Consider the following 56,622-nt stretch of genomic DNA (forward strand, 5'->3'; position numbering starts at 1 on the left):
CGTCCGGGACGCCGACCACGGCGACCTGCGCCACGGCCGGGTGCTTCAGCAGGAAGCCCTCGATCTCGGCCGGGTAGGCGTTGAAGCCGCCCACGATGAACATGTCCTTCTTCCGGCCGACGATCCGCAGGTATCCCCGGTCGTCCAGCGTCCCGAGGTCGCCCGTGTGCAGCCAGCCGTCCTCGTCGATCGCCTCGGCGGTCGCGTCGAGGTCGCTCAGGTAGCCGAGCATGACGCTGTAGCCGCGCACCAGTACCTCGCCGTCGTCCGCGATGCGCACCTCCACTCCGTCACACGGGGTGCCGACAGTCGTGGCGATGTCCTCGAAGGAGTCGCCCGGACGGGAGGCCGTCACGGTGCCCGCCTCGGTCAGGCCGTACCCGGTCATGATCGACTGGAAGGGCAGTTCGCCGCGGATCCGGCGGATGAGGTCGACCGGGATTTCCGCGGCCCCGGTCACCGCCGCCCGCAGCGAGGACAGGTCCCGTCCGCCCGACGCCTGTGCCTCCAGCAGGGAGTGGTAGAGCGTGGGCGGGCCCGGCAGCATCGTCACCTTCTCGCGCTCGACCAGGTCGAGCACGCGGTCCACCTCGAAGACCGGCACGGGGAGGATGGTGGCTCCCCGTAGCAGCGAGGCGATACAGCCCGCCTTCCAGCCGAAGATGTGGAAGAACGGATTGGCGATCAGATAGCGGTCGCCCTCCCGCAGATCGGCCAGGTCGCACCACTCCGCGTACAGCCGGAGGTTCTGGGCGTGGGTCATCAGCACGCCCTTGGGCCGGCCGGTCGTCCCCGAGGTGAAGATGATGTCGGCGACCTGCTCACCACTCACCTCGCACTCGTACGGCTCACCGCTCGCCAGGAAGCCCGACTTGAGGTCGATCACCGGAACTCCCGGCGGTGACGTGAACTCCAGCCCGAGGAAGCCCTGTTGGACCAGGACGGCCTTGGCGCCGCTCCGCCCGATGATGTCGTGCGCTTCGTCGGCCTTGAACCGGGTGTTCACCGGAACCAGCACACCACCGGCGGTGAGCAGCCCGAACGCGGCGACGATCCACTCGGCGGAGTTGGGCGCCCAGATCGCCACCCGGTCGCCCCTGCCCACCCCCAGCGCCGCGAACGCGCCCGCGGCGATCAGCACCCGGTCGACAAGTTCCGTGAAGGTGAGCCGGAGCGGTCCGTCGACGACCGCTTCGGCGTCACCGAAGCGGTCGGCCGCGCTCAGCACCATCTGGGGGATGGTCTCCCACTTCATGCGTCGATGAGCCGGGCGAGGTTGCCGCCCATGATCTTGGCCTGGTCGGTCTCGCTCATGCCCTTGATGGCGTCGATGTAGGAGACCGGGTCGGCCAGGCCCTCGGGGTGGGGGTAGTCGGAGCCGAACAGCACCCGATCGACGCCGATGATCTTGGCCAGCTCGGCCATGTCCTCCTCCCAGAACGGGCTGATGTGGATCCGTGACTTGACCGCCTCGACCGGGTCGCCCAGGAAGCCCTTCGGCTGCTTCTTGTAGACGTCGGTCAGCTGGTCGAGGAGGGGTACCAGCCAGGAGGAGCCGTTCTCGATGACCGAGATCTTGAGGTTCGGGAACCGGAACAGTGCTCCGTGGCAGACCCAGGAGGCCACGGCGTCGGTGACCGGCCGCCACTCGCCCAGCATCCGGAAGACCTGGGCCTGGAACGGCGTCATCTCCTGCTGCTTGCCCTCCCAGTCGCTCGCGTAGCGGGAGTAGCCGCTGTCGGAGGAGTGCATCCCGACCAGGACTCCGGCCTCCTCCACGAGCTTCCAGAAGGGGTCGAACTCCGGGAGTGCGAAGGACCTCGACCCGCCGAGCCCCGGCACCGGTGCGGGTCGGATCAGGATGGCCCGCGCCCCGCGCTCCAGACACCACTCCAGTTCGGCGATCGCCTTGTCCAGGATCGGCAGACTGATCACGGGTGTGGTGTAGATCCGGTCCTTGTAGTTGAACTGCCAGGTCTCGTGCAGCCACTGGTTGAGGGAGTGGACGACCACATGGATCAGTTCCGGGTCGTCCCGCATCCGCTCCTCGATCAGGCTGGCCAGCGTCGGGAACATCAGCGTGCGCTGGATCCCCAGCTCATCCATGAGCGCCAGTCGGGGCCCGGGTTCACGGAACGCGGGAATCGACTTCATCGGCTCGCCGAACAGCTCCCGGTGCGACTTGCCCTCCGGGTTGCCGTTGCGGAAGTACTCCTCCCACGCGCCCGGCCGGGCCACCACCGAGAAGGTGGGGTTGGGGATGTAGTCGCTGATCTGGCCTCGGATCGCGATCTTTGTACGGCCGTTGACCTGCACGTACTGGATCGCACTCGCGTACCTCTCCGGGAGGTGCCTGGTCAGCGCCTCCGGGGGCTCGTACAGGTGGTTGTCCGCGTCGAAGAGCGGAAACGGCAGCGCACGGGACGTCATGAGACCCTCCTTTGCGTTTTGAGAGAATGGTATTCTCTTCACCTGCCTACGGCAATGTCCTTCCGCAGCCGGAACTTCTGCACCTTGCCGCTCGGCGTCCGGGGGAAGTCCTGGACCTCGTGCAACTCCTCCGGCCACTTCTGCCTGGCCAGGCCGGCCCGCTCGAAGTGGGCGCGCACCTCGTCAAGGCTCGGAAGGGCGTGGCCGGGCCTCAGGCGCAGGAAGGCCGCGGCGTGTTCGCCGAGCCGGGCGTCGGGAGCGGCCACCACGGCCGCCTCCGCGACGGCGGCCAGGGCGAGCAGCGTTTCCTCGACCTCCAGCGCGCTGATGTTCTCGCCGCCACGGATGATCACGTCCGCCTTGCGGTCGGTGATCGTGAGGTATCCGTCCTCGTCGAGCACACCGATGTCGCCCGTGCGGTACCAGCCGTCGTCGTCGAAGGCCTTCGCCGTCAGGTCCGGGTCGGTGTAACCCAGGCACAGGTCCGGGCCCCGGCTGAGGATCTCGCCGTCCTCGTCGAGCCGGAACTCCACGCCGGGCAGCGCCTCGCCGTCCGTGAAGAGCCGCTTGGGTTCGGGTGCGGAGTGCCGGGAGGACGTGATCGAGGGGTGCTCGGTGCTGCCGTACGCGCGGAAGACCCGGATCCCGAGGCCCGCCAGCCGGGTGGTGACGGCCGCCGGGACCGCCGCGCCGCCGAGGCCCGCGTACCTCATGTGCCGCAGATGCCCGGGGGTGAAGTCGGCGTGGTCGAGGAGGCTGGTGACGTAGTACGGGGCGCCGCCTCCGACGTGCAGGCCGTGACGCGTCATCAACTCCAGTACCCGGCCCGGGTCCCATACGTCGGCGAGGTGGACGGGCGCTCCGTCCAGGACCGGGATCAGGAAGGCGTTCACCATGCCGATGAAGTGGCCGACGGGTGCCGCGGTGAGCTGTGTGCCCCGGTCGGGCGGGTAGGCCGCCGCCAGTTGGCGGGTCTCGTGGCCGAGGGTCTGATGGCTGTGGACGACGCCCTTCGGATCCCGTGTCGTGCCCGAAGTGAAGGCGATCAGGGCCGGGCCCGTCGGATCGGCGGGGAGGGGCCGGGGGAGCGGGGTGTCACTCAGGAGGTCGTCGAAGCCTGCGATGCGCGGATGTCGTCGCGCGGCCCCGCCCACCAATCCCACCACGGGGACGTCCGCGCACAGGTCGGGCTGGAACTCCAGCCTTCCGAACCGCTCGGCGGCGATGAAGACGCGCGGCTTGACGGAGTCGAGGATGTAGCCGACCTCCTTGCGCCCGTAGAAGTGGACGATGGGCACGACGACCGCGCCGAGGAACGCCGACGCCCAGAAGACCGCGGCCGCCTCCATCCAGTTGGGCAGCTGGAAGGCGACGGTGTCATCGGCACCCACGCCGCGCTCACGCAGCCCGGCGGCGAGCCTGCGCGCGGTGTGCTCCACGTCCCGGAAGGTCCCGGACCAGGGCCGGACGGCAGAGTGCACCCGGAACTCGGCGTCGGGCGCCGCGGCCAGGCCCCGCGTCAGCAGGTCCCCGATCGTGTCCTTGGTCCACCACCCCTCCGCCTCATAGCGCTTGACCAGCTCTGCGGGGATCTTTCGCATACGTGCTACCTCCAGTGCTGCGGGCGGCTCTTCGAAGCGGAGGACGAACGCATACGCTATTCTCGCCACTGGAGAATGCCAATATCCCCAGGGGGGAATCGCGTGATCGACCTCGACATGGACGGCGGTCTGGCCGTCATCACGATCGACCGCCCCCACGCCCGCAATGCCATCTCCCTCGACGCCATGGGCGAGTTGGAGAAGGCGCTCGATGCGGCGGTGGGCGCGCGGGCCCTGGTGGTCAGGGGCGCCGGCGACCGGGCGTTCGTCTCCGGAGGCGATCTGAAGGAACTCGCCGCGATCCGCAGCGAGGACGAGGCCGCGGCGATGGCGTGGCGGATGCGCGGCATCTGCGACCGGCTCGCGGACTTCCCCGCCCCCGTGATCGCCGCGCTCAACGGCCATGCCCTGGGCGGCGGGGCCGAGGTCGCCGTTGCCGCCGACATCCGGGTTGCCGCGGACGACATCAGGATCGGCTTCACCCAGGTGACGTTGGCGATCATGCCCGCGTGGGGCGGTGCCGAGCGGCTGGCCGCCCTGGTCGGCAGGGGACGGGCACTGATGCTCGCGGGTTCGGGCACCGTGCTGGAGGCCGCAGAGGCCGAGCGGCTCGGGCTGGTCGACCGGGTCCTGCCGCGAGACTCCTTCGAGGAGGGCTGGCGCTCGCTGGCCCGCTCGCTCGCCACCGCTCCGGCCGGGGAGATCAAGCGCGTTGTCGCAGGCGGCACTTCGGCCGACGAGGCGGTGCGCGCCTTCGCACGGCTGTGGACGGCGGACGCGCACTGGGAGGCGGCGGACCGGGCGACGGCTCGCAGGAGCCGCGGCTGATCCGGGAGGTGGCTGTGCGGCAATCCCGTGCCTGTTGTGGGGAGTTGACACGCCCCCGCGGTCGTGGAAGCGGCAGGCGGCGACCCCGGTGGAACCCTGGGGGACCAGGACCGGCGGCCCGCGCTGTCCGGATCAACAGCCTCGACACTCCCTTGTGTCACCACGACATCATCGAGGCCGTGGCGGGCCGGCGGAATCCTCTCGACATGCTCGATATGCCTCCCGCTGACGGCCGACCAGACCTGCGGAGATGACCATGCGCTTCGTCTTCCACTACCCCGAGACCAACGGACCCGACGGCGATGTCCTTGACGCCGGCCCCCTGCACGAGGTGGCCGCCATCCCCATGGCCCGGGTGGGCGAGGTCACCGACATCTCCCACTGCGTGGTGTTCCTGGCCTCGCCGCTGTCCGCCTACGTCACCGGGACCTGGAGCAGCTCAGGTATTGCGGCCCCCGTTGACCCCCATCACCTGACCGGTGATGTAACCGGCCTCCTCGGACACCAGGAAGGAACACGCCGCCGCGATGTCCTCGGGCCGCCCCGGCCGCCGTACCGGTGTGCGCTCCGCGTGGTAGTCCACCGAGCCCCCGAGGTGCCCGCGTTCCTCCGTGGCGCGGAGCATCGGGGTGTCGATGAAGCCGGGCGGGATGGTGTTCACCGTGATGCCCGTCGGGCCCAGTTCGAGAGCGAGGGCCTTGGTGAAGCCGATGAGTCCGGCCTTCGAGGCGACGTAGTGCGTCATGAACTGCTGGCCCGACTGCGCGCTCGACGACGAGATGTTCACGATCCGGCCCCACCCGGCCTCCGTCATGTCCGGCACGACCGCCTGGCAGCAGTAGAAGGGGCCGTTGAGGTTCACGGCCATGATCCGGTTCCACGACTCGTCGGTGATCTTCAGGAAGCTCCTGGTCCCGCTGACGCCGGCGTTGTTGACGAGCACGAGCACCGGACTCAGGGTCTCCCGGACGCGTCGCACCGCGGCGTTCACCTGCATCCGGTCGGACACGTCGACCCCGCCGAAGGCGACCGACTCGTACCCCTTCCCCCGCGACTCCTCGGCCACCCGCTCGGCCGCCTCCGGGTTGAGATCGAGTACGGCGGTGGCGAAGCCGTCCTCGGCGAGCCGCAGCGCGATCGCGCGCCCGATGCCCGATCCGCCGCCCGTGACGACAGCCGTACGTCGCTCCGTCATGTCAGGTCACCGCCCCTGCCGCCTTGAGAGTCAGAATGCGGTCCCAGTCCAGGCCCAGTTCGAGCAGGATCTCCTCGGTCTGCGCGGCGAACTCGGGCGCCGGGCCGAGCTCCGGGGCGCCCACGTCGAACTGCACCGGATTCGCGGCCAGTTCGAGCTCTCCGGCCCGTACGACGTACTCGTTCGCCCTGACCTGCGGATCGACACCCACCTGGAGGGAGTCCTGCACCGGGGCCCACGGCCCGGCCAGTGTGGCGAACCGCTCGGTCCATTCCGCGAGCGTGCGGGTGGCCAGCACCTCGCGCAGGATCTTGACCGCCTCCTCGGTGTGGGCGGCGATCTGCTCGGCGGTGGCGAAGCGCGGATCGTCGGCCAGTTCGGGACGGTCGATGTGCCGGCACACATCGGCCCAGAACTTGCCGGGCTGCATCATGACGAACGCCAGGTAGTGGTCGTCGGCCGTGCGGTACACACCGGAGAGCGGGTTGGTGGGGGAGCCGTGCGCGCCCGCGGGCGGCGCCACCCAGGCCCGGTCGAGGTGGAGGGAGAGGGCGATCCCGTGGCCCATCGCCCACACGCCGCTGCCGAGCAGGGACACGTCCACGACCGACGGCTCGCCCGTACGCTCCCGCTTCAGCAGCGCCGCCGCGATGCCCCCGGCGAGATTGGTGCCGGAGATCGTGTCCCCGTAGGCGGGCGCCGGGGGAGAGATCATGCCCTCGGTACCGGACGGGGTGAGGCTGGCGGCGGTGCCGCCCCGGGCCCAGAAGGCCGTCATGTCGTAACCGCCCTTGCCCGCCTCCCGGCCGCGCGGTCCCAGCGCGCTGCCGCGTGCGTAGATGATGTCCGGCTTCACCGAGCGGATGTCGTCCACGTCGATGCCGAATCTGCCGCGGGCCGAGGGCAGAAAGCTGGTCAGGAACACATCCGACCGGCGGACGAGGTCGTACAGCACCTCCTTCCCCTCCGGGCGTGCCATGTCGAGGCCGATGCTGCGTTTGCCGCGATTGGCGTGCTCCACATTGGGGTTCGGGTCGCCCTCGACCTTGAACGTGCCGGTCTGGCGCAGCCCGCGCTGCGGATCGCCGTTGACGGCGTGCTCCACCTTGATGACGTCCGCGCCCCAGTCGGCGAGCACGGCACCGGCGGACGGGACGAACCCGTACATCGCCACTTCCAGGACCCGTATCCCGGTGAGGGGGCCGCCGCTCATGCGACCACCGCACCGAAGGTCTTGCGTTCCATGAACTCCTCCAGACCGTCCACGCCCTTTTCCCTGCCGATGCCCGACTGCTTGTAGCCCCCGAAGGGGGCGTCGGGGAAGAAGTAGTTGCCGCCGTTGATGCTGAACGTGCCGGTGCGGACGCGGCGCGCCAGAGCGACCGCGCGTTCGCGGTCACGGCTGTGGACCGCGCCGGACAGCCCGTAGACCGAGTCGTTGGCGATGCGTACGGCGTCGTCCTCGTCGTCGTACGGAATCATCGCGAGGACCGGTCCGAAGACCTCCTCCTGCGCCAGCTCACCGGCCGGATCGACCCCGGTGAGCAGGGTCGGCGTGTAGAAGAAGCCGGGGTCCACCCGCTTGCCGCCGGTCACGAGCGTCGCGCCCGCTGCCACCGCCCGCTGGACCATGCCGTCGACCTTGTCGCGCTGCCACTCGCTGATCAGCGGGCCCATGTACGTCTTCGGGTGGCCGGGGTCGCCGTGGCGCACCCGGTCGAGGGAGGCAGCGACCTGCTCGACGATCGTGTCCTGGTGCCGCCTGGGCACGAGCATCCGGGAGGTGATCGCGCAGCTCTGGCCGGCGTGCAGACAGATCATGTACGCCGCATAGCGTGCGGCGGCGGCGAAGTCGGCGTCGTCGAGCACGATCAGGGCGGACTTGCCGCCGAGTTCGAGGAACACCTTCTTCACCGTGCCGCTCGCGTCGGCCATGATGCGACGGCCGGTGGCGGTGGACCCGGTGAAGCTGACCATGTCGATATCGGCATGGGTGGTGAGCAGTTCACCGACCGCCGCGTCGGACGAGGTCAGGACGTTGACCACGCCGGGCGGGATGTCCGTGTGCTCTGCGATCAGTTCACCCAGGGCCAGCGTGATCAGCGGTGTGTCCGGGGCGCCCTTCAGTACGACCGTGCAGCCCGCCGCGAGCGCCGGGGCCAGCTTGGCGAGGGCGAGCTGGGTGGGGTAGTTGTACGGGACGATCGCCGCGAGGACCCCTCCGGCTTCCTTCTCCACCCAGCGGTGATGGCGCTGCCCCAGGTACTCCACCACGCCGAGGTCCTCCGTCAGCGGGTGGCTTCCGAGCAACTCGGCGTAGTAGCGGACCAGTTCCACGGGCTCGTCGAGCTGCTGGCCGTGCGTGAGCATGCGGGGTGCGCCGACCTCGGCGATCGTCAGCTCGCGCAGCTCCTCCAGATGTTCCGTGAGCGCACGGTGGAGCTGGTCGAGGCAGTGGACGCGGAACTCCTTGTCGGTCGGCCAGCTCGTGGTGTCGAAGGCGCGACGGGCGGCCGCCACGGCGGCTTCGGCCTGCTCGACCGAGGCGTCGGGAGCCTGGCCGAGGACATCGCCGGTGGCGGGGTTGAGCGTGGCGAACGTCCGGGGCGCGTCGACGAGTCGTCCGTCGATGAGCAGGCGCCGCGCGCTGTTCGGGACTGGCATCCCGTCACCTTCCCAGGAGTTTCCCAGCAGATTCCCAGCAGTGGAAATAGCGTTCTCGCAGTGCGAGATCATAGGCCTCGCTGACAGAGAACCATAGCCTGAGCGTGGAGGTTGCGTCACGGCCTCGGTATGACCCTGGTGTGCTGGCGCGATGTGACATTAAGTCGTCACAGGCCCTTCCGGGTGAAGCGGAGTTGAAAGTATGGTTCTCGCATTCGGAAGGGAGATTCTTGTGATCCGAGACCGAACCATCGCCAAGGCCTCCACGCCATGACTCGCATCGGGGTCATAGGCGCCGGTCGGATGGGCAGGCCGATGGTGCGGCGACTCGCCGCGGCGGGTCACGAGGTGCGGGTGCTCGGCCGGTCGCCCGAGGCCCGCGACGCACTCGGGCAGGAACCCGCACGCGTCGTCTCCGAGCCGGCGGATGTCGGTGACCAGGCCGACGCCGTGCTGGTCTGTGTCCACACCGACGATCAGGTGCGGGACGTCTGCCTCGACAGCACACTGCTGGGTGCGATGCCGCGCGGAGCCGTCCTGGTCGTCCACACCACCGGCAGCCCGCACACGGTCGAGGCCATCGCCGCCCGCGGCGCGTCCCACGGGATCGACGTGATCGACGCGCCGGTCAGCGGCGGCCCGCCCGACGCCGAGGCGGGCCGCGTCACCCTCTTCGTGGGCGGCACCGAAGACACCGTGGGCCGCGTCCGGCCCGTGCTGCGCAGCTACGGCGACCCGGTGCTGCATGTCGGTCCGCTGGGCAGCGGACAGCGGGTGAAGCTGGTCAACAACGCGGTGTTCGCGGCCCAGATCGGCCTGCTGTCCCACGCGGCCCGGCTCGGCGGGCAGTTGGGCGTCGAGGAGACAGCCCTCCTGACCGCTCTCACCCACGGCAGCGCCGCGAGCCGCGCCCTCGCCGGAGTCGTACGGCGCGGCTCGGTCACCGAGTTCGCCCGGGCGACGGCGGAATTCCTCGGCAAGGACCTCGACGTCGTACGAACGGTCGCCGACGAACTCGGCGGCGACCTGGGCGTCCTGGCCCCGGCTCTCGACGCGCTGTCCGACGCGACAGCGCCCACCGGCGTGAGCCGAACGGCAACGGCACCACAGACCACGTAGGAAAGGGACCATCCATGGGACGAGTTGAGGGCAAGGTCGCGTTCATCACGGGCGCGGCACGCGGTCAGGGCCGCAGCCACGCCGTACGGCTGGCCGAGGAGGGCGCCGACATCATCGCGGTGGACCTGTGCCGCGACTACGAGACGGTCGGCTACCCGATGGCCACCCCCGAGGACCTGAAGGAGACGGTCCGGCTGGTCGAGGAGCACGGCCGCCGCATCGTGGCGCTCCAGGCCGACGTCCGCGACGTGGGCGCGCTCCGCGAGGCCCTGGAGACCGGTCTCGGTGAACTCGGCGGGCTGGACATCGTGGTGGCCCAGGCAGGCATCGCCCCGCTGCACGGCGAACCCAAACTCCAGGCCTGGTGCGACGCGATCGACGTCGACCTCATCGGCTCCATCAACGCGATCCAGATCTCCCTGCCGCATCTGCGCGAAGGCGCCTGCGTCATCGCCACCGGCTCCACGGCCGCCCTCATGGAGCACGGCATCGTGGACACCCCGGGCGCCAATCCGGGCGGCTCCGGCTACGCCTACGCCAAGCGGGCTCTGTCGGAGTACATCCACGAACTCGCCCGCAATCTGGCACCGTTGAAGCAGCGCGCCAACGTCATCCACCCGACCAACGTCGACACCCGGATGCTCCAGAGCGACCCGATGTACAAGTCGTTCCGCCCCGACCTCGAACACCCCACACGCCAGGACGCCGAGCCCGGGTTCGCGGTGCAGCAGGCCATGCCCATCCCGTACGTCGAACCGGTGGACATCAGCAACGCCGTCCTGTTCCTCGCCTCGGACGAGGCCCGCTACATCACCGGCACCCAGCTGCGTGTGGACGCCGGCGGTTACCTCAAGTGGTACGACTGGCGCCGCTGATCCACAGGACTCCGACCGCGACAGGGAGGCAAGCAGTGAAGGTTCGGGTCGATCCGGAGCGCTGCCAGGGCCACACGCTCTGCTGGATGACCGCTCCGAAGGCGTTTCAGCTGGACGATGTCGACGGCCACTCCTCGGCCGTCAGCGAGGACGTACCGGCCGACCAGGAGGAGGACGTGCGGGAAGCCGTGCACTCCTGCCCGGAACGGGCCATCCAGATCTTCTGAAGGGGGAGTCCCCATGAGCGAGGCCGTCAGCGACGACGACCGCAAGAAGAACCGAGTGCACTTCGACCGGCACACACCTGAGTACCGGCACGAGTTCGAGGACACCACCCACGAGCTGCACGCCAAGTGTCCCATCGCCTGGACGGACACCTACGACGGCCACTGGGTCGCCAGCGGCAACCGCGAGGTGTTCGAACTGGCCCGGTCCGCGGAGTTCCTCTCCAACGACCGCGACGTCAAGGGCGTCAGGCGCGGCTACAAGGGCATCACCATCCCCTCGCCGCCCCGCGCCGCCGAAGTGCAGGGCGGATTCCTGGAGATGGACCCGCCGGAGCAGCGTCACTACCGCCAGACACTCAACCCCTATCTCTCCCCGGCGGCCGTCAGCCGCTGGATACCCCTCGTCGACGAGGTGGTGCGGGCCTGTCTCGACGAAAAGATCGAGGAGGGGCGGATCGACTTCGTCGACGACCTGGCCAACATCGTCCCGGCCGTCCTCACGCTGGCGATGATGGGCATTCCCCTCAAGGACTGGACCGTCTACAACGAGCCGGCGCACGCCTCGGTCTACACCCCGCCGAACTCACCCGACATGGAGCGCGTCACCGAGCTGGGCCGGAACATGGGCCTGGCCCTGTACACGGCGATCCAGGAGATCCGGGAGCAGCCCCGGCCGGGCCTGGTGGACGCTCTCGTACGTGTGGAGATCAACGGAAAGACGCCGCCCGACCTGGAGTTGCTCGGGGTGCTGGCCCTGCTCATCGGCGGCGGATTCGACACCACCACGGCGCTCACCGCGCACGCGCTGGAATGGCTGGGCGACAACCCCGGGGAGCGCGACCGGCTCAGCCGCGACCGGGACACCCTGCTGGACTCCGCGACCGAGGAATTCCTGCGCTTCTACACCCCCGCACCGGGCGACGGACGCACCATCTCGGCCGACTGCGAGATCGCCGGCCAGCGCTTCGAGGAGGGCGAACGCCTCTGGCTGTCCTGGGCCATGGCCAACCGCGACCCGTCCGTCTTCCCCGACCCCGACCGGGTCGACCTGGAACGCAAGGGCAACCGGCACAGCAGCTTCGGCCTCGGTATCCACCGCTGCATCGGCTCGAACGTCGCCCGCATGGTGTTCAAGCGGATGGTGACGGCCGTGTTCGACCGGATGCCGGACTACCGCTGCGACCCCGACGGAACGGTCCACTACGAGACCATCGGCGTCATCCAGGGCATGCGCCACCTCCCGGCGACCTTCACGCCCGGCAAGCGCCTCGGCCCCTCCCTCGACGAGACCCTGGAGACCCTCCAGAAGGCCTGCGTCGAACAGCGTCTCGCCGAACCGGTCACCGTGCGGACCGCCCGGGCGAACATCGCCCGCTGAAAGGGAGGAAACCCAGGTGGCTGAGTCTCAGGGACGCCCCCTGCCCCTGATCACCGACCAGAACGAGTTCTTCTGGACGTCGGGGGCGGACGGCGGGCTGCGGGTTCAGGAGTGCACGTCGTGCACGGCCCTGATCCACCCGCCCCAGCCAGTGTGCCGCTACTGCCGCGGACACGACATGGGCGTCCGCGAAGTCTCCGGCTTCGCCACGCTCATCGGCTTCACCGTCAACCACCGCTTCGGCCTGCCCGGCCTCCCGGCGCCCTACGTCGTCGCCCAGGTCGCCCTCGAAGAGGATCCGCGGGTCCGGCTCACCACCAACGCCGTCGAGTGCGACCCCGGCGGACTCGCCCTCGGCATGCGCATGGAGGTCGTCTTCGAGCAGGCCGAGGACGTTTGGCTGCCGCTGTTCCGCCCCACGGCCGAGCAGGGGGAACCGGCCGAACTTCCCGAGGACGAGACCGCACCCGCGATCCGCCCGATGGTCTCCATGGAGAAGTTCGAGGACAAGGTGGCCATCACCGGCATCGGCAGTTCCGATCTGGGCCGCCGCCTGATGGTGCCCCCGCTCTCCCTGACCGTGCAGTCCTGCGAGGCGGCGATCGCCGACGCCGGCCTCACCTTCGACGACATCGACGGCCTCGCGACCTATCCCGGCGCCGGGTCGTACGGCGGCTTCGCCGAAGGCGGCATCACGGCACTGGAGTCCGCGCTCGGCATCCGCCCCACCTGGCACAACGGCGGCGGCGAGACCTTCGGCCCCGGCGGCTCGCTCATCGCGGCGATGCTGGCGGTCGCGGGCGGCCTGGCCCGGCATGTGCTCTGTTTCCGGACGCTGTGGGAGGCGTCGTACGGCGAACTGGTCAAACGCGGCAGGATTCAGCCACCGAGCGGCCCGGACGCCGGCTGGCTCAAGCCCTTCGGTGCGGTCTCCGCCGCACACACCCTCGCCCAGAACGCCCAACGCCACTTCCATCGCTACGGCACCACCCGCGAGACCCTCGGCCGGATCGCCCTCAACCAGCGCGCGAACGCCGCCCTGAACCCCACCGCGATCTACCGCGACCCGATGACGATGGACGACTACCTTCAAGCCCGGCCCATCACCACCCCTTTCGGGCTCTACGACTGTGACGTCCCCTGCGACGGAGCCATCGCGGTGATCGTGTCGCACGTGGACGCCGCACGGGACCTCGCCAAGCCCCCCGTACTCGTCGAGGCCGTCGGCACCCAGATCACCGAGCGCCTCGAATGGGACCAGAGCACGCTCACCCACGAACCCCAGGTCCTCGGCCAGTCCGCCCATCTCTGGTCACGCACCTCGCTGCGCCCCGCCGACGTCGACGTGGCCGAGCTCTACGACGGCTTCACCTTCAACTGCCTTTCCTGGATTGAGGCGTTGGGCTTCTGCGGCATCGGCGAGGCGAAGGACTTCCTGCAAGGAGGAAAGAACATCGCCAGAGACGGCCTACTGCCCCTCAACACCCACGGCGGTCAGCTCTCCCACGGGCGCACCCACGGCATGGGCCTGGTCCACGAGGCGATCGTCCAGCTCCGCGGGGAGGGCGGAGCACGGCAGGTGACCGGCGCCAGGGTCGCCGCGGTCAGCTCCGGCGGCCTCACACCCAGCGGGGTCCTTCTCCTCAGGACGGACACGTGAACCACAGCCCCACCGTCGATGCCGTCGAGATCGACGGCATCCCCCTCTCGTACCGGGCGAGTCGGGTCCACCAACCCCGCGCCGTCGTCCTCGCCCTGCACGGCGGCGGCACGGACTCGTCGTACTTCGACTGCCCCGGGCGCCCCCGACTCTCGCTGCTGCACACCGGTGCGGCGCTCGGCTTCACGGTGATCGCCCTCGACCGGCCGGGATACGGTGCCTCGCACGCCCACCAGGAGAAGCTGACCGACCCCGCCCGCCGGGTCGAGCTCACCTACGCGGCACTCGACCAGCTGCTCACCTCCGGGCCTTACGGCGCGGGCGTGTTCCTCATGGCCCACTCGGCGGGCAGCGAGCTGGCCATCCGTATGGCCGCCGAGCAGCGCGGAACTGCCCTGCTGGGTCTGGAGATCGCCGGCACCGGACGGCAGCACCATCCCCGCTTCACCGCGCGGTGGGCGGAGCACGGGGAGATCGGCGTCCGCCGACCGGCCCGCCGCCGGATGCGCGATCTGCTGTGGGGGCCGAGCCGGCTGTATCCGCCGGACGTCTTCGGCGGGACGGCCATCTCCGCCACCTCGCCCGCCTACGAGTTCGAGGCGCGCGACTGGGTGCGGGAGTTCGCCGAACTGGCCGCCCGGGTGCGTATCCCCGTCCAGTACACCCTCGGTGACCACGAGGCGGTGTGGCGCCCCGGCCCCCCGGGCCTGGCCGAGATCGCCGCGCTGTTCACCGCCTCACCCCGGGTCCGCCTGGGCGAACAGCCGGACAGCGGCCACAACCTGAGCCTCGGGTACGCCGCCCGGGCCTACCACCTCAGAGTCCTCTCCTTCGCCGAGGAGTGCGCGGTCCGCCGCGAGAACGCCGACCCGGCGGAGGGCGTACACGAACCACAAGGGAGAGCCGGATGAGCGAACCGGACGCCGTCGCGCTGCTGCTGGTACGCCTGGTCATGGGCGCCGTCATGATCCTGCACGGCCTCAACCACTGGCGCGGCGGCGGCCGTATCGAAGGCACCGCCCGCTGGTTCACCGGCCTCGGCCTGCGGCACGGCACGCTCCAGGCCTGGATGAGCGTCGTCACCGAGATCGGCGCCGGCGCGCTGCTGCTGCTCGGCCTGCTCACACCGCTGGCCTGCGCGGCCGTCATCTCGGTCATGCTGGTCGCGGGCCTCCTCGCGCACCGCCGCAACGGATTCTTCGTCTTCAAGGACGGCTACGAGTACGTCCTCACCCTCGCGACGGTCTCCCTGGCGCTGGCCGTACTGGGACCGGGGCGGCTCTCGCTGGACGAGGCGAGCGGCATCGAGATCACCGGCTGGGCGGGCGGCGGTGTGGCACTCGGGGCAGCGGTGGCGGCGACCGCAGGGCTGCTCGCCGCGTTCTGGCGGCCGGCACCGACGCCGGAACCCGGGACATCCACCAACGAACCCCTTGAGCAGGAGGCCCGCTGATGCGAGTCGGTTTCATCGGACTGGGCAGCCAGGGCGCCCCCATGGCGCGCCGGATCATCGACGCGGGCTTCGAGACGACGCTGTGGGCACGCCGCCCCGCCACACTCCTCCCCTTCGCCGAAACCCCGGCCAAACGCGCGGCGTCGCCCGCGGATCTCGCCGCGGTCAGCGACCTGGTCTGCGTCTGCGTCGTCGACGACGCCGATGTCGAGGAGGTCATCACCGGAGCGTCGGGCGTCCTGACCGGGCTGCGCCAGGGGGGAGTGATCGCCGTGCACAGCACCGTCCACCCCGACACCTGCCGCCGTCTTGCCGACCGCGCCCGAGCCGGCGGTGTCACCCTCATCGACGCGCCCGTCAGCGGTGGCGGACCGGCCGCCGCCGAAGGCCGGCTGCTGGTGATGGCCGGCGGCGAGCAGGGCACCGTCGCGTTCTGCCGCCCGGTGTTCGCCACCTACGGCGACCCGGTCGTGCACATGGGCCCGCTCGGGACCGGACAGCTCGCGAAACTCCTCAACAACGTCCTGTTCACCGCCAACCTCGCCACCGCCGCCAGTGCCCTGGCGCTCGGCCGGGACATCGGCATCGACCTCGCCGCCCTCGCGTCCGCCGTCACCCACGGCAGCGGCGACAGCTTCGCCCTGAACCGGATCGCCTCCGCCGGCGGCACCCTCGACCGCATCGCCGCCCACGCCGGGCCCCTGCTCAGCAAGGACGTCCGCCTGGTGACCGACGTCGCCGTCACCGCGGGCGCGGCCAAGGACATCGTCATTTCGGCGGCCGATGCCGCACTGGCCCTCATGAACCATAGCTGAGCCGGGGGTCGGCCCAGCTATGGGGTGAGGTCGAGAAAGCCTCTGCGGGCGGCTTCGGAGACGGCTGCGGCCCTGTTGTCGACGCCGAGCTTCCGGTAGATGCGCACCAGGTGCGTCTTGATCGTCGCTTCGCTCAGGAACAGGGCCCCGGCGATGGAGCGATTGCTGTGCCCGTCGGCCATCAACCGGACGACGTCCTTCTCCCGCTGCGTCAAGTCGGATCGCAGGTCGACCACTTGACCGACGAGGTCGCCGACGATCTCCGGCGCCAGCCCCATTCCCCCGGCCGCGGCACTGCGCACGCCCCGGAACAGCTCCTCGGGTGGACCCGCCTTGAGGACGTATCCGCGGGCCCCGGCCTCCAGCGCGCGTACGACATCGACGCGGCCGGAGTAGCTGGTCAGCATCACCACGGGCAGGCCCGGTGACTCTGCGGCCAGCCGCCGGACGGCATCGACGCCGTCGAGGCCATGACCGTTGCCCCCGAACCGCAGATCCATCAGAACGACGTCGGGCGCAAGTTCGAGGGCGAGCCGGACGGCCTCCTCCCCGCTGCCCGCCTCCGCGACCACTTCGAGGTCCGGCTCGCCCTCCAGCAGGGCCCGCAGCCCGGCCCGGACCACCACGTGGTCGTCGGCGATCACGAGGCGCAGGGCGGCGGTCATCGGGTCAGCACGGACGACGTCGGCATGGTCGTGCCGGGCCGTGGGTGGGCGGGAAGAGTGGCACGGACCCGGGTTCCCCGGCCGGGTGTGCTGACGACGTCGAGGTCACCGCCGTACTCGCACAGCCTCGCCCGGGCCGCGGGCAGGCCCACGCCCCGGTCCGACAGGGAGACGTGGCCGGCGCCGACGGGGACGAAGCCGACACCGTCGTCGTAGAGGTCCAGTTCCACCCGGTCCGGGTGGTGGTGCAGCGTCACCAGCAGGTTCATCGCCTGTGCGTGTTCCCGTACGTTCGCCAGCATGCCCTGTGCCACCCGGAACAGCGCGGTGGCGGACTGGGCGCCCAGCTCCGGGCGATGGGCTCCCACCGAGCGGAACTGCACCCGCACGGCCGTGCCCTCCTCCTGCGCACGGTCGCACAGCAGCCGCAGCGACCCCTCCAGACCCGCCTCGGCGACCGTGGCCGGCGTGAGGTCGCGGATGATCCGCCGGGTCTCGGCCAGCCCCGCGTCCAGGCCGTCGACGGCCGCCCGCACCCGGGCCCGCGCGGCGTCGGGCCGTTCCGTCAGATCCCGCTCCGCCGCGTGCAGCAGCATCAGATGGCCGGCGAGTTCCTGGGCGAGGGTGTCGTGCAGGTCCCTGGCGATGCGCTCGCGTTCCTTCAGCACACCGGCCCTGCGCTGCTCCTCCGCCAGCACGTGACGTGTCCCTTGCAGCTCCATCAGCAGCCGCTGGCGTTCCGTGGCGTCGCGTTGGAGCGCCCCGTACAGCGCCACGGTGCCCCACACGGCGGCGACGGGAATCAGGACCAGTTCCGGGTCGAAAGCGCCCGCGGTGCGGGTGAGCCGGCCGATCAGGACGACCGTGATCGCGGCCAGTTCGGCCATGACCGCACGGCCCATGGCGCGCAGGGCCAGACAGGCCATCGGCAGGGCGCACCAGGCGTATGCACCGGTCAGCGGGGGCGGGGCGAGGGTCACGAGGACCGCCCAGAGGAGGATCAGCGCGGCGACCCAGGAATGGCGGGCGAGCGGACCGAGTCCGGCCCACAGCACCAGGACCGCCGCGTATCCGACGGCGAGCAGCCCGCTGACGGTCACGATCTCCCAGCACAGCGGTTCCTGGAGTCGCGAGAGCCGGAACAGCGCGGCACCGACGACGACAAAGAGCACGAAGTGCGGGATCTGCCCCAGGGCGAACCGGGTTCCGCGAGCCGGCGGCGGACGGTGGGCGGGGTCGCGGTCGGTCACGACAAACCCCCAGGGCGCATGATCCACTCGGACAGGGCGTCCGAGTCTATCCGTCGCCTGTAGGAGTCATGTGAAGACCAGGGCTGACGGCCGCCGCTCCCGGCGTACAGGCCGGCAGCCCTGCCCCCCGCTACGCCCCCGGGTGCAGCCCGAGCCAACCGGGCGTCGGGTCACCCTTGACCTCGCCGAAGTACAGGGCGAAGGTCTGCTTCCAGCGCTCGACCGCGGCACGGTCCGCCATGAAACGCGGGAAGCCGTCCAGGTTGCCGTTCGCGTACTCCCAGATGGGCTTCACGCCCGCCGGGGGAGTGACGTCGGTGCGTACGGACCAGCCGTTGAAGGACGCCTGCTGCTGACCGGCGGACAGCTGCCAGTTGAGGTAGAGCTGGGCGGCGGTGCGGTTCGCTGCCTGCTTCAGGATCGCCGCGCGCTGCCCCCAGGACATGAACGGGTGCCCGTCGGGGACGACGAACCTCGTCGGCGAGGACGCCGGAGCGGCCAGTGAGCCCGAGCCGCCGACACCGATCGCCTTCTGTCCGGCGGTCACCGCCTCTCCCGGCGAGTTGCTGCCCCGGGCGAACCGCACGTCCTGGGCGGCCAGCTTGGCCACCCACTCCCAGCCGTACGTCTGCGCGTACAGGGAGTACAGGTAGAGGACCGCGTCGTCGTCGTGCGGGTACGACGAGGCGATCTTCCCCTTCCACTTGGGGTCGACCAGGTCGAGCGGGGTGCGGGGAACGTCCGAACCGACCGCCGCCGGACCGTACATGAAGCTGAACGCGATCGCGGCGATGGCCACCCATGCGCCCTGCGGCTCCTTGAAGGCGTCGTAGACCTTGGAGAACCCGGCCGGCTTGTAGCGCAGCAGCCTGCCCTGCTCGTTCCAGCGCGTGAAGTCCTGGAGGGTCTGGAACTGTACGACGTCGGGGACGAGGGTGCCGGTGGCGAACTGGTTGTCGACGCGGACGTCGTGGTACTTGCTGTAGTCGACGATCAGGGTCAGGTCGATGTCCGGGAACCGGTTCTTGAAGGCCGCCCTCGTCCCGTCCTGCTGGGTCGGGGTGTCGCCGCCGGCGTAGATGACGAGCTTGCCGCCCTCCGCGAGAGCGGCCCGATAGAGCTCGTCGAGCGTCCTGGTCTCCTCCGGCCCGCCGCCGCGGGACCTGACGGGAGAGGCACTTGCCGGGGTCGCGGCCACGCCGAGCGCCCCGACACCGAGGGCGGCGCCGGCACCGGTGGCGAGGACATGTCGTCTGCTGGGGAAGCTGGACATGGGGAGGAGACCTCTCTGATGGGGGTGTACAGGGCCCTGGCGCCTGGGCACCGCCCATTGTCGGCAGTCCTGGAGGGTCCTCGCGTCGCCCGTTCGTAGCGATCAAACGCGCGAAGGATCGAATCCGCATTCAACCGAATGGTTGAACACCGCATGAAGACACGCAGACTCCCGGTCCTGATCGCCGCGTTGACGTCCGGCGCCGTGCCGGCGGCCTGTAGCGGCGGCACCAAGGCGGGCTCCGAGGGCAGCGGCGCCGATCAGTACCAGCAGCAGATCCGTACCTAGCTGTCCTCGGGCACCGCACCCGACGAGATGTCGGTCCGGCCCTGTTCCGGACGCGGTGGCAGGCCGGGGTGTGCCGGGGAGCGGCGTTGGGGGGTAGCGACAGGGCTCCCCACACGCCTGCCATGCAGGTCAGGGCGGTGCGACACTGGCGGTATGGCATCCGAGCGGAGCAGCAGCGGTGGCGGCGGCCTGGAGCTGGGCCAGTTCCTGCGCGCACGCCGTACCCAGACCAGGCCCGACCAGGTCGGCCTCACCGTGGGCACCGGCCTGCGCCGCACACCCGGCCTGCGCCGCGAGGAACTGGCCACGCTCGCCGGCATGAGCATCGACTACTACGTCCGCCTGGAGCGCGGCAAGGAGACCCGCCCCAGCCCCTCCGTGCTCGACGCTCTCGCCCGCGCCCTGCACCTCGACGACGCCGAGCACCAGCACCTGCGCGAGCTCGCCGCCCGGGCCGCCCGGTACGCCCCCGAACCTCCGCCGCCGCCCAGCCGAACCGTGGGCCCGCACCTGAGGCTGTTGCTGGAGACGATGCGGCCGAACCCCGCCTACGTCATCAGCCGCAGCATGGAGCTGCTCGCCTGGAACCCCGGCGGCCTCGCCCTGTACGCGGGCCTTGCCGACTGGCCTGCCACGCAGCGCAACCTCGCCCGCTACCTCTTCCTCCACCCCACCGCGCGCACCCTCTTCCCCGACTGGGAGTACCAGGTACGCGGCTGCGTCGCCCGGCTCCGCGCCCAGGCCGGCATCGACCCGGACGCCCCCGACCTCACCAGCCTGGTGGGCGAACTCCTGCTCAAGAGCCCCGACTTCGCCAAGCTGTGGGAGCGCTACGACGTCGTCGGGCGCAAGAAGCCGCAGAAGACCTTCCACCACCCCCAGGTCGGCGTCCTCACCCTCACCGGCCAGAGCATGCACCTCGAAGACACCCCGGGCCAGCGCCTCGGCGTGTACACCGCCGAACCCGGCACCCCCGATCACGACGCCATGCTCCTGCTCGACCTGACCGCGCCCCAGCCCGCCGGGCATCCGGAAGCGAAGGTCGGACAACAGCCGCGCACAGAGTCCTGACCGGAACGCCGCTACGAAGCCGGCCCGCGCGGCGTCGACTGCGCGCCGAGCAGGTCGAGGAGGACGAGGGAGTCGTACTCGGCGGTGCCCGGCCGGGCGTAGTACGCGATGAGCCGGTGGCCGGGAGCGCCCTCCAGCTCCATGGTCTGGTGGCCGAGGGTGAGGTCGCCGACGTCGGGATGGTGGAACGTCCTGCGGCCGTGGGCGCGGGCCTTGACGTCGTAGCGCTTCCACATAGGGGCGAACTCCGGGCTCTTCAGCAGGAGTTCACCGGCGAGCCGGGTCAGGTCCGGGGCGTCGGGGTCGGTCCCGGCCAGGGCGCGCAGGCGGGCGACGCAGCCGCGTACCTGGGTGGTCCAGTCGGGGAAGAGGGTGCGGGCGGCGGGGTGCAGGAAGGCATACCGGGCGAGGTTGCGCTGTGTGGCCGGCCACTCCTCGATCCCGGCGAGCAGTCTCAGCCCGCCGGGGTTGGCCGCGAGCAGGTCGTCGGTGCGGCCGACCACGTGCGCGGGGTTCGGCCGGAGGCTCTCCAGCAGCAGCCTCACGCCCGGGCGCACGGTCCGGCCGGTCGCCGCCGGAGGTGGTTCGGTGCCCGCGCTCATGGGCTGCTCACGCGTCATGTCATCGAGTGTGCGTTCGCCGGTGACCGGCCGGTAGGTGGGTGGGGGGCCCTGTTGACACCCCGGAACACGGTTCCCCGGCACGGCCCGGCCTGGCAGGGGACGCGCCCGAGCGGGAGCGTGGCCGGTGGGCCCCCACGACCGGCTACGCCGACTGGCCGAGTGCCAGGGGCGCGGTCATCCGGTTCAAGCCCATCGTGGAAGGACCCTGCACGGCACGGACGAGAAACACCAAGCTCAGGAAGCAGGCAGAGCATGCGCACGACGACACTCGGCACCGACGGCCCGGAGACCGGCGTTCTCGGCCTCGGCTGCCTGGGAATGTCGTACGGCTACCGCGCGGGCGGTGCTGGCCACCACATCAAGCGGGCCCGGTCCGTTCACCCGGTGACCTCCGTGCAGTCGGAACTGTCGCTGTGGACACGGGAAGGGATGGACTTCGCCTCCTTCGACGACCTGCCCGGCCCGCAGGGCGGCCGTTACTGACGGGCTGTCATATCCAAGTCCAGCACAAGGAAAGAACCCTCATGCGAGCAACACTGATGTACGGCGCCGGAGACGTCCGGGTCGAGAACGTTCCGGACCCGACGATCCGGCAGCCCACCGACGCCGTCGTGCGTGTCGTACGCTCCTGCGTCTGCGGCAGCGACCTGTGGCCCTACGGCTCCCTGCCCGCCACGGAGCAAGGCCAGCGCATGGGCCACGAATTCCTCGGCGTGGTCGAGGAACTCGGCTCGGACGTCTCCGGGCTGAAGCGCGGGGACCTGGTCGTCGCCCCCTTCCTCTGGGCCGACAACACCTGCGACTTCTGCACCGAAGGGCTGCACACGTCCTGCCGTCACGGCGGCTCCTGGGGGCGTGACGGCGTCGACGGCGGCCAGGGCGAGGCGGTGCGTGTTCCGCAGGCGCAGGGCACGCTGGTCAAGCTGCCGGTGGCCGAGGACTCGGCCCTGCTGCCCTCGCTGCTCACCCTCTCCGACGTGTTCTGCACCGGCCACCACTGCGCGGTCACGGCGGGCGTCGACCCTCGTACGACCGTGACGGTGATCGGTGACGGCGCGGTCGGCCTGTCCGCCGTACTGGCCGCCCGGCGGCTGGGTGCCGAGCGGATCGTCCTGATGGGCCGGCACAAGGACCGCACCGATCTGGGCCGGGACTTCGGCGCCACCGACATCGTCGCCGAGCGGGGCGAGGAAGGCATCGAGCGGGTCCGGGAGCTGACCGGCGGCGACGGCACCCACACCGTGCTGGAGTGCGTCGGCACGCTGCCCGCCCTGGAGACGGGGCTTGGCGTGGTGCGCGACGGCGGCACGGTCAGCCGGGTCGGCGTACCGCAGTACGGCGAAGTCCCGCTGGGCTTCCCGGAGTTCATGAAGAACCTGACCCTCACCGGCGGCGTCGCCCCGGCCCGCGCCTACATCGGGGAACTCCTGCCCGACGTACTGGAGGGACGCATCGAGCCGGGCCGCGTCTTCGACCGCACGGTCGGCCTCGACGACGTCCCCGACGGCTATCGGGCGATGGCCGACCGTGAGGCCTTGAAGGTGCTCGTCCAGCCTTGATCCCGCCACCGCACACCCAAGGAACAGCCATGACCGGCAAGGCCCCCATCCTCAAGCTGAACAACGGCGTCGAGATGCCCGCCCTGGGCCTCGGCGTCTACCAGAGCCCCCCGGAGGAGACCGCCGCCGCGGTCGAGACCGCCCTCCGGGACGGCTACCGCCTGATCGACACCGCCGCCGCGTACCGCAACGAGGAGCAGGTCGGGGAGGGCATCAAGCGTTCCGGCGTGAACCGCGACGAGGTCTTCGTGACGACCAAGCTGTGGCTGACCGACTACGGTCACGACTCCGCGCTGCGGGCCTTCGACACGAGCCTGGAGAAGCTGGGCCTGGACCGCCTCGACCTGTATCTGCTGCACCAGCCGGCGCCGCTGGAGCCCGAGCCCTGGTTCGCCGCCTACAAGGCCGCGGAGAAGCTGCTGGCCGACGGCCGGGTCCGGGCGATCGGCGTCTCCAACCACACCCCCGGGCTCCTGCGCACCCTCATGGAGCAGACCGAGGTCGTGCCCTCGGTCAACCAGGTCGAACTGCACCCGTACTTCATCCAGCGCGAACTGCGCGAGGTCCACGAGCAGTTCGGGATCGCCACCCAGGCCTGGTCGCCGATCGGTGGGATCACCCGCTACTGGAGCGACGCGCCGAACGGCGGCCGCAGCGCCCTGGAGGAGCCCGTCGTCACCGCGCTCGCCGACAAGTACGGCAAGACGGCCGCGCAGGTCGTCCTGCGCTGGCACCTCGAACACGGCGTGTGCGCGATCCCGAAGTCCGTCAAGGCACACCGCATCGCGGAGAACTTCGACGTCTTCGACTTCACCCTCACGCCCGACGAGGTGGCCGCCATCGACGCCCTCGACACCGGCCTGCGCAGCGGACCCGACCCGGAGGTCATCCGACTGGACACGTTCGGCACCCGCTGACGGCGGCTCGTTCGCTTCACGGTCCGCTGAGCCGGATGGTCATCCGCACGGTCACGTCGTCGCCTGCCGAGAGTCCGTGCGGCTTGCGCACGGCGTTCTTGAGCGGCAGCAGGTAGCCGCCGTCCTTGGGGAAGAGCGAAGTCTCGAAATCGGCCTCGCCGATCCGGGCCCGGACGGGGATCACGCCCCAGCCGTACGTGGCCATCGCGGCCACCTCGCGGATGTCGGCGGACTCCTCGTCCGGCACGGGAACGAAGTAGTACGGCGCAGGCCCGCGCCATTCGATCACCCGGCCGGTGAAGTCGATCTCCATGAGGTTCAGCCCCGTTCCTCGATGTCGCTCTCCGGGTGCAACCGGCGTGCCTCCCGTTACCGTCAGCACCCTTAACTGAGCGTTTTTGTAAGGGTAGTTGGCATGGCGTTCACATACGCCACACTGCCTTCAAGCGCGGGGGCGTACGGGAGGGGAGTGATGCATGGCCGGGTGGAGACCTGTCCTGGTCGTGGCGGCGGGGGCGCTGCTGCTGGCGGGGTGCACGAGCGGGTCGGACGACGGGGCCGGGGCGGAGGGGAAGCCGAAACGGAGTTCCGGTTCGCCCACCCCGGCGACGCCGTCGGCGACGCCGGTGAGCGATCCGTACACGCTTCCGGAGGAAAGCGCGCCGAAGACGCGGGCCGAAGCGATCGCGTTCGTTCGTGAACTCGAGGTGCGGCCCGACTTCTTCGGTATCGGGTATCGCAAGCGCGAGCCCTTCGAGAGCGATCCGACCACCTGGGCCGTACTCCACGAGGACTGCCAGTGGCGGCGCGAGGGACTGCCGGCGACCGTACTGGCCAGCCTCACCCGGGCGTTCGAGCTGCAGGAGAAGAACGGCAAGGGGTCGGTGTATGTGTCGTTGACCGTCACCGTGCACGAGAACGCCGTGGCGGCGCGGCGCGACATGGCGGGGTCGCTGGAGTCGGCGCTGCGCTGCCCCGAGCAGCGGCTCAACGCCACGGACGTGGTGCGCGGCCTGTACTCCCGGGTCGACGCGTTCACCGACGAGCGGAACGCGGTCAGCGATGACGACCTGGCGGAGTCCGGGGAATGGGTCGCCGACGGCGTGAGCGAGGCGCACCCCTTCGACTGGTCCAAGTTCCGGCTCGGGCCGGTCACCGTGGCCGCGACGGCGCGACACGGCGCGGGCCGGACCGAGGCGGAGGATTCCGCCGTCACCGGCGAAATGTTGCAGGGAGTGGGCTACGTCGCCGCCGAGATCGACAGCCAGGGGGACGCGGGCGGTGCGGGTGCCAAGGACGAACCGGCAGAAACACCGGCCGACACACCAGTAGACACACCCGCGGCCACGTCGGCCGAGACCGAGGGGGCGGAGCGATGAGCGAGACCTTGCGGCCGTCCGATCCATCCAGTATCGCCGGGTTCCGGCTGCTGCGGCGGCTCGGGGCGGGCGGCATGGGCGTCGTCTATCTCGGGCGCACCGACGCGGGAGCGCTCGCGGCGATCAAGGTGATCCGGGGGGAGAGCGCCGGTGACGACGACTTCCGTGCCCGGTTCGCGCGAGAGGTGGAACTGGCACGGCGGGTGGACAGCCCCTGGGTGGTGTCCGTCCTGGACGCCGACGCCGAGGCCCGCGAGCCGTGGCTGGCCACCGTGTTCGTCCCCGGGCCTTCCCTGGCCGAGGCGGTCGCCGAGCACGGCCCGCTGCCGACGAGTGCCGTGCGGGTCCTCGGCGGATCGCTGGCCGAGGCCCTGGACGCCGTGCACACGGCCGGCCTCGTCCACCGGGACGTCAAGCCGGGCAACGTACTGCTCGCTCTGGACGGCCCACGCCTGATCGACTTCGGCATCGCGCGCGCCGCCGACGACACGGTGCTGACCGCGTCCGGGGTCGTGGTCGGCACGCCCGGATTCCTCGCCCCGGAACAGGCCGAGGGGCGACCGGCCTCGTCCGCGAGCGATGTCTTCGCGCTGGGCTGCGTGCTGGCGTACGCCTCGACGGGCACCCCTCCCTTCGGCACCGGCACACCGGATGCCCTGCTGTACCGCACGGTCCACGACGAACCGGAACTCCCCGGTATGGAGGGCGAGTCGCGGACCCTGGTGGAGCGCTGTCTCGCCAAGGACCCCGACGCGCGGCCCACGGCCGAGGAGATACGGCTTCTCCTCGCTGAGGACGCTCCGGACGACTCCGGCACCTGGCTCCCGGACCCCGTCGCCCGGATGGTCGCCACGAGGTCCGCCGAGAGCCTCGCTCTGCCCGGCATCGAGCCCACGGTCGTGGACGGACCGGATGAGCAGGCCGCTTCGGACGCCCCCGCCGGGCACCCCGGCCGGCGCCGTCTGCTGCTCGCCGGCGGTGCACTGCTGCTCGCGGCCGGCGGGACCGGAGCGGCGGTGTGGGCGTCGGAGGGTGACGACGAGGAACCGTCCGGGACCGGCGGGCGTCCCGTGTACGTCCTCGGCGTGCACACGGCCACCGACACGGCCGACGTCGCCGTCAGCCGGGCTTCCGAACGTGCCGCCCGCCTGGCCGTCGCCGAGCACAACGCTTCCCCGAAGCGCGCCTACGACCTGAAGGTGAAGGTCCTCGCCGACCGGGGCGACGTGGCCGGCGCCCGGGCGGTTGCCCAGGCGTTCACCACCGACCGGAACGTCGTCGCCGTGCTGGGGCCGGTCGCCGAGATCCCGATGCGCGCGGCCGCGGCCGTCTACGGCGAGGCGGGGCTGACCCATGTGTCCAGCACCACCGGCCAGCAGGACTACTTCGTGACCTCGCCCAGGACCTCGTTCCAGACCGGCGCCCCCCATCTCGCGCTCGGCACCTGGATCGCCCTCCACGCGCTGATCACGGGTCAGGCGGTGCCGGCCGGCATCGTGATCGACCGGGCCGGCGGCACGATCATGCAGGACCTGGGCACCCCGCTGGTCGAGGGCTGGCGCGAAACCGTCCTCGCGGAGGTCATACCCCGCGTCGTCGCGGAGCAGACGGACGACGGCCCGAAGGTGGTCCGCGAACTGCTCGCCGCCGGTGTCGGCGCCCTTGTGTGCCTGGCCCCCCTGGACGCCACCGTCCGCACGGCCAAGACCCTGGCCGCGGCCGGCTTCACCGGGCCGCGCTGGATGCAGCCCCAGCTGTACGCCTCGGACTTCCCGAAACAGGCGGGTGCCGCGGGCGAGGGCTGGTTCGTGGTCACGTCGGCCGTGGACCCCTCCGTACTCAAGACACAGAAGGCCAAGGACTTCACCGCGGCGTGGCGGAAGCGTTACGGCGCCACACCGGAGCCGTACGCCACCGAGGCGTACGACAGTGTGCGGATGCTGCTCGCCGAGTTCGCCCGCACCGTCCCGGCCGGGGCCCGCCGGCGGCCGGTGCGGGCCGCCGTCGCTGAACGGCTGGCGAAGGCGAAGTACAAAGGCATTGCCCGGACATACACCTTCGGCAGGTACCACCATTACGAAAACACCTCGGATGGCTGGCGCGATGAGACCTTCGTCCACGCGGTCCAAGGCGGACGATTCCGGCAGTTGGGATCGTTGGGCGATCTGTGGCTCGCTGCGCAGGGCCAGAGCTGACGAGGGCCGGGGCGGGGACGAGCGGGGAACGGAGGCGGTTGACGTGGAACGGCTGCTGCCCTCCGATCCGTCCCTGATCGGTGGTCACCGGCTGGCGGGACGGCTCGGCGCGGGCGGCATGGGCGTCGTCTACCTGGCGCGCTCACCGCACGGCGCCTGGTGCGCGCTGAAGGTGATCCGCGCCGAGTACGCCGACGACCAGGGCTTCCGCGCCCGCTTCCGCCGTGAGGCCGAGCTGGCGTCGCGCCTCACGAGCCGGTGGACCGTGCCGGTCGTCGCGGCCGACGCCGACGCCCGCTCCCCGTGGCTGGCCACGGCCTATGTGCCCGGCCCGTCCCTCGCCGAGGCCGTCGCGCTGCACGGACCCTGGCCCGAGGCGCAGTTGCGCGGCCTGGGCACAGTGCTGGCGGAGGCGCTGGACGGGGTGCACGCGGCCGGTCTTGTCCACCGGGACGTCAAGCCCGCGAACGTACTCCTGGCCGTGGACGGGCCGCGCCTGATCGACTTCGGGATCGCGCGGGCCGTCGGCGCGACCGCGCTCACCACGGACGGCTCCGTCGTGGGTTCCCCCGGCTACCTCTCGCCCGAGCAGGCCCGCGGGCACACTGTGGGTCCGCCCAGCGACGTCTTCTCCCTCGGCTGCGTCCTCGCCCACACGGTCACCGGCCGGCCTCCGTTCGGCACCGGCGGCGCCGCGGCCGTGCTGTATCGGACGGTGCACCAGGAACCGGACCTGGACGGCGTACCGGAGGGCCTCGACCGGACCGTACGGCGGTGTCTGGCGAAGGAACCGGAGCGGCGCCCGAGCGCGCGTGAACTCCGCGACATCCTCGGCGAGTTCGCCGCGGACGCGTGGCTGCCCGAGGGCCTGCCCGCCCTGGTCGCCGCCCGTGCCGCACGCGTCCTCGACCTGCCCGTGCCCGAACCCACCATGGTCGCGGGGCCCGCACCCGTGGACCCGTATGACGCACAGCCCTCGCCCACCCGGCGGCGCCTGCTCGTCGCGGGGGCCGCAGCCGGTGTCACCGCGGCGGCCGGGGCGGGAGCGTGGTGGCAGTGGGGCCGCAACAACGCATCCGCGAACACCGGTTCAGGCCGGCGGGCCCGCCACGTGGTCGCCCTGCTCGGCAATCCGGACAGGCCCTTCTACACGGCCCAGGAGCGCGGCGCCCGCCTCGCCGTCGAGCAGCACAACCAGGACGCCCGGCGCACGATCGACCTCGTGCTGCGCACCACGGACGACCGCGGCACCGCGAGGGGCTCCGCCGCGGCCGCCGCCCGGCTGGCCGACGACCCGGACGTGTCCGTGGTGATCGCCGCGGGCACGAACGCGACCGTGCTCGCGGCCCTCCCCCCGTGTACGGAGGCCCGGCTGACCGTGCTGGTCACCCGCGCCGACCACGACGACCTCAACCTGGTCAACACCACCTCCGCGCTCGTGCTGCGCTCCACCCGGACGGTCGGCCCGGGCGCGGCACTGCGCTATCTGAACAGGGCCGTCAAACCCGGCCGCACGGTGATCGTGCACGACCTGGCCACCGAGGCGGAGAGCCGGGCCACCATCAACATCACCAGCCCCCATGGCAAGCTCAACGGCGAGACGGTGATCGAAGAGGTGGCGGCCGACCAGGACTTCACCGGGGCCGCGCGCCGCATTGCCACCCGCCCCCGCGACGCCGTCGTCTTCGGCGGGGTGAACCCCGACCGCGCCGCCGCCCTCGCCCGCGCGTTGCGGAACGCGGGCCACCAGGGTGCCCGGGTCGCCGGCGAGCACGTCCTTGCCACCCCCTTCCTCGCCGTCGGCGAGGGCTGGCGGATCGGTACGGGCTACATCGACGCGAGTGCCGACCCCCGAACCAAGGCGTTCGCCGCCGCGTTCCGCACCCGCTACAAACGTGCGCCGGGCCCATGGGCGGCCGAGGCGTACGACGCCGTCCGGTTCGCCGCCCAGGGCCTCGCACACCTCGACGACGACGGCCGGTCCACCCTGCGCTCAGTCCTCCTGCGCCGCCCCTGGCAGGGCATCACCCGCCGCGTCAGTTTCGACGCCGCCAACCAGTACTTCCAGGCCAACGACGACGGTGGCGAGTTCCTGTACGTCGTGACCGGGGGAGCCGCCCGCTTCGTGTCGCGCTCCGACGACATCCCCAAGAAGACATGAACCAGCCCGCATTGTGCCCGAAACGCGTCGTACATCATTGAAGTCCGGTTCGTTATCCTGCCTCTGCTGATGGCATGCACGTGACGCGTTCCGGCGAAGCGGGGTCGGGGATGAAAGCGATCGTCGTGGGGGCGGGCATCGGGGGACTGGCCGCGACGCTCAGCCTGCGCAGAGCCGGCTGCGAGGTCACGCTGGTCGAGCAGACACCGCGGTTCACCGAGATCGGTGCCGGGATTCAACTGGCGCCCAACGCCACCCGGGTGCTGCGCCGGCTGGGCGTGCTCGACGCGGTCGCCGCGCAGGCGGTCCGGCCTCCCTACGTGAGTTTCCGGACCTGGTCCGACGGGGCCGAGATCTGCCGTTACCCGATCGGGCAGGACGCAGAGAAGGAGTTCGGCGCGCCCTATCTACAGGCCCACCGGGCCGATCTGCGCCAGACGTTGGCAGACGCGGTGCCGGCCGAGTCCGTGCGCCTGGACACCGAGGTCGTGGGCATCGATCAGGACGACGCCTCGGCGTATGTGACGACCGGGAGCGGTGAGCGCCTCGGCGCGGACCTGGTCGTCGCCGCGGACGGGGTGCGTTCCCCGGCCCGCCAGTCGCTCTTCGGCAAGGACGAGGCGGTCTTCTCGGGGACCGCCGCCTACCGGGCGCTGCTCCCGGCCGACGAGGTGGCCGATCTGGACCTGCCGGAGTACGCCGGCTGGTTCGGGCCGGGCCGGCACTTCGTCCACTACTGGGTGCGTCCCGGCCGACTGCTCAACGTCGTGGGAGTGTTCGACACAACGGAGCCCGCGCAGGAGTCGTGGACAGCGCAGGCGGAGCCGGGAGAGCAACTGCGCACGTTCGAGGGGTGGGACCCCCGGCTGCTCAGCGTCCTCGAACGCGCGGGGGAGGTGCTCCGCTACGGCATCTTCACCCGCGCCCCGCTTCAGCGATGGAACAGCGGGCGGGTGACGCTGCTGGGCGACAGTGCCCACGCGATGGTGCCGTTCCTGGCCCAGGGCGCGGCGCAGGCGATCATGGACGCGGCTGTGCTGGGTGACGTCCTTGAAGGTGCGACGCCGGCCGAGGTGCCCGAGGCGCTCGACCGGTATGTGCGTCGGCGGCTGGCGACCGCCACGAACGTACAGGCCGGTTCCGCCCAGGCGGGCCGGGCCTATCACCTGCCGGACGGGCCCGAGGCCGAGGCGCGGAACGCGCGCTGGGTGGCGTACGCGGCGGAGAACAGGTTCGGTCCTCATGCGGCCGCGTGGGGCATCGACGTCTGAAACCCCCGGAGCCCCACAACTGCCCGGGGGCCCGCCGCCGACGGGAAAACGCTTGGACTCCGCCCGCGCGGTCGCGGGACACTACGGCTTCTGCCCTGCCCGTGCCTGCACGGACATCGAGGCAACGACCTCTCCTTACAGAGCACATGGCGGGCTGCCGTACGACACCACGGGGTTGGGATGGAATCGCCTGAATCGCGTGAGTTACCCCGGGCCAAGGGCTCGGTGCTTCTCGCTCTTCGCTACTACGGACGGGAGTTGTCCCGGCTGCGGTGGCTGACGCTGCCCGCGATGCTGCTGCCGGCGCTGGGCAACATCGGCATCAACTACATCGCTCCGCTGATCGTCGCGAAACTCGTCGGCCGGATCGCCGCCGACGCAGGTATTTCCCTCGGCACGACGCTGCCCTACGTCCTCGGCTTCGCCGGCGTCCTGCTGCTCGCGGAGGCGCTGTGGCGTATCGGCCTGCACTGCCTGAACCGCCTTGCCGCCCGCAGCGTCGAGCAGTTGTACGTGATCGGCATGGACGAGCTGTTCGCGAAGGACGCGGCGTTCTTCCACGACAACTTCGCCGGGGCGCTGACCAAGCGGGTCCTGAGCTTCGCCTCGCGGTTCGAGGATTTCGTCGACACGCTGACGTTCCAGGTGGTGGCCAGCCTCGTGCCGCTGCTGTTCGGGGCGGTCGTGCTGTGGCGCTACGAACCACTGCTCGTCCTGGGGCTGTTGGCGATGATCGCGCTGACCGCGTTGTGCGTGCTGCCTCTCATCCGCCGTCGCCAGGCCCTCGTCGATCAGCGCGAGGCGGCGATCGCCCGGGTGTCGGGCCATGTCGCCGACAGCCTGATGAACATGGACACGGTCCGGGCGTTCGCCGCGGAGGAACGCGAGGCCGCCGAGCACCGGTCCCGGGTCGCCCAGTCCCGGCGGCTCACACTGCGGTCCTGGGACTACGGCAATCTGCGCATCGACACGCTGGTCGCACCGATGTCCGTGCTGACCAACGCGCTGGGCCTGCTGATCGCGGTCACCCTCGCCGGGGGCGGGCACGGCGTGGAGGCGGTCGTGGTGGCCTTCACGTACTACACGAACGCGACGCGGATCATGTTCGAGTTCAACCAGATCTACCGCCGCCTGGAGAGCTCGATGACGGAGGCCTCGCAGTTCACCGAACTGCTGCTGGTACCGCCGACCGTACTCGACCCGGTCGCTCCCGAACCGCTGCTGCCCAGCACGGCCGACGTCCGCTTCGAGCGGGTGACCTTCGCCCACGGGGGCGCGGAGCCGCTCTTCGAGGGCCTCGACCTGGCCGTGCCCAGCGGAACCAGGATCGGGCTCGTCGGCCGGTCGGGCGGCGGCAAGACCACGCTCACCCGACTGCTGCTGCGGATGACCGACATCGACGCCGGCCGGATCCTGATCGGGGGCCAGGACATCAGCAGGCTGCGTCAGGCCGACCTGCGCGGTCTGATGGCCTACGTGCCGCAGGATCCGGCGATGTTCCATCGCACGCTGCGGGACAACATCGCGTTCGCCCGGCCGGACGCCACCGACGCCGAGATCCGCCGCGCGGCCGAGGCGGCGCACGTCACGGAGTTCGCCGACGCGCTGCCGCACGGCTTCGACACCATGGTGGGCGAGCGCGGGATCAAGCTGTCCGGCGGACAGCGCCAGCGGGTCGCCCTCGCCCGGGCGATCCTGCGCGACGCGCCGATCCTGCTGCTCGACGAGGCGACCAGTGCCCTGGACTCCGAGAGCGAGATCCTCGTCCAGGAGGCGTTGTGGCGGCTCATGGAGGGGCGGACGGCGCTGGTCGTGGCGCACCGGCTGAGCACGGTCGCCACCATGGACCAGCTCGTCGTCCTGGAGCGCGGACAGATCGTCGAGCAGGGCACGCACCAGGAACTGCTCTCGGCGGACGGCGCGTACGCGAAGCTGTGGCAGCACCAGTCGGGCGGTTTCCTCGACGACACGCCCGCGGGGGCCGACGTGCACTGAGCGCTCCGCTGGATATGCGGTTCGTCTTGCGCGGGCCGGTGGAGGCTGGTCGCGCCCACGCGGCGGAGCCGCATGTTGATACAGCCCCGCGCCCCTATCGGGGCGCGGTTGCGCACCCGACTTCACCCTGGGCCGGCACCTGGGGATGCCGGATGGGTACGACCCCGATGCACCGGCCGTCCCGGTCCAGCAGCCGTCCCATGTGCTTGACCGTACGCAGGACCACCGAGCGGTCGTCGATGGTGAGGCGGGGCAGCTGCCGTGACAGGTGGGCCTCGAAGGCGTGCACGTCGTGCAGGGTGCGGAGCCATACGTCGATCACCAGGTTGTGCGGTCCCGCGGTGATCGCGCAGGAGCGGACCTCGTGCACCCGGGACAGCGCGCGGCTGGTCTCTTCCACATGGAGGCCCGGCACGGAGGCGAAGTACACGGCGGACAGCGGCCAGCCGGACAGCGGCCGGGCCAGGTCGCAGCGCAGGCTCAGTCGTGAGGCGAGCAGCGACTGGACTCTGCGGCGCACGGTCGTCAGGCTCGTGTCGGTCGACGCCGCCAGATCGCGCAGGGACATCCGGCCGTCCGTGCTCAACAGCTCCAGCAGCCGTTCGTCGAGGTCGTCCCAGCCGGCCTCCGCCGTGAGCGAAGGGCGGCAGGTCGGCGGCAGCGCCGCCTCGATGCGGGCGCTCTGGGCGGCGTCCAGGCTGCGCAGCCGCCACCGGCTGCCCTCCGTCGGCAGGCCGGTCGACACATTCGTACGGGTCGCCCGCACGCCGGGCGTCCGCTGGAACAACGTGGTGGTGAGGCCGGCCAGCTCGTCGAGACTCCGGGTGATCAGGGAGGCCACGACGTCCCGGCCACCCGCGGTGAGTTTGATGTTCGTGAAGGCGGGATCCGCCGCGAGCGTCCGGGCCACGTCCTCCGCGACGCCGGGCTCGGTGTCCACCTCGACCACGGCGGTCACCACGGACCGGGAGGACAGCCGCGGATAGGCGGTCACCCAGGCCAGACCCGCCTCGGTGAGCCGGTGCCAACGGCGTGCGGCGGTGACCGGGTTCACGCCGAGCACCTCACCGACCAGCGTCCACGGGGCCCTCGGGTGGATCTGCAGGGCGTGCACGACGGCGCGATCCAGCTCGTCGAGTTCCACCGGCTCCCCGGCTTCCGCGGCCGCGGAAGCCGGGGAGCCGACGGCACAATCCTGCACACCCCTGGGCGGCACTTCTCTGCGCGCACCTGGGGAATCAGGTCTGAAAACTGCAGGGTGACACGGAGTTTTCCGGCGCATCCCACACTCCATTCTCCCGTTCCCGACTGTTTTCCGACTTCAGAGGAGTGACAGCGCCCGATGCCGCTTGCCACCTCGCACGACACCCCCCGGACCGCCCTGCGCATCCACCACGCACGGCTCATCGACGGCACCGGCTCGTCCCCGGTGGATGACGCCGTCGTCATCGTCGACGCCGAGGGAACCATCACCTACGCCGGAGCCGCCACCCAGGCACCGGCGACTGAGAAGGATGCTTCCCCGGTCCGCGTGATCGACGCCGGCGGCCGCAGTGTGCTGCCCGGTTTCTTCGACTGCCACGTCCACCTCGCCTACGCCCAGGGCTCGCCGCCCGGCCGTCGTGCGGAACTGGACCCTGTGCTGGTCACTCTGGACACTGCCGCCCGGCTGCGCCAGACCCTGGATGCGGGCATCACCAGCGCCCGTGACCTGGGCGGTCTGTCGGCGGGCTACCGCACGGCCGTCGAGACCGGCCGGATCGTGGGCCCCAGGCTGCACACGGCCGTACGGATCATCAGCCACACCGGCGGTCACGCCGACGTACGGCTGCCCGACGGCACCGACCTGAGCGCCGGGATGTCCGAGATCGCCGACACGGCGGACCAGGCCCGGCTGGCCGTGCGCCGAGTGTTGCGCGAGGGCGCCGACCTGGTGAAGATCTGCGCCACCGGCGGCATGGGCAGCCCCTACGACCAGCCCGACGACGAGGGCCTGCTGGAGGACGAGATCCGGGCCGTCGTGGACGAGGCCCAGCGCCACGGCGGCAAGCCCGTCGCCGCCCACGCCCAGGGCAACGCCGGCATCCTGAACGCGATCCGCGGCGGTGTGACCAGCATCGAGCACGGCTACGGGCTCGACGAGCGGGCCCTGGACATGGCGGGGGAGCGCGGTACTTTCGTCGTCCCGACGCTGTCGACCGTATACGCCGGTATCAACAAGGACACGATGCCGGACTACCACTACCAGAAGAAGGTCCGCTGGTCCGGCCTCACCAAGGAGAACATCGCCGGCGCCATCGAGTACGGTGCCCGGATCGCGCTCGGCACCGACGCCGCCGTCGGACCGCACGGCGTCAACCTGATGGAGCTCAGCTACCTGGTCGACCTCGGCATGGACCCGATGGCCGCCATCGTCGCCGGCACCCGCAGCTCCGCCGAACTCCTCGGCGTGGCCGACCGGCTGGGCACCCTGACCGCCGGCCGCACCGCCGACCTGATCCTCTGCGACGGCGATCCGCTCACCGACATCGGCGTCCTCGGCGATCCCGCCCGCATCGTGTGCGTCGTCCAGGACGGCGTCGTACGCAAGGACCTCCTTCTCCCAGCGGCCCGGACCGGAAGGCAGCCCTGATGTCCTCACTGACCGACCTCCCAGCCAACGACAGCAAGTCCCCCGACAACAAGGGCCGCCCGAGCGGCCTGGACCGGGTACTCGGACTCATAGAGCGGGCGGGCAACGCGCTGCCCAACCCGATCGTCCTGTTCGCCGCGCTCTTCCTGCTCCTGGCCGTCGTCTCCTCGGCCCTGGAGTGGGCGGGCGTTTCCGTGGCCGTCCCCGGAACCGACGAGAACAAGCAGATCACCGGCCTGTTCAGCGGCGACGGGGTGCGCTGGCTGGTGGAGAACCTCGTCGTCAACTTCGCCACGTTCCCGCCGATCGGCGCCGTGCTGGTGCTGATCATGGTGGTCGGGCTCGCGGAGAAGACCGGGCTGCTGGAGACCCTGATGCGGGCCACGCTCGCCAGGGTGCCGCGCGCCGCGCTGCCGTACGCGGTGGCACTCATCGCCAGCCAGGCGCACATGATGAGCGACGTCGCTGCCATCGTGCTGCCGCCGCTGGCGGCCCTGGTCTTCAAGAGCGCCGGACGCCATCCGGTCGCGGGCCTCATCGGCGGCTTCGCCTGTGTCACCGCGGGCTACGCCGCCGGGTTCACCATCGGCTCGCTCGACGCGCTGTACGTCGGCATCACCCAGCAGGCGGCCTCCGTGCTCCCGGCCGCCGACGGACTCCACATCCATCTGCTCATCAACTACTTCTTCACCGCCGCCAGCAGCGTCGTGCTCGCGGCGATGGGCGGATTCCTCATCAGCCGCGTCCTCGAACCGCGTCTCGGCACCTACGAGGGCGGCGCGGACGAGCCCGAGGAGCAGGACCTCACCATCACGCCCATCCAGCGTCGCGGGCTGCTCGTCTCGGGGCTCGTCGTGCTCCTCTACCTGGGCGGGGTGCTGGCCCTCTGGCTGCCGCCCGGGGCTCCCCTGCGCGGCGAGGGCGGCGCCTTCGTGCCCTCGCCGGTGCTCACGGGCATCGTCCCGGTGCTCTTCTTCGCCTTTCTGCTGGCAGGGCTGACGTACGGCTTCACCGTGAAGAAGCTCACCGGCGCCGAGGACGTGGCGACGGCCGTGTCCGACTCGGTGAAGAGCATGTCCGGCTACATCGTGATGATGTTCGTCGCGGCCCAGGTCATCGCGCTGTTCACCTGGTCGAACGTCGGGGTGCTGCTGGCCGTGAAGAGCGCCTCGCTGTTCAACTCGATGGGCGTGACGGGCTTCTGGGCGATCCTCGTGTTCGTCCTGCTGGTCTCCTGCCTCAATCTGTTCATCCTCTCCGGCTCGGCCCTGTGGTCCCTGGTCGGCCCGGTCTTCGTCCCCGCGTTCATGCTGATGGGCATGAGCCCGGCGCTCACCCAGGCCGCCTTCCGTATCGGGGACTCCGCGACCGGAGTCATCACGCCGATGAATCCGTACGTCTTCCTGATCCTGGCGATGCTCCGGCAGTACGAGCCGGAGGCCCGCCTGGGGACGCTCATCTCGCGGCTCGCCGTCTTCGTGGTGCCGTTCATGCTGGTCTGGCTGGCGATCCTGGGCATCTTCTACGGCTTCGACCTGCCGCTCGGACCCGGTGCGGACATCGGCATCAAGTGAGTCGTACGCGGGGCTGCCGCGCGTCAGCCCCGCGTCGTCCATTCCAGGACCACCTTGGCGAACTCCTCGGGCAGTTGCTCCGGGACGGGGACATGACCGCCGGACAGCACCCGGGTCTCACAGCCGAGCGCGGCGGCGAACTTGTCCAGCCCGGGCAGGGAGTAGTGGTCGCCGGGGGCGCAGACGGCGAGGGTGGGGGCGGTGACGTACGGCAGACGCTGGTCCATCGTGTAACGCCGCACCGCCTCGTGGCCCTCCTCGACCCGGTCCAGCACCGTCAGGGCGTCCACCATGAAGCGGTTCAGGGCCGCTTCCTCGCCGTGCCGGTAGAAGTCGCGGCGACGGTTCCACAGCTCGGCCAGGTGCGAGCCGTCGGGCTGGGGGACGACGTGATCGATCTGCTTGCGCTCGCCGGCGGTGCGCCGCTTCTCCTCGTCGATGAACGGTGTGGCGGACAGCAGCAGACTGGCGACCCGGTCCTGATGGCGGGCCGCGAGCTCCACCGCGATCACGCCGCCGGTGTGGTGCCCTACGAGGTGGAAGCGCTCCAGTCCCAGCGCCTCGATGAGAGCGTCGGCGGCGTCGGCGAACTGCTCGATCGCGTGCGGGCCCTCGGGTTTCGCGGAGGCGCCGAAGCCCAGGGTGTCCATGGCGATGGCCCGCCGCTCGGCGCCGACCAGCGGCAGCACGTCGAGGTACTCGGTCCACGAGCGGGGGGTCTGATGAAGCATCAGCACGGGCTCGCCGGTGCCGCATTCGACGTAGTGCAACTGCCCGAAGGGGCTGGGCGCGTAGCCCTTGTGGAGAGTGGTCGTCATCGGTTGCCTGCCTTCTCTGGGACCTGGAGCGCCGGGAGTACGTGCGAGCCGACCGCCTCGATCAGTTCGGTCGGTGGGTCGTAGGAGCCGACGTGCTGGAGGAACACCCCCGTGACTCCGGCGGAGGCGAGGGCACGAAGCCGCGACGTGATGTGCTCGGCGGTGCCCAGCAGGCAGAACTCCTCGGCGAACCGGACAGTCGCCTCGTCGCTGATCCAGGCCGAGCAGATGTCCACGGCGGCCTGCCAGTCCTCGGCGTGCACGAGATCCGGGTAGACGCCCTCGACGGACGAGGGAACGTCGACGTCGATCCCCGCGAGGGCGAGGAAGGGCGCACCGCCGTTCTGCGCGATCGAGGCGCAGATGGGCTTGAGCAGCCGGGCCTCGGCCTCGATGTCGTCCGTCACGGCGCAGAACGCGGAGACGGTCAGCGGGAGGTCCTCCGCCGTACGCCCCGCGGCCTCGGCGCCTTCGCGTACGCGCGCGGTGGCGCTGTCCAGCGTCCTGGGTGAGACGCCGCTGAGCAGGATCACCCCGTCGGCGATCTCACCCGCGAGCCGCAGGTTCTTCGGCCCGCTCGCGGCCAGGTGCAGCGGCACCTCGGGGCGGGGATCACGCAGCCGGGACACGGCCCTGCCGTCGAAGTCCCACTCCTCGCCGTCCAGCAGCGCCCGCACCATGCTCAGCCCGGCACGCATCGCCGCCGAGGTGGTCTGCCGCAGACCGACGGGCCCCACCGAGCTGTTGCCCACGCCGAGGCCGAGGGTGAATCTGCCGGGTGCCAGCTCCGCCACGCTGCGCGCCGCCGACGCGACGACGGCCGGGTGCCGGGTCGCCAGGTTGGTGACGGCGGTGCCGAGCCCGATCCGCTCGGTGCCCAGCGCCGCGACGGTCAGCGTGGTGAACACGTCCCGCCACAGCAACTGGGAGTCGGGGAACCAGACGTCGTCGAAGCCCAACTCCTCTGCTCGGCGTACGGTTTCGAGTACCCGGTCGGCTCGGTCGCAGGGCGGTACGCGTACCCCGACCCGCAGGGGGATGTGTTCGGGACCGTTCATGGGCGTGGAGCGTAGGCACGGCTGAATGGCCGGCCCACGGAAATGGTCCGGTGAACGGGACATCAGGGCCTTGCCGTCGTGCGGTCCCAGGTACGGGCGGTCACACCCTGTTCGCGCAGGGCGGCCTTGCGGACCTTGCCGGTCTCCGTGAGCGGCAGGGCCGGGACCGTCTCGATGTACCGGGGCACCGCGAACGCGGGCAACTCAGCCGCGCAGTGCCGGGTCAGGTCGGCCGGATCCAGCACGCCGCCCGGCCGTACCACCACCGCGACCATCACCTCGTCCTCGGCCAGTTCGGAGGCCACCGGGAACGCGGCGGCCTCCGCGACCGCCGGATGGGAGCGGACGGCCGACTCCACCTCGCGGGAGGAGATGTTCTCGCCCCTGCGGCGGATGACGTCCTTCACGCGGTCGACGAAGCGGAACCAGCCGTCGGGTTCGCGGACCACGCGGTCACCGGTCCGGCGCCAGGAGTCGGACGGCTGCGGCGGCTCGTCGAGGTAGCCGGTCGAGAAGGCGTACAACTGGTGGCTACGGACGAGGAGTTCGCCGGGCGTTCCGTCCGGGACCGGGGCCAGGGCCTCGTCGACCACCTGCGTGGAGAATCCCGGGCGCAGCGTGCCGATGTGTCCGGGCCGGTACTCCTCTGGCGTCGACCCGATGACGAGGTTCGTCTCCGTGGAGCCGAAGCCGTCGACGAGGGTGACACCGAAACGGCTCCGGAAGGCCTCCCACGCGGCGGCCGGCGTCGCCGGCGAGAGGCCGCGCCGCACCGAGTGGGTGCGGTCGTACGGCCCCGGCGGCTGTGCCAGCAGCATGGGCACCATCGCGCCGAGCAGGTAGACGACCGTGGCCTCGGCGTCCGCCACCTGCGACCAGTACCGCGAGGCGGAGAACCGCCCGCCGACGGTGCAGCTCGCGCCCACCGTCATGGCGTGCGCCAAGGTGTTGAGGGCGTTGGTGTGGAACAGGGGCAGACAGGTGTGGAGCGTGTCGTCGGCGGTGAGGCGCAGGGCGTCCGCGACATTGCGGCCCCACCACGCGAACTGCGCCTGCGGGCACCGCACTCCGCGTGACGTCCCGGTCGTGCCCGAGGTGAAGAGGACGGCGGCGGTGTCCTCGGGGCGCGGCCGGGCGGGCGGAAGCGGAGCCGTGACACCAGGCTTGGGCGCGTCGGTCCCGTCTGCCACCCAGACGACGCCACGGTGCCCCGCCTCGACCGCACGCTGGGCCAACTCGGCCTCGGCATACAGGAATTGGGGCCGAGCATCGTGCAGCACATGCCGCAGGGACTGTCCGCGCAGGGCGGTGTTCAGCGGAACCACGACCGCGCCGAGCCAGGCGCAGCCGAGGATCAGGTCGACGAGTTCGGTCCGGTTGGAGAGCAGGGCCGCGATCCGGTCGCCCGGCCGGCAGCCGTGTGCCGCGAGCGCCCCCGCCATGGTGGCCGTGGCCTCGCGCGTCTGGGCGTACGTCCGTGTGGTGTCGCCCAGACGCAGGAAGACCCGGTCGCCGTACTTCTCGGCCGCCCGGTCGACGAGCTCCGGCACCGTCACGCTCACTGCAGCACGCCTGCCTCGCGCAGTTGTCGTAGCCGCTCGGGCGGGATGCTCGCCACCTCGCGCAGCACCTCCTCGGTGTCGGCACCGAGGAGCGGCGCGGGCCTGCGGATCCCGCCCGGTGTGCGGGTCAGCCGGATGGGCACGCCCTCCTGGAGGAAGGGCCCGGCGGCCGGATGCTCCACTCGGACGTAGAAGCCGCGCGCTCTCAACTGCGGGTCGTGCTCGACGAGTTCGCGCCCGTCCTGGACCGCTCCGGCGGGTATCCCGCGCTCCTGCAACAGCTCGGCGGCGACGTCGGCGGGCAGGGTGCGCGCCCACGCACCGAGCACGCCGTCGATCAGGGCGCTCTCGCTCCTGCGCCCGTCCGCCGTCAACAGCCGTTCATCGGAGGCCAGTTCGAGGTGTCCGACGACCTCGCACAGGCGGGCCCACTCCTCGTCCGAGCGGACGCTGACGGCCAGCCAGCGGTCCCTGCCCAGGCTCCGGTACACGCCCTGTGGGCTCCACTCCGGATGAGCGTTGCCGATCGGCGACCGCGGCGGCGTGAGCAGACTCGTCCCCATGTGGGAGGCGATCGCCTCCAGTTGGGACAGGTCGATGTGCTGTCCGCGGCCGGTCCCGGCCCGGTGCTCCAGTGCGGCGACCGTGGCCAGCGCACCCTGGAGCCCCGCGACGATGTCGCCGTGGCCGTAGATGACGCCGACCACGTCGTCCGGTCCCCAGCCCGTGAGCCCGGTCAGTCCGCCGGCGGCCGAGACCGTGTCCGCGTACGACACCCAGCCGGCCCGCGGGCCGGTGTGGCCCATGCCCGACATGCTGACGTAGACGAGACCGGGGTTGAGCTCGCGCAGCGTCTCGTAGCCGAGGCCGAGCTTCTTCATGACCGTGGCGCTGAAGTTCTCCACGAGGACGTCGCAGGACGCGATGAGCTCGCGCAACACCGCCACGCCTTCCTCGGTCCGCGTGTCCAGCGCGATGCTGCGCTTGTTGCGGTTGACCTCGTTGAAGTAGCCGTTGGTGTTCGGGTCTGTGTGCGGGCCGCGCGAGAGGTGCATGAAGGGCGCGAACCGGGTGGGGTCGGGGCGCCGGACCGACTCGACCTTGATGACGTCGGCTCCGTGGTCGGCGAGGACCTTGGTGCAGTACGGGCCGGCCAGCACCCAGGTCAGATCCAGGACCCGTACGCCGTCCAGGGCGGGGACGGCGGGGGAGCCGGGCGGGACCGGTCGCACCGTGCGGGGTTCGTCGAGCAGCCCTTGGTCGGCGCCGGCGGCGGGCACCGTGAGGGAGGTGACCCTGCGGCCCTCCGGGAAGGCGAAGGGGAAGCCGAGGTCGGTTCGGCCGTCCACCTCCGTGAAGAAGTCCCGGGCGGCCAGCTGCGGGTTGTCCGGCAATTCGTGCGGCAGGTCCACGGCGGCCCAGGGCAGCTTCCTGGCCTGGGCCCGCTCCGCGAACTCGGCCTTCGGCCAGGTGCCCATGAAATCCTGGACGACCTTGAAGACGTACTCCTGGTGTGTCTTGCGCTCCACGGGGTCCTGCCACCTCGGCTCGCCGAGATCGGCCTCCGCGCCGTCCTCGCGCAGCCACTCCAGCAGCGCGTCCCACATCCGGGGGCTGCCGCCGAGCCCGCCGCCGAGGAATCCGTCGGCGGCCCGGAACAGCCCGTGCGGGACCAGGGGATGCACGCGGCCCGGACGCGGCGGCACCCGGTCCTCGTGGAGATAGGCGAGGGTGCCCGCCTCCAGCGCGGCCGCGACGCACGCCTGCGCGGAGACGTCGATCAGCTGTCCCGGGCCCCGGCGCCGCGCCCGCAGTCCCAGCAGGACGGCGATCGCCGCGTTCACGCCGGCGAGGTGTTCGGCCTGGGTCTCGGGCAGGTGCAGCGGCGGGCCGTCCGGGTCGCCGACCTGCGCGAGCATCCCGCCCGTGGCGGCCACCACGAGATCGCTGCCCTGCCAGCAGCTGCGCGGGCCGACGAGCCCGAACGGGGTGACTCGGACGTGCACGAGATGGTCGAGCCCCTCCGCCTCCACCCCTTCGGCCGTGCCGTCGAGCACGGCGTCCGCACCCGCCAACAACCGGCGCAGCCCGGAGGCGTCCTGTACGGTCACCGAGCGCTTGCCGGCGTGCCAGTGCGCGAAGGCGTGCCCGTCGGTCTCGTGGCGGCCGGGGTCGCCCTGCGGGGGCTCGACCAGCACGACCTCGTAGCCGAGACCGACCAGCAGGCGGCCCGCGAAGCGGGTGAAGGGGCTGGTCAGTTCGACGACTCGGGGCGTTGACGCACTCACATGTCCTCCGTCAGCCGTGGTGCTGATGCAGAAAGCCCGTCACGGTGGCGTGGTAGTCGTACGGCCGTTCCTCCTGCGGGTGATGGGACGCCTCGCTCATCACATGCAGGTTCCCCCGCGGGATCATGCGCGCCAGCATCAGCGGATAGTCGGGGGTGAGGAAAGCGTCGTACATGCCCCACAGGAAGAGCACCGGCGCGGTGATGCGGCCGAGTTCGGCGGTCAGGTCCTGCCAGTCGCCGCGGGGGTTGTCCGACGCGCCGGCGAGCGCGGTCTCCTCGGGGTCGAGGCTCTGCTCGTGGCGCAGGGTCACGGTGCCCTCGGGGACGGCGTCCGCGTCGTACCACTCCAGCCGGGCGATCAGCTCCCGCATCTTCTGCGGGGACGGGCCGGTGCCGCCGTAGTAGATGTCACGGGCGTTGCGTCCGCGGCGCCCGCCTTCGGGCAGCGGGGCGAGGGGACCGTAGAACACGGGCATGCTGCCGGTGATCACCAACGACCGTACGCGCTCCGGGTACTTGGCGGCCAGGTTGAGCGCGATGGTCCCGCCCCAGGAGTTGCAGACGAAGTCGGCGCGCTCCACGCCGAGGGAGTCCAGCAGGGCCACGGTCTTGGCGGCGTGGTAGTCCCACATGGGGCCCTCGATGACGGGCTTCGCGGACTTGCCGTACTGGAGGATGTCGACCAGGAAGCACCGGCGGTCCGCGGCGAACAGCGGCGCCACCTGACCGAAGTCCGACCAGCCGGTGCAGCCGGGGCCGCCGCCGTGCAGGAAGACGGTGGGGCTGCCCAGGCTGTCGCCCAGCTCGATGTAGTGGTACTTGACGCCGTCCGCCTCCGCGTAGGCGCCCTGCGGCGGGGCCTGAATGTCCATGAGATCCATGTCTCCGATCGTCCGGGGGCTGCGGTGTCCGCCCAAGTGAACCGGTCCGCTCAGCGGGCCCGTTCAGGCGAGAACCAGGACGACCTTGCCGAGGGCCTCCCCGGTGCGCAGCCGTGTCACCGCCTCGGCGAGCCGGTCGGGGGAGTGCCGCTCGATCGGCAGGGTCAGCTCGCCCGTGCTCAGTTCCGCCAGCAGCCGTTCGGCGTCCTCGGCCACCTCCCTGCCGCGCGTCATCAGGTTCACGGGCAGCAACGCCACGTCGGCCAGCAGGAAGTCCGCGAGGTCCACGCCGAACTCGCGCCCGGCGGTGTAGCCGACGAGAGCGGCACGGCCGCGCGGGCGCACCAGGTCGAGGGCATCCCGCAGCACCGGGCCGCCGACGGTGTCGATGAGCGCGTCGACCTGCCCGCCCACCGTCTCCGGGGACAACTCGCCCGCCAGCACGGCCTTGGCGGGCGCGGGGACATGGCCCAGCTTGGCCGGACGGCCGACCACGCCGACCACTTCGGCCCCGGCCCGGGCGGCGACCTGCACCGTCAGGGCGCCCACCGCGCCCGCCGCCCCGGTCACCAGAACCCGCTCTCCCGGCCGTACGGCGGCGACGGAGTGCACGGCCGCCCACGCCGTGCCGGCCGGAGAGAAGAAACCGCACGCCAGGGCCGGATCCGTGCCCTCCGGCACCGGCGTCACGGCCGCGTCCGGTACCACGGCGTGCTCGGCCCAGCAGCCGTCCCGCCGCAGCCCCACCCCCTTGCCGTTGACCCTGACCAGGCTGCCCTCGGGGTGGGTGTCCGAGGCCAGGACGGTTCCGCTGCCGTTGGTGCCCGGCACCACGGGGAGGTCGGGGAGGATCCCGAACCTGCCGTCCACGATGTTGAGATCGAGGTGACCGACCTGCGCCGCCAGCATCCGTACGAGCGTGTGGCCGGGGCGGGGCGCGGGCTCGGGCCGCTCGACCGGCCGGGGGAGGGAGCCGAACCGTTCCAGAACCAGGGCCATGCTCACAGCTTCACTCCGTATCGACTCAGGGCTCGGGACGCGACGATCCGCAGTACGCGGTCGAAGACGAAACCGAGAATGCCCAGGGTGATGATCCCCACGAAGACCCAGTCGATGCGGCCGTAGTTGCGGGAGGTCCAGATCAGCGCGCCGAGCCCGACCTGGGCCGCGACGATCTCCGCCGACACGATGGTCAGGAAGCTGTTGCCCATCGCGAGCCGCGCGCCGGTGACGATGTGCGGCACCGTCGACGGCAGGACCACCCTGACCAGGATCTGCCGGCGGCTCGCACCGAGACTCGCGGCGGCCCGCAGCTTCGACTCGCTCACCGCCATCACACCGGCACTGGTGTTGAGGATGACGATGAAGACCGACGTGTAGAAGATCAGGACGACCTTCGAGGACTCGCCGATGCCCAGCCACACCACGGCCAGGGTGACGAAGGCGATCGGCGGGATGAACCGGAAGAACTCGATGTACGGCTCCAGGAGTTGCCGCACGATCCGGATCTGCCCGACGAGCAGCCCGGCCGGCACACCCACCAGCAGCCCCAGTCCCCAGCCGATCAGGATCCGGCGACTGGAGGCGATGACCGAGTTGGTCAGCGAGCCGTCGGCCGCCAGATCGCGGGCCGCGGACAGGGTCTGTTGCGGAGAGGCGACGAGCGAGGGGCCGTAGTGCATCGCCAGCAGCTGCCAGACGGTGATGCCGAGGACGATCGAGAGGGCGTACATGCCGATCGTGCGCAGCCTCAGCCGGGCGGTCCGCGCCGTGCGGCGTTCGGCGCGCGGTTTCGGGGCGGTGTCGACGGTCACGGTCGTCATCGGATCTCCTCGGGGTCGAGCCCCTGGTCGCGCAGTGCCTTGCGTACCTCTTCGCCGATGTCCCCGCGCAGGCTGTGGCGCAGCTCGGCGGCGGTCGGGTCGGTCACGTCCCGGGGCCTGGGCAGGTCCACCGGGTAGACGGACTTGATCGACGCGGCCGGACCCGCGGTCATCACGGCGATCCGGTCGGCGAGCAGAATCGCCTCGTCGATGTCGTGCGTGACGAACACGACGGTGCAGCCCGAGACGCGCCGGATACGGTCCATCTCCTCCTGCATCACCTGCCGGGTCTGCGCGTCCAGCGCCCCGAACGGCTCGTCCATCAGCACCACGCTCGGCTCACCCGCCAGCACGCGCGCGATCTGCACCCGCTGCCGCATACCGCCGGACAGCTGGCCGGGGAACCGGTCGGCGCAGTGCCGCAGCCCGACCAGCCCCAGGTACTCGTCGGCCAGCGCCGACTGTTCGGCACGGGACCTGCCGCGCATCCGGGGGCCGAACACCACGTTCTGCCGGACGGTCAGCCAGTCGAAGAGGGCTTCGCTGCTCTGGAAGACCATGCCGAGTTCCGGATCCGGCCCGGTCACCGGGGCGCCGTCGACGGTGAGGCTGCCCGCGTACGGCTCGACGAACCCGGCCAGCGCCGACAGCAGGGTGGACTTGCCGCAGCCGCTCGGCCCGAGCAGACAGAGGAACTCCCCGGCGGCGATGTCGAGCGACACCCCCTGTACGGCGTGGAAGGAGCCGAACCGGATGTCGACCTCCTCGACACGGACGGCCGCACCGCGCGTGCCGTCCGTCCGGGTGGGCATCGGGTCGGCCTGGATGGCCTTGGTCATCACGATCCCTTCGTTTGCCGGATGTCGGAACACCGGGGTGCGGGCTTTGGTAGGGCCCCGGAATCGTCGAACCGTAGAACGGCGTGCCGCACGCGGGCACGGATTCGGTCCGTTGAACGGGACGCCCCGCGCTCACCCGCCGCCGGATACCGCCCGGTCTGCTGAGCGGAACAGGTCCGTGGCCGGACCCGGCGCGTCGGCCGAAGCTCTACGCCATGTTCCGACGACGGCAGCAGGAGGTCGCGCACGATGACCACGGGTGAGAGCTCGCCCGCCCCCAAGAGGACGGGCCGGACGGGGCGCGGCACCACCGGGCAGCCCGGTCGGCAGGACTGGACGTCATGGCCCCACTACGACGCGGCGGGCACGGGCTTTCGCGGCTACTGGTATCCGGTCACCTGGTCCAGCCACATCACCGGAAAACCGCTCCCGTTCACCATCTGCGGCGAGAAGATCACGCTGATACGGGACGGCGGCACGGCGTACGCGCTGCACAACCGCTGCCCGCACCGCGGCGTACCGCTCTCCGAGGGCGACCAGCAGTTCCCCGGCACCGTCAGCTGCCCGTACCACGGCTGGACCTTCGACCTGCCCACCGGCAAGCTGGCCGCGGTCATCACCGACGGGCCGGGCTGCCGGCTGACCGGCAAGGTCTCGGTGCGGACGTATCCCGTCGAGGAGCGCCTCGGCATGGTGTGGGTCTACATCGCCGTCGCCGACGAGGAACCCCACCCCATCGACACGCAGCTGCCCGAGGAACTCGTCGGCAACGGCTTCGTGATGGGCGGCCGGATCGAACCCCGCGGCGGCAACTGGCGCTTCGCCTGCGAGAACGGCTTCGACGAGGGCCACGCCAAGTACCTGCACCGCACGGCACTGTGGCGGCTGTTCAAGCCGATGCCGACCTGGAACATCACCAGGGTCGTCCCCCAGGGCAGATGGATCTTCCGCGTCCAGGACGAGGTCCACTGGGAGGCCGACTTCCCCGGCGTCGGCCACTGGTCCAACAAGCGCTGGTGGAAGAAGCAGCCGCCGAAGGAGACCTTCAACATCGGCAACACCGGCAAACCGGACAAGGTCGACCCGGTCATCGAAGCGCAGGAGTTCCCCGGCTTCGCTTCCCTGTCCATGCCGGGCGTGCTGCGCATCGCCTACCCGAACTTCATCCACTACGAGTTCTACGTCCCCGTCGACGCCGACCACCACCGCTATGTCGGCGTGATGGTCAACTTCACCGAGGGCTGGCAGACACTCGGCTTCTACGCCAAGTACCTGGGCGCCATCCGCTGGCTGTTCCACGGCCAGTTCTCCGGCCAGGACGCCTGGATGGTCGACGTCACCGACGCACCCCCGGAGAAGCTCTACCGCCCCGACATCTCGCTGACCGCCTGGCGGAACCTCAGCGAGGAGGAGTACGCCAAGAAGCTGGCCGCGACCGGCGCCAACCCCCCTGCTGAAGAGAAGGCATGACCATGGGCCGCACCCTGCTCACCCTGCTGGCCGGGGCCGCGATCGCCGTCGGGCTCCCCCTGGCCAAAAAGCGCTTCGCGCGCACCACCATGACCCAGGTCCACAGGATCAACCAGTGACCGGCGACGGCCTCGCGGGGCTCGACGCCCGGCGGCGCGCCTGGACCGAGGAGGCCTGGCGGCATGTCACCGGCGACCGTCTGCGCGAGCTGATCACCGGCCTCGTCGGCATCCCGAGCCCGACCGGCGACGAGGCGCCGCTCGCCGCGCACATCGCCGACACGCTGGGACGTCACGCCGTGGTCCAGTCCCTCGACGACCGGCAGGCCAACGCCTTCGCCCGTCTCCGCGGCGACGGAACCGGACCCGACCTCATGCTGTACGCGCCCATCGACACCCTCACCGTGGGGGAGGAGAGCGAGGATCTCCCCTGGATCGGCCCGGAGTTGCGCGACGACATGCGCCCGAAGGCCTTGGCGGACGGCGATCTGGTCACCGGCCTCGGCGCCTCCAACCCCAAGGGCCACGCCGCCTGCGTGATGATGGCCGCCGAGGCGATCGCCCGCGCCGGCCTGCCGCTCACCGGCGACCTGGTCGCGGCGTTCGGCGCGGGCGGCATGCCCACGAACGCCCGGCCGGGCAGTACGAGGCTCAACACCGGCCAGGGCGTGGGCTGTTCGTTCCTCCTGGAGCAGGGCGTGTGGACCGATTACGCCATAATCGCCAAGCCCGGCTGGACGGTCTCCTGGGACGAGGTCGGCCTCGTCTGGTTCGAGGTCACGGTCCGCGGCACGCACACCTACGTCGGCTCACGCCATCGCCTGCCGTACGACAACGCCATCGCCCGCGCCGGCGAGGTCGCCCGGCATCTGGAGGAGTGGTTCGTCGAGTACGCCGAGCGCCACACCGGCGGCACCGTCGCACCGCAGGGCATCGTCTCCTCCGTGCGCGGCGGCTGGCCGCGCATGGCCGCGGTCACCCCGGCCGCCTGCACCCTCCGCGTGGACCTGCGCATCGGCCCCGACACCACGCCGATGCAGGCCAAACGGGAGTTCCTCGCCGCCCTCGACAAGCTGCCGGGGGACGTCACCGCCGAGATGGTCCTGGCCGTCCCCGGCACCCGGACCGACCCGGACAGCTGGATCTGCCGTACGGCCATGGCGAGTTGGGAGGCCGTCGAGGGCCGGGAGCACGAGGTGATCCCGGGCAACAGCGGAGCCACCGACGCCAACATCCTGCGCGGCCGCGGTATCCCCACGGTGCGGGTCGGCATGCCGAAGGTCACGGACGCGCCCTTCGAGATCGACTTCGCGCGGGGGATGAACACCGTCTCCGTACGGGCCATGGAGAAGCTGACGCGCCATCTGGTGCGTACGGCGGTCGACACCGTCACCCGCAGGCGCACCGAGCTGGAGGAACCCGCATGACCGAGATCGTCCTGGGCGTGGGCGCGTCGCACAGCACGCTGATGAACACCCACTGGGAGCAGACCCTCCACAAGGACCGGGCCGAGCGGTTCCGGGACGCGCTGAAGGCCGCGCGCGACGAACTCGCCGCCGCCCGGCCCGACACGGTGATCCTGGTCGGCTCCAACCACTTCCGCGGCTTCTGGCTCGACCTCATCCCCAGCTTCACCATCGGCGTCGGTGAGTGCGTCGCGAGCGGGGAGTCCGGCACCCCGAAGGGGCCCCAGCCGGTGGATGTGCCGCTCGCCCGTCACATAGCCAACTCCCTTGTGGAGAGCGGGCGTTTCGACGCGGCCTTCTCCGCCCGCCTCCAGATCGACCACGGCCAGTCGCACGCCATCCAGTACCTCCTCGACGGCCTCGACGTCGAGATCGTGCCGCTCGTGGTCAACGTCTTCGCCCACCCGCTGCCGACCCTGGAGCGCAGCGAGCAACTCGGCCGTGCGATCCGGGAAGCCGTGCTGGCCTTCCCCGAAGACCGCAGGGTGGCCGTGATCGGCTCCGGCGGCCTCTCGCACCGGCTGCCCTGGCCCGACTGGCGCGAACCGCACGGCGACGACGAGGAGTTCATGGTCGGCGCCTGGCTCGACGGCCGCGACAACTGGCAGGACTACGACGCCCGCCGCCGCGAGATCATCCGCGCCGCCGAGGCCGCCCTCAACCCCGAGTGGGACGACGAGTTCCTGTCGCTGGTCGAGCGCGGCGAGACCCACCGCATCACCCGCCTCACCACCGAGGAACTGGAGAAGACGGCCGGCAACGGAGCGCAGGAGATCCGCACCTGGCTGCTGATGTCCGCGCTGCTCGACCACGTACCCGGCCGGCGCCTGGTCTACGAGCCGATGCCCGAGTGGCTCACCGGGATGGCCGTCGCCGTCCTGGACCCCGTACACCCCGAGGAGAGGAACACATGAGCATCTGGACCGAACTGTCGGGCATCGACTACCGGCACGCCTACGTCGAGACCGGCGGCTTCAAGACCCGCGCCCTGCAAGCAGGTCCCGAGGACGGCGAGCACGTCGTGTTCCTGCACGGCACGACCGGACACCTCGAAGCGTTCGTACGGAACATCCCGGCGCACGCCTCGGCCGGCTACCGCTGCCACGCCATCGACATGCTGGGCCACGGCTATACGGGGAAGCCGGATCGCCCGGGTGAAATCCCGGCGTACGTCGAGCACTTGATGTCGTACCTGGACGCCGTGGGCGCTGAGCGAGCGCATCTGGTCGGTGAATCGCTGGGCGGCTGGGTGGGATCCTGGGCGGCGAGCGAGTACCCGGACCGGGTCGCCTCCCTCCAACTCCTGTGCATGGGCGGCACGAAGATCAACCCGCAGGTGATGGAGCGGCTGAAGACCTCGACGCGGGCCGCCGCCCTGGAGGACGACGTGTCCTTCACCCGGGAGCGGCTGCGGCTGCTGTGGGCCGAGTGGGACGACGACCTCGGCGAGGAGCTGACGAAGATCCGCTACGAGATCTACCACCACCCCGACTTCCAGCGGAACCTGCACAATCTGCTGGCCCTCCAGGAGGTGGAGACGCGCGAGCGCAACCTGCTCCGGCCGGACCGGATGGCGCGCATCAAGGCGCCGACCCTGATCGTCTGGGGCAACAAGAACCCGTTCGGGGACGTCCCGGAGGCCGAGGCCATCGCCGCCGCGATACCCGGCGCCCGGCTTGAGTTGTTCAACGGGTGCGGGCACTGGCCGCAGCACGAGAAGGCGGACCGCTACAACCCGCTCAGCCTGGCCTTCCTGGCCGAAGTCTGACCCTCCGGGCTGCGGTCATCACGAATTAACAACCCCGCCCATGGCCCTGATCAGGGAATCCGTGATTCCGTGAGGGGATCGGATTCAGCCAAGAGCCGCGTTCCGCGAAAGGCAGCCGCAGGGCACCTGGAAAGCAACTGGAAGGCAACGGATCGACCGGGAGGTTCTTCCCATGACCGTCACCACCGTCGGCCGCGCCGGCACTGTACCCGCTGTACGTGCCGTGACCGGCTCGGCGATTCCCCGGGAAGCGGTTCCCGGCCCGGACCCGATGAACTCGGTCCTCGGCAAGGTCAGACCGATCCTGGAGGCGTTCACCGCCGAGGACGACAGTCTCTCCCTCGCCGAGCTGGTGCGCAGGACCGGCGTCGCCAAGGCCACCGTGCACCGGCTCGCCCAGGAGCTGGTGATGTGGGGACTCCTGGAACGTGCGGGCTGCGACTACCGGCTCGGGCTGCGCCTGTTCGAGATCGGCCAGCGCGTGCACCGGCAGCGCATCCTGCGCGAGGTGGCCCAGCCGTATATGGAGGACCTGCTGCTGGCCACCCAGGAGACGATCCACTTCGCCATCCACGACAGCCTCGACGTCGTGTACCTGGAGAAACTCTTCCCGCACCGTGGGCTGAACGAGGAGTCCCGGGTCGCCGGCCGGCTGCCGCTGTACTGCACGGCCACCGGCAAGGCGATCCTGGCCTTCTCCCCGCCCGCCCTGTTCGCCGAGGTGGTCAGGAACGGGCTGAAGCCCTTCACCCGCCACACGGTGACCCTGCCGGGCCGGCTGCGGGCCCAACTGGAGCGGATCAGGGCGGAGGGCTTCGCCATCGAGGCCGAGGAGATCCGCCTCGGCTACACCAGCATGGCCGTGCCGGTCTTCAGCCGCCAGGACACGCTCGTCGGCGCGCTGTCCATCACCGCGCCCACCTACCGGATGGACCCCTCGGGCCACGCCGTCGCGCTGCGCGCCGCGGCTCTGGGCATCAGCCGGTCGCTGCGGTGAGCGCGGCACTGGACGAGGTGCTCGCAAGGGCCCGGAAGCTGATCGGGGAGTGGGACGGCGAGGACTGCGGCGTCCTGAGCGTGAAGGAGTTCTGCCGGTACGCCGCCGCCCTCAACGACGGCGACTACATCCGCCGGGCCCGCGCCCAGGAGGCCGCCGGGGAGCGGGTCGTCGCCCCGCCGCTCTTCGTCGCCGGGACGCTGAGCTGGCAGGACGGCCCGACCGAGGACGCCCTGCAACGCGACGGGCTCGCCGCCAGGGAAGCTCCCTGCACCGACGGCCTGCCGGTACGCCATGTGCACGGCGGCCAGTCGGTCCGGCTGGGCAGGCCACCGGTCGCGGGCATCCGGGTCACCGCGTCCCGGGCCATCACCTCCGCCGACCAACGGCGCGGCCGGTCCGGCGAGTTCGTGCTGCTCGGTGTGACCACCCGCTTCACCGCGGAGGACGGAGAGGAACTCATGGCCATGGACGAGACGATCGTCGTGCTCGACCTGCCCGGCACAGGTGCCGAAAGCGACGAGGGCAGCGGAGCCGCCGCGTGACCGCTCCCACCGCCGGACAGATCTGCCCGCCCCGCGGCTACTCCCACAGCCGAGTCCAGCTCTTCCGGTTCAGCGCCGTGTCCTGGAACTCCCACCGCATCCACTACGACGCCGGGTTCGCGGCGTCCGAGGGCTTCGGGGACGTCGTCGTCCAGTCCACCCTGCACGGCGAGAGCGTCACCCGGTACGCCCTCGACTGGGCCGGGCCCGAAGCCGAGCTGGCGTCGGTGAGCTGGCGCAACCGGGCCACCGCCGTGGCAGGTGAGCCGCTCACCTGGACCGCGACGGTGCGCTCGGTCGAGCCCGGCGACGACGGAGCCCGGGTGACGCTGGACGTCTCCGTCCTCAAGGACGACGACGTACCCTGCGTCACCGGGCACGTCGAACTCACTTGGCGTGCTGCTCGTACCAGCCCTTGAGCAGGGTGGTCTGGAGGTCCGGCGACTGCTTGAGCAGTTTCCGTTCGAGGAAGAAGTCGACGATCTTCTTCGACGCGGCGATGTCCGCGTCGTTGATGCCGCGCGCGGCGAAGTTGATCTCCGGCAGTACCTTCACCGTCTGATCCTCGGGCAGCTTGACCTGCTTGTTGGAGGCCTGCGCCGCCGCGGTGGGGTCGTCGGTGACGATCTTGTCGGCCTCGGCCACCACCTTGAAGATCTTGCCGGCGACGTCTTCGTTGTCCTTGAGCCAGCTCTGGTCGGCCAGCAGCCACTGCACGTACCTCACCCCGAAGTCACCGATGCGCCCGGCGATGTGACCGCCCGCCGCGTCACCGCGCGCTGCCCACGGCTCGTAGAGGATGTAGCCGTCGATGGAGCCCTGCTCCAGCATTCCGGGGATCTCCGGCGGCGAACTCTCCAGGATCTTCACGGAGTCCGGGTCGATGCCGTTGTGCAGCAGGTACTGGTGCGTCGAGTAGAGGCCGAGGCCGCCGATCGCCGCCATGGTCTTGATCTGCTTCGGTGAGTCGATGCCGTCCCGCAGGACGACCTTGAGGTAGCGGTCGGAGGACTGGAAGACCCCGAGGGCCCGTAGGTCGGGATTGGTGACCATCAGCGGCAGGGCGGAGGAGTCGGAGTTGAGTCCGATCTGCGCGGTGCCCGCCGACACGGCCTCCGACGCCGCCGGACCGCCCTCGGTCTTCACCAGCTCGACGTTGACGCCCGCCTTGGTGAACATGCCGCGCTCCACGGCGAGATAGAGGGGGGCGTACGAGGCGTCGACACCGAGGGCGAGACGCACCGTCGGTTTGCCCGCCGCCGACACCCCCGCCGAGTCGGTCGTCCCGGCCGTACAGGCCGTGGTGAGAGCCAGCGCCGCGCAGGCGGCGGCGAGGGCGCTTCTTCTGCTGATCCGTACTGTCTGCATGTCCGCACTCCCGTGGCCGGAATTCTCGTGCCGCAGACGCTCCCAGCCCGTGCGCGGTCCGCTAAGCGACATGTCCTGCTCACCGGAACGAACCCGTGGGGCGGGACCGTGGACGGCTCCTACTCTCCCGGCCATGAGCCTTCTCACCGACGTGCCGACGAGCACGGACGAGTCGCGCACGCTGCACACGGACATCCTGATCGTCGGCGCCGGACCCGCGGGCCTCTACGGCGCCTACTATGCGGGATTCCGCGGCCTTCGGGTGGCGGTCATGGACGTGCTGCCCCAGTGCGGCGGCCAGATCAGCGCGATGTACCCGGAGAAACCGATCTTCGACATCGCGGGCTTCCCGGCGGTGCGCGGCCGCGACCTGGTGGCGAACCTCGTCGCCCAGGCCGAGCCGTACGGTCCCCGCTACTTCCTCGGTGAGCGGGCGGCGGAGCTCACCCACGGGCCCGACGGCCTCCCGGTCGTCCGCGGTGACCGGGGGACCACGGTCCGGGCCGGAGCGGTCGTCATCACCGGCGGCATCGGGACGTTCACGCCCCGGCCGCTCCCGGCGGGCGAGGACTACCTGGACCGCGGGCAGGTCTACTTCGTACCGGAACCCGCAGCGCACACGGACCATGACGTCGTGGTCGTCGGCGGCGGCGACAGCGCCTTCGACTGGGCCGCGACCCTCGCCCCGCTCGCCCGCTCCGTACGTCTGGTGCACCGCACCGACCGGTTCCGCGCCCACCGGGCGAGCGTCGAGAAGGTCCGCACCCTCGGCATCGAGATCATCACCGACTCCGAGGTGAGCGCCCTGTACGGAGAGTCGCACGTCGAGCAGGTCGAGATCCGGCACCGTACGACCAAGGCCACCCGGCTGCTCCCGGCGCGCACCGTCGTGGCCGCCCTCGGCTTCATCGCCGACCTCGGCCCGCTGAAGGACTGGGGGCTGACACTCCAGGCCCGGCGGATCGCCGTGGACACCCGGATGGCCACCAACCTGCCCCGGGTCTACGCCGCCGGGGACATCACCGACTACCCGGGCAAGGTCCGGCTCATCTCCGTGGGCTTCGGTGAGGTCGCCACGGCCGTCAACAACGCGGCCACCGCCATCGACCCGGAAGCGGCGCTCTTCCCCGGACACTCCACTGAGAAGGAGAACTGACGTGGCCTACGTCATCGGCTCGGCCTGTGTCGACATCATGGACCGTTCCTGCGTCGAGGAATGCCCCGTCGACTGCATCTACGAGGGCGAGCGCAAGCTGTACATCAACCCGGCCGAGTGCATCGACTGCGGTGCCTGCGAGACGGCCTGCCCCGAACAGGCCATCGCCGTCGACCGGCTCGCCGACCCCGAGCACCGGGCCGACAACCGCCGCTTCTTCGACGAAACCCTGCCCGGCCGTGACGCCCCGCTGGGCGAGCCGGGCGGGGCGAGTGGCCTCGGTCCCGTGGGCGCCGACACCGCTCTGGTCGGCGGACGATGAGGGGCCCGGAACAGCACGATGCCCAGGGCGGCCGCGCGGGCCGGCCTGGGCATCGTGATCAGAGGGTTCAGACGAGGTCGAACCGGTCCAGGTCCATGACCTTGGCCCACGCCGCGACGAAGTCCTTGGCGAACTTCTCCTTGGCGTCGTCGCTCGCGTAGACCTCGGCGAGCGCACGCAGCTCGGAGTTCGAGCCGAAGACCAGGTCGGCACGGGTGCCGGTCCACTTGACCGCGCCGGAGACGACGTCGCGGCCCTCGAACTCGTCCTGCGCCTCGGACGTCGACTTCCACTCCGTGCCCAGGTCGAGCAGGTTGGCGAAGAAGTCGTTGGTCAGGGTGCCCGGGCGGTCGGTGAGAACGCCGTGCTTCGACTGGCCGGCGTTGGCGCCGAGAACGCGCAGACCACCGACGAGGGCGGTCATCTCGGGGGCGCTCAGCGTCAGCAGGTTCGCCTTGTCGGTCAGCAGGAACTCGGCCGGCAGGCGGTTGCCCTTGCCGACGTAGTTCCGGAAGCCGTCGGCCTTCGGCTCGAGCGCGGCGAACGACTCGACGTCCGTCTGCTCCTGCGCGGCGTCCACCCGGCCCGGCGTGAACGGCACCTCGACCTGCACGCCGCCGGCCTTGGCAGCCGCCTCGACGGCCGCGGAGCCCGCGAGCACGATCAGGTCGGCCAGGGAGACCTGCTTGCCACCGGCGGCGTTGAAGGACTCCTGGATGCCTTCGAGCGTACGGAGCACCTGCGAGAGGTCGTCCGGGTTGTTGACCTCCCAGCCGCGCTGCGGCTCCAGGCGGATACGGGCACCGTTGGCGCCACCGCGCTTGTCGCTGCCGCGGAAGGAGGAGGCCGAAGCCCAGGCCGCGGAGACGAGCTGCGAGATGGACAGGTCCGAGCCGAGGATCTGCTCCTTGAGGGAGGCGACGTCGGCCGCGTCGATGACCTCGCCCGTCCGCGCCGGCAGCGGGTCCTGCCACAGCAGCACCTCGGAGGGGACCTCCGGGCCGAGGTAGCGCTGGATCGGGCCCATGTCGCGGTGCGTCAGCTTGTACCAGGCGCGGGCGAAGGCGTCCGCGAGCTCATCCGGGTTCTCGTAGAAGCGCCGCGAGATCGGCTCGTAGATCGGGTCGAACTTCAGCGCGAGGTCGGTGGTGAGCATCGTCGG

The 56,622-nt window shown here is 71.0% G+C and carries 52 protein-coding genes and 1 pseudogene (2 of these 53 cut by a window edge); 31 read left to right on the plus strand and 22 right to left on the minus strand.

The window, feature by feature from the left end; genetic code table 11:
* The 3 genes in view from KCH87_RS25445 to KCH87_RS25455 are tightly spaced (at most 38 nt apart) and all read right to left on the minus strand, a layout consistent with a single transcriptional unit that may run on beyond the window.
* Positions 1–1,255: the 5' portion of a FadD3 family acyl-CoA ligase gene (locus KCH87_RS25445; RefSeq protein WP_210588557.1), read on the minus strand. The gene continues 179 nt to the left of window position 1, outside the view; the window shows 1,255 of its 1,434 coding nt (coding positions 1–1,255); it begins with the start codon at positions 1,253–1,255; the stop codon falls past the left edge of the window.
* Complete coding sequence (locus tag KCH87_RS25450) at positions 1,252–2,430, minus strand: amidohydrolase family protein (RefSeq protein ID WP_210588558.1); 1,179 nt, start codon at positions 2,428–2,430, stop codon at positions 1,252–1,254. The genes KCH87_RS25445 and KCH87_RS25450 overlap by 4 nt, the downstream gene beginning before the upstream one ends.
* A 38-nt stretch (positions 2,431–2,468) precedes the next feature.
* Positions 2,469–4,031, minus strand: coding sequence for an AMP-binding protein (locus KCH87_RS25455; protein WP_210588559.1), 1,563 nt, complete (start codon positions 4,029–4,031; stop codon positions 2,469–2,471).
* Between the two features lie 102 nt (positions 4,032–4,133).
* On the opposite strand from KCH87_RS25455, the gene KCH87_RS25460 reads away from it, so the two are divergent.
* On the plus strand, positions 4,134–4,859 hold the full coding sequence (locus KCH87_RS25460; protein WP_210588560.1) for an enoyl-CoA hydratase/isomerase family protein: 726 nt from the start codon (positions 4,134–4,136) through the stop codon (positions 4,857–4,859).
* A gap of 439 nt (positions 4,860–5,298) precedes the next feature.
* On the opposite strand, the gene KCH87_RS25465 is transcribed toward KCH87_RS25460, so the two are convergent.
* From KCH87_RS25465 to KCH87_RS25475, 3 genes are read right to left on the minus strand one after another with little or no spacing between them, the layout of a single operon-like run.
* On the minus strand, positions 5,299–6,054 hold the full coding sequence (locus tag KCH87_RS25465; protein ID WP_210588561.1) for an SDR family NAD(P)-dependent oxidoreductase: 756 nt from the start codon (positions 6,052–6,054) through the stop codon (positions 5,299–5,301).
* A 1-nt stretch (position 6,055) separates the two neighbouring features.
* A complete protein-coding gene (locus tag KCH87_RS25470) occupies positions 6,056–7,267 on the minus strand; it encodes a CaiB/BaiF CoA-transferase family protein (protein WP_210588562.1) in 1,212 nt (403 codons plus the stop codon).
* Positions 7,264–8,718, minus strand: coding sequence for an aldehyde dehydrogenase family protein (locus tag KCH87_RS25475; protein ID WP_210588563.1), 1,455 nt, complete (start codon positions 8,716–8,718; stop codon positions 7,264–7,266). Before KCH87_RS25475 ends, KCH87_RS25470 begins: the two co-directional genes overlap by 4 nt.
* A gap of 213 nt (positions 8,719–8,931) precedes the next feature.
* Here KCH87_RS25475 and KCH87_RS25480 point away from each other — a divergent pair, with 213 nt between their 5' ends.
* From KCH87_RS25480 to KCH87_RS25515, 8 genes are read left to right on the plus strand one after another with little or no spacing between them, the layout of a single operon-like run.
* Positions 8,932–9,837: an NAD(P)-dependent oxidoreductase gene (locus KCH87_RS25480; RefSeq protein WP_308298914.1), complete on the plus strand. Its 906-nt coding sequence runs from the start codon at positions 8,932–8,934 to the stop codon at positions 9,835–9,837.
* Between the two features lie 14 nt (positions 9,838–9,851).
* Complete coding sequence (locus KCH87_RS25485; protein WP_210588564.1) at positions 9,852–10,712, plus strand: mycofactocin-coupled SDR family oxidoreductase; 861 nt, start codon at positions 9,852–9,854, stop codon at positions 10,710–10,712.
* A 35-nt stretch (positions 10,713–10,747) separates the two neighbouring features.
* Positions 10,748–10,939, plus strand: a complete 192-nt coding sequence (locus tag KCH87_RS50135) for a ferredoxin (RefSeq protein WP_210588565.1) — start codon at positions 10,748–10,750, stop codon at positions 10,937–10,939.
* A gap of 13 nt (positions 10,940–10,952) precedes the next feature.
* On the plus strand, positions 10,953–12,317 hold the full coding sequence (locus KCH87_RS25495; protein WP_210588566.1) for a cytochrome P450: 1,365 nt from the start codon (positions 10,953–10,955) through the stop codon (positions 12,315–12,317).
* A 16-nt stretch (positions 12,318–12,333) separates the two neighbouring features.
* Complete coding sequence (locus KCH87_RS25500) at positions 12,334–13,977, plus strand: OB-fold domain-containing protein (protein WP_210588567.1); 1,644 nt, start codon at positions 12,334–12,336, stop codon at positions 13,975–13,977.
* The gene (locus tag KCH87_RS25505) at positions 13,974–14,888 is read left to right on the plus strand and encodes an alpha/beta fold hydrolase (protein WP_210588568.1); all 915 of its coding nucleotides are present in this window, start codon (positions 13,974–13,976) and stop codon (positions 14,886–14,888) included. Before KCH87_RS25500 ends, KCH87_RS25505 begins: the two co-directional genes overlap by 4 nt.
* On the plus strand, positions 14,885–15,430 hold the full coding sequence (locus tag KCH87_RS25510; RefSeq protein ID WP_210588569.1) for a DoxX family protein: 546 nt from the start codon (positions 14,885–14,887) through the stop codon (positions 15,428–15,430). Before KCH87_RS25505 ends, KCH87_RS25510 begins: the two co-directional genes overlap by 4 nt.
* Positions 15,430–16,245: an NAD(P)-dependent oxidoreductase gene (locus KCH87_RS25515; protein WP_210588570.1), complete on the plus strand. Its 816-nt coding sequence runs from the start codon at positions 15,430–15,432 to the stop codon at positions 16,243–16,245. Before KCH87_RS25510 ends, KCH87_RS25515 begins: the two co-directional genes overlap by 1 nt.
* Before the next feature lie 17 nt (positions 16,246–16,262).
* Here KCH87_RS25515 and KCH87_RS25520 read toward each other — a convergent pair whose 3' ends face one another.
* The 3 genes from KCH87_RS25520 to KCH87_RS25530 form a co-directional block, all read right to left on the minus strand.
* Complete coding sequence (locus tag KCH87_RS25520) at positions 16,263–16,910, minus strand: response regulator transcription factor (protein WP_210588571.1); 648 nt, start codon at positions 16,908–16,910, stop codon at positions 16,263–16,265.
* Complete coding sequence (locus KCH87_RS25525; protein ID WP_210588572.1) at positions 16,907–18,160, minus strand: histidine kinase; 1,254 nt, start codon at positions 18,158–18,160, stop codon at positions 16,907–16,909. Before KCH87_RS25525 ends, KCH87_RS25520 begins: the two co-directional genes overlap by 4 nt.
* A gap of 130 nt (positions 18,161–18,290) precedes the next feature.
* Positions 18,291–19,433, minus strand: coding sequence for an ABC transporter substrate-binding protein (locus KCH87_RS25530; protein WP_210588573.1), 1,143 nt, complete (start codon positions 19,431–19,433; stop codon positions 18,291–18,293).
* Positions 19,434–19,586: 153 nt separating this feature from the next.
* Here KCH87_RS25530 and KCH87_RS50140 point away from each other — a divergent pair, with 153 nt between their 5' ends.
* Together KCH87_RS50140 and KCH87_RS25540 are read left to right on the plus strand one after the other, a co-directional pair.
* Positions 19,587–19,721: a hypothetical protein gene (locus KCH87_RS50140; RefSeq protein WP_282612986.1), complete on the plus strand. Its 135-nt coding sequence runs from the start codon at positions 19,587–19,589 to the stop codon at positions 19,719–19,721.
* Positions 19,722–19,874: 153 nt separating this feature from the next.
* Positions 19,875–20,792, plus strand: a complete 918-nt coding sequence (locus tag KCH87_RS25540) for a helix-turn-helix transcriptional regulator (protein WP_210588574.1) — start codon at positions 19,875–19,877, stop codon at positions 20,790–20,792.
* A gap of 11 nt (positions 20,793–20,803) precedes the next feature.
* On the opposite strand, the pseudogene KCH87_RS25545 reads toward KCH87_RS25540, so the two are convergent.
* A pseudogene (locus KCH87_RS25545) lies at positions 20,804–21,379 on the minus strand (transcriptional regulator); the annotation flags it as partial.
* A gap of 288 nt (positions 21,380–21,667) precedes the next feature.
* On the opposite strand from KCH87_RS25545, the gene KCH87_RS25550 reads away from it, so the two are divergent.
* The 3 genes from KCH87_RS25550 to KCH87_RS25560 are packed head-to-tail and all read left to right on the plus strand — an operon-like array spanning position 21,668 to position 23,891.
* Positions 21,668–21,898 (plus strand): hypothetical protein, encoded by a 231-nt coding sequence (locus tag KCH87_RS25550; RefSeq protein WP_210588576.1) that lies wholly within the window; start codon positions 21,668–21,670, stop codon positions 21,896–21,898.
* A 41-nt stretch (positions 21,899–21,939) separates the two neighbouring features.
* A complete protein-coding gene (locus KCH87_RS25555) occupies positions 21,940–22,974 on the plus strand; it encodes a zinc-binding dehydrogenase (RefSeq protein WP_210588577.1) in 1,035 nt (344 codons plus the stop codon).
* 29 nt (positions 22,975–23,003) lie between these two features.
* Complete coding sequence (locus KCH87_RS25560; protein ID WP_210588578.1) at positions 23,004–23,891, plus strand: aldo/keto reductase; 888 nt, start codon at positions 23,004–23,006, stop codon at positions 23,889–23,891.
* Positions 23,892–23,907: 16 nt separating this feature from the next.
* On the opposite strand, the gene KCH87_RS25565 is transcribed toward KCH87_RS25560, so the two are convergent.
* Positions 23,908–24,204 (minus strand): DUF1905 domain-containing protein, encoded by a 297-nt coding sequence (locus KCH87_RS25565; RefSeq protein WP_210588579.1) that lies wholly within the window; start codon positions 24,202–24,204, stop codon positions 23,908–23,910.
* A gap of 163 nt (positions 24,205–24,367) precedes the next feature.
* On the opposite strand from KCH87_RS25565, the gene KCH87_RS25570 reads away from it, so the two are divergent.
* The 5 genes from KCH87_RS25570 (at position 24,368) to KCH87_RS25590 (ending at position 32,892) form a co-directional block, all read left to right on the plus strand.
* A complete protein-coding gene (locus KCH87_RS25570) occupies positions 24,368–25,270 on the plus strand; it encodes a hypothetical protein (protein ID WP_247196771.1) in 903 nt (300 codons plus the stop codon).
* A complete protein-coding gene (locus KCH87_RS25575) occupies positions 25,267–27,465 on the plus strand; it encodes a bifunctional serine/threonine-protein kinase/ABC transporter substrate-binding protein (protein WP_210588580.1) in 2,199 nt (732 codons plus the stop codon). The genes KCH87_RS25570 and KCH87_RS25575 overlap by 4 nt, the downstream gene beginning before the upstream one ends.
* Positions 27,466–27,508: 43 nt before the next feature.
* Positions 27,509–29,626, plus strand: a complete 2,118-nt coding sequence (locus KCH87_RS25580; protein ID WP_210588581.1) for a bifunctional serine/threonine-protein kinase/ABC transporter substrate-binding protein — start codon at positions 27,509–27,511, stop codon at positions 29,624–29,626.
* A 110-nt stretch (positions 29,627–29,736) separates the two neighbouring features.
* Positions 29,737–30,897 (plus strand): FAD-dependent monooxygenase, encoded by a 1,161-nt coding sequence (locus tag KCH87_RS25585; RefSeq protein WP_210588643.1) that lies wholly within the window; start codon positions 29,737–29,739, stop codon positions 30,895–30,897.
* Positions 30,898–31,077: 180 nt separating this feature from the next.
* Positions 31,078–32,892 (plus strand): ABC transporter ATP-binding protein, encoded by a 1,815-nt coding sequence (locus KCH87_RS25590; protein ID WP_210588582.1) that lies wholly within the window; start codon positions 31,078–31,080, stop codon positions 32,890–32,892.
* Positions 32,893–32,986: 94 nt separating this feature from the next.
* Here KCH87_RS25590 and KCH87_RS25595 read toward each other — a convergent pair whose 3' ends face one another.
* Entirely contained in the window at positions 32,987–34,036 is a 1,050-nt protein-coding gene (locus KCH87_RS25595) for an Lrp/AsnC family transcriptional regulator (protein ID WP_308298909.1), read from the minus strand.
* A 198-nt stretch (positions 34,037–34,234) separates the two neighbouring features.
* Here KCH87_RS25595 and KCH87_RS25600 point away from each other — a divergent pair, with 198 nt between their 5' ends.
* Together KCH87_RS25600 and KCH87_RS25605 are read left to right on the plus strand one after the other, a co-directional pair.
* The gene (locus KCH87_RS25600) at positions 34,235–35,524 is read left to right on the plus strand and encodes an amidohydrolase family protein (RefSeq protein ID WP_210588584.1); all 1,290 of its coding nucleotides are present in this window, start codon (positions 34,235–34,237) and stop codon (positions 35,522–35,524) included.
* Entirely contained in the window at positions 35,524–37,098 is a 1,575-nt protein-coding gene (locus KCH87_RS25605) for an AbgT family transporter (protein ID WP_210588585.1), read from the plus strand. The genes KCH87_RS25600 and KCH87_RS25605 overlap by 1 nt, the downstream gene beginning before the upstream one ends.
* 23 nt (positions 37,099–37,121) lie before the next feature.
* On the opposite strand, the gene KCH87_RS25610 is transcribed toward KCH87_RS25605, so the two are convergent.
* The 8 genes from KCH87_RS25610 to KCH87_RS25645 all read right to left on the minus strand — a co-directional run bounded on the left by KCH87_RS25610 (position 37,122) and on the right by KCH87_RS25645 (position 46,369).
* Positions 37,122–37,916 carry an alpha/beta fold hydrolase gene (locus tag KCH87_RS25610; RefSeq protein ID WP_210588586.1) on the minus strand — a complete coding sequence of 265 codons (795 nt, stop codon included), beginning with the start codon at positions 37,914–37,916 and terminating at the stop codon, positions 37,122–37,124.
* Positions 37,913–38,974 carry an LLM class flavin-dependent oxidoreductase gene (locus tag KCH87_RS25615; protein WP_210588587.1) on the minus strand — a complete coding sequence of 354 codons (1,062 nt, stop codon included), beginning with the start codon at positions 38,972–38,974 and terminating at the stop codon, positions 37,913–37,915. Before KCH87_RS25615 ends, KCH87_RS25610 begins: the two co-directional genes overlap by 4 nt.
* A 62-nt stretch (positions 38,975–39,036) precedes the next feature.
* Positions 39,037–40,536 carry an AMP-binding protein gene (locus KCH87_RS25620; protein ID WP_210588588.1) on the minus strand — a complete coding sequence of 500 codons (1,500 nt, stop codon included), beginning with the start codon at positions 40,534–40,536 and terminating at the stop codon, positions 39,037–39,039.
* Positions 40,533–42,824 (minus strand): CoA transferase, encoded by a 2,292-nt coding sequence (locus KCH87_RS25625; RefSeq protein WP_210588589.1) that lies wholly within the window; start codon positions 42,822–42,824, stop codon positions 40,533–40,535. Before KCH87_RS25625 ends, KCH87_RS25620 begins: the two co-directional genes overlap by 4 nt.
* 10 nt (positions 42,825–42,834) lie before the next feature.
* Positions 42,835–43,707 carry an alpha/beta fold hydrolase gene (locus KCH87_RS25630; RefSeq protein WP_210588590.1) on the minus strand — a complete coding sequence of 291 codons (873 nt, stop codon included), beginning with the start codon at positions 43,705–43,707 and terminating at the stop codon, positions 42,835–42,837.
* A gap of 63 nt (positions 43,708–43,770) precedes the next feature.
* On the minus strand, positions 43,771–44,706 hold the full coding sequence (locus tag KCH87_RS25635; protein ID WP_210588591.1) for a zinc-binding alcohol dehydrogenase family protein: 936 nt from the start codon (positions 44,704–44,706) through the stop codon (positions 43,771–43,773).
* A gap of 2 nt (positions 44,707–44,708) precedes the next feature.
* A complete protein-coding gene (locus KCH87_RS25640; RefSeq protein ID WP_210588592.1) occupies positions 44,709–45,530 on the minus strand; it encodes an ABC transporter permease in 822 nt (273 codons plus the stop codon).
* Positions 45,527–46,369: an ABC transporter ATP-binding protein gene (locus KCH87_RS25645; RefSeq protein ID WP_247196773.1), complete on the minus strand. Its 843-nt coding sequence runs from the start codon at positions 46,367–46,369 to the stop codon at positions 45,527–45,529. The genes KCH87_RS25640 and KCH87_RS25645 overlap by 4 nt, the downstream gene beginning before the upstream one ends.
* A gap of 249 nt (positions 46,370–46,618) precedes the next feature.
* On the opposite strand from KCH87_RS25645, the gene KCH87_RS25650 reads away from it, so the two are divergent.
* The 8 genes from KCH87_RS25650 to KCH87_RS25680 all read left to right on the plus strand — a co-directional run bounded on the left by KCH87_RS25650 (position 46,619) and on the right by KCH87_RS25680 (position 53,033).
* Positions 46,619–47,839: a Rieske 2Fe-2S domain-containing protein gene (locus KCH87_RS25650; protein WP_210588593.1), complete on the plus strand. Its 1,221-nt coding sequence runs from the start codon at positions 46,619–46,621 to the stop codon at positions 47,837–47,839.
* Complete coding sequence (locus tag KCH87_RS50475; protein WP_308298910.1) at positions 47,836–47,958, plus strand: hypothetical protein; 123 nt, start codon at positions 47,836–47,838, stop codon at positions 47,956–47,958. The genes KCH87_RS25650 and KCH87_RS50475 overlap by 4 nt, the downstream gene beginning before the upstream one ends.
* The gene (locus KCH87_RS25655; protein WP_210588594.1) at positions 47,955–49,265 is read left to right on the plus strand and encodes a M20 family metallopeptidase; all 1,311 of its coding nucleotides are present in this window, start codon (positions 47,955–47,957) and stop codon (positions 49,263–49,265) included. The genes KCH87_RS50475 and KCH87_RS25655 overlap by 4 nt, the downstream gene beginning before the upstream one ends.
* Positions 49,262–50,218 (plus strand): catechol 1,2-dioxygenase, encoded by a 957-nt coding sequence (locus tag KCH87_RS25660; RefSeq protein ID WP_210588595.1) that lies wholly within the window; start codon positions 49,262–49,264, stop codon positions 50,216–50,218. Before KCH87_RS25655 ends, KCH87_RS25660 begins: the two co-directional genes overlap by 4 nt.
* Entirely contained in the window at positions 50,215–51,072 is an 858-nt protein-coding gene (locus KCH87_RS25665) for an alpha/beta fold hydrolase (protein WP_210588596.1), read from the plus strand. Before KCH87_RS25660 ends, KCH87_RS25665 begins: the two co-directional genes overlap by 4 nt.
* Positions 51,073–51,244: 172 nt before the next feature.
* Complete coding sequence (locus KCH87_RS25670; protein ID WP_210588597.1) at positions 51,245–52,069, plus strand: IclR family transcriptional regulator; 825 nt, start codon at positions 51,245–51,247, stop codon at positions 52,067–52,069.
* Positions 52,066–52,614, plus strand: a complete 549-nt coding sequence (locus KCH87_RS25675) for a MaoC family dehydratase N-terminal domain-containing protein (RefSeq protein ID WP_210588598.1) — start codon at positions 52,066–52,068, stop codon at positions 52,612–52,614. Before KCH87_RS25670 ends, KCH87_RS25675 begins: the two co-directional genes overlap by 4 nt.
* On the plus strand, positions 52,611–53,033 hold the full coding sequence (locus KCH87_RS25680) for an acyl dehydratase (protein ID WP_210588599.1): 423 nt from the start codon (positions 52,611–52,613) through the stop codon (positions 53,031–53,033). Before KCH87_RS25675 ends, KCH87_RS25680 begins: the two co-directional genes overlap by 4 nt.
* Here KCH87_RS25680 and KCH87_RS25685 read toward each other — a convergent pair.
* Entirely contained in the window at positions 53,002–53,982 is a 981-nt protein-coding gene (locus KCH87_RS25685; RefSeq protein WP_210588600.1) for an ABC transporter substrate-binding protein, read from the minus strand. The genes KCH87_RS25680 and KCH87_RS25685 overlap by 32 nt on opposite strands.
* A gap of 133 nt (positions 53,983–54,115) precedes the next feature.
* On the opposite strand from KCH87_RS25685, the gene KCH87_RS25690 reads away from it, so the two are divergent.
* Positions 54,116–55,138, plus strand: coding sequence for an NAD(P)/FAD-dependent oxidoreductase (locus KCH87_RS25690; protein WP_210588601.1), 1,023 nt, complete (start codon positions 54,116–54,118; stop codon positions 55,136–55,138).
* Between the two features lies 1 nt (position 55,139).
* A complete protein-coding gene (locus KCH87_RS25695) occupies positions 55,140–55,460 on the plus strand; it encodes a ferredoxin family protein (protein ID WP_210588602.1) in 321 nt (106 codons plus the stop codon).
* A 67-nt stretch (positions 55,461–55,527) separates the two neighbouring features.
* Here the strand turns inward: KCH87_RS25695 and katG are convergent, their stop codons facing one another.
* Positions 55,528–56,622 carry the 3' end of a catalase/peroxidase HPI gene (gene katG / locus KCH87_RS25700; RefSeq protein ID WP_210588603.1) on the minus strand. 1,098 nt of this gene lie beyond the right edge of the window, so the window shows 1,095 of its 2,193 coding nt (coding positions 1,099–2,193); its start codon lies beyond the right edge, outside the window; its stop codon occupies positions 55,528–55,530.

The organism is Streptomyces sp. GESEQ-35 (assembly GCF_017948485.1).
Classification (GTDB): domain Bacteria; phylum Actinomycetota; class Actinomycetes; order Streptomycetales; family Streptomycetaceae; genus Streptomyces.

Excerpts from the sequence above, each read along its gene's own strand:
- KCH87_RS25585 (WP_210588643.1), top strand. The coding sequence starts at position 29,737 with ATGAAAGCGATCGTCGTGGGGGCGGGCATCGGGGGACTGGCCGCGACG.
- KCH87_RS25510 (WP_210588569.1), top strand. The coding sequence starts at position 14,885 with ATGAGCGAACCGGACGCCGTCGCGCTGCTGCTGGTACGCCTGGTCATG.
- KCH87_RS25690 (WP_210588601.1), top strand. The coding sequence starts at position 54,116 with ATGAGCCTTCTCACCGACGTGCCGACGAGCACGGACGAGTCGCGCACG.
- KCH87_RS25570 (WP_247196771.1), top strand. The coding sequence starts at position 24,368 with ATGGCCGGGTGGAGACCTGTCCTGGTCGTGGCGGCGGGGGCGCTGCTG.
- KCH87_RS25450 (WP_210588558.1), bottom strand. The coding sequence starts at position 2,430 with ATGACGTCCCGTGCGCTGCCGTTTCCGCTCTTCGACGCGGACAACCAC.
- KCH87_RS50475 (WP_308298910.1), top strand. The coding sequence starts at position 47,836 with ATGACCATGGGCCGCACCCTGCTCACCCTGCTGGCCGGGGCCGCGATC.
- KCH87_RS25515 (WP_210588570.1), top strand. The coding sequence starts at position 15,430 with ATGCGAGTCGGTTTCATCGGACTGGGCAGCCAGGGCGCCCCCATGGCG.
- KCH87_RS25485 (WP_210588564.1), top strand. The coding sequence starts at position 9,852 with ATGGGACGAGTTGAGGGCAAGGTCGCGTTCATCACGGGCGCGGCACGC.
- KCH87_RS25560 (WP_210588578.1), top strand. The coding sequence starts at position 23,004 with ATGACCGGCAAGGCCCCCATCCTCAAGCTGAACAACGGCGTCGAGATG.
- KCH87_RS25615 (WP_210588587.1), bottom strand. The coding sequence starts at position 38,974 with ATGAACGGTCCCGAACACATCCCCCTGCGGGTCGGGGTACGCGTACCG.
- KCH87_RS50140 (WP_282612986.1), top strand. The coding sequence starts at position 19,587 with ATGAAGACACGCAGACTCCCGGTCCTGATCGCCGCGTTGACGTCCGGC.
- KCH87_RS25665 (WP_210588596.1), top strand. The coding sequence starts at position 50,215 with ATGAGCATCTGGACCGAACTGTCGGGCATCGACTACCGGCACGCCTAC.
- KCH87_RS25550 (WP_210588576.1), top strand. The coding sequence starts at position 21,668 with ATGCGCACGACGACACTCGGCACCGACGGCCCGGAGACCGGCGTTCTC.
- KCH87_RS25640 (WP_210588592.1), bottom strand. The coding sequence starts at position 45,530 with ATGACGACCGTGACCGTCGACACCGCCCCGAAACCGCGCGCCGAACGC.
- KCH87_RS25465 (WP_210588561.1), bottom strand. The coding sequence starts at position 6,054 with ATGACGGAGCGACGTACGGCTGTCGTCACGGGCGGCGGATCGGGCATC.
- KCH87_RS25660 (WP_210588595.1), top strand. The coding sequence starts at position 49,262 with ATGACCGAGATCGTCCTGGGCGTGGGCGCGTCGCACAGCACGCTGATG.
- KCH87_RS25475 (WP_210588563.1), bottom strand. The coding sequence starts at position 8,718 with ATGCCAGTCCCGAACAGCGCGCGGCGCCTGCTCATCGACGGACGACTC.
- KCH87_RS25555 (WP_210588577.1), top strand. The coding sequence starts at position 21,940 with ATGCGAGCAACACTGATGTACGGCGCCGGAGACGTCCGGGTCGAGAAC.
- KCH87_RS25610 (WP_210588586.1), bottom strand. The coding sequence starts at position 37,916 with ATGACGACCACTCTCCACAAGGGCTACGCGCCCAGCCCCTTCGGGCAG.
- KCH87_RS25520 (WP_210588571.1), bottom strand. The coding sequence starts at position 16,910 with ATGACCGCCGCCCTGCGCCTCGTGATCGCCGACGACCACGTGGTGGTC.
- KCH87_RS25685 (WP_210588600.1), bottom strand. The coding sequence starts at position 53,982 with ATGCAGACAGTACGGATCAGCAGAAGAAGCGCCCTCGCCGCCGCCTGC.
- KCH87_RS25630 (WP_210588590.1), bottom strand. The coding sequence starts at position 43,707 with ATGGATCTCATGGACATTCAGGCCCCGCCGCAGGGCGCCTACGCGGAG.
- KCH87_RS25495 (WP_210588566.1), top strand. The coding sequence starts at position 10,953 with ATGAGCGAGGCCGTCAGCGACGACGACCGCAAGAAGAACCGAGTGCAC.
- KCH87_RS25565 (WP_210588579.1), bottom strand. The coding sequence starts at position 24,204 with ATGGAGATCGACTTCACCGGCCGGGTGATCGAATGGCGCGGGCCTGCG.
- KCH87_RS25600 (WP_210588584.1), top strand. The coding sequence starts at position 34,235 with ATGCCGCTTGCCACCTCGCACGACACCCCCCGGACCGCCCTGCGCATC.
- KCH87_RS25635 (WP_210588591.1), bottom strand. The coding sequence starts at position 44,706 with ATGGCCCTGGTTCTGGAACGGTTCGGCTCCCTCCCCCGGCCGGTCGAG.
- KCH87_RS25670 (WP_210588597.1), top strand. The coding sequence starts at position 51,245 with ATGACCGTCACCACCGTCGGCCGCGCCGGCACTGTACCCGCTGTACGT.
- KCH87_RS25455 (WP_210588559.1), bottom strand. The coding sequence starts at position 4,031 with ATGCGAAAGATCCCCGCAGAGCTGGTCAAGCGCTATGAGGCGGAGGGG.
- KCH87_RS25590 (WP_210588582.1), top strand. The coding sequence starts at position 31,078 with ATGGAATCGCCTGAATCGCGTGAGTTACCCCGGGCCAAGGGCTCGGTG.
- KCH87_RS25470 (WP_210588562.1), bottom strand. The coding sequence starts at position 7,267 with ATGAGCGGCGGCCCCCTCACCGGGATACGGGTCCTGGAAGTGGCGATG.
- KCH87_RS25540 (WP_210588574.1), top strand. The coding sequence starts at position 19,875 with ATGGCATCCGAGCGGAGCAGCAGCGGTGGCGGCGGCCTGGAGCTGGGC.
- KCH87_RS25650 (WP_210588593.1), top strand. The coding sequence starts at position 46,619 with ATGACCACGGGTGAGAGCTCGCCCGCCCCCAAGAGGACGGGCCGGACG.
- KCH87_RS25575 (WP_210588580.1), top strand. The coding sequence starts at position 25,267 with ATGAGCGAGACCTTGCGGCCGTCCGATCCATCCAGTATCGCCGGGTTC.
- KCH87_RS25645 (WP_247196773.1), bottom strand. The coding sequence starts at position 46,369 with ATGACCAAGGCCATCCAGGCCGACCCGATGCCCACCCGGACGGACGGC.
- KCH87_RS25530 (WP_210588573.1), bottom strand. The coding sequence starts at position 19,433 with ATGTCCAGCTTCCCCAGCAGACGACATGTCCTCGCCACCGGTGCCGGC.
- KCH87_RS25605 (WP_210588585.1), top strand. The coding sequence starts at position 35,524 with ATGTCCTCACTGACCGACCTCCCAGCCAACGACAGCAAGTCCCCCGAC.